The organism is Ensifer sp. 22521 (assembly GCF_052044795.1).
In the GTDB taxonomy this organism is placed as follows: domain Bacteria; phylum Pseudomonadota; class Alphaproteobacteria; order Rhizobiales; family Rhizobiaceae; genus Ensifer.
Window position 1 is genome coordinate 273,729 of sequence record NZ_JBQENM010000007.1, and the last position, 53,563, is coordinate 327,291.

General features: G+C 62.8%; 57 protein-coding genes, 2 tRNA genes and 1 pseudogene (1 of these 60 running past the window's edge). 28 read left to right on the forward strand and 32 right to left on the reverse strand.

The features are described from left to right. The first annotated feature begins 173 nt into the window (after window positions 1–173). On the forward strand, window positions 174–2,078 hold the full coding sequence (locus tag ACTJKE_RS12840; RefSeq protein WP_057253888.1) for an adenylate/guanylate cyclase domain-containing protein: 1,905 nt from the start codon (window positions 174–176) through the stop codon (window positions 2,076–2,078). A gap of 24 nt (window positions 2,079–2,102) precedes the next feature. Here the strand turns inward: ACTJKE_RS12840 and ACTJKE_RS12845 are convergent, their stop codons facing one another. Continuing rightward, complete coding sequence (locus ACTJKE_RS12845; protein WP_113512683.1) at window positions 2,103–2,693, reverse strand: TetR/AcrR family transcriptional regulator; 591 nt, start codon at window positions 2,691–2,693, stop codon at window positions 2,103–2,105. A 169-nt stretch (window positions 2,694–2,862) separates the two neighbouring features. On the opposite strand from ACTJKE_RS12845, the gene ACTJKE_RS12850 reads away from it, so the two are divergent. After that, window positions 2,863–3,282, forward strand: coding sequence for a RidA family protein (locus ACTJKE_RS12850; protein WP_113512685.1), 420 nt, complete (start codon window positions 2,863–2,865; stop codon window positions 3,280–3,282). Between the two features lie 281 nt (window positions 3,283–3,563). Here the strand turns inward: ACTJKE_RS12850 and ACTJKE_RS12855 are convergent, their stop codons facing one another. Together ACTJKE_RS12855 and ACTJKE_RS12860 are read right to left on the reverse strand one after the other, a co-directional pair. Continuing rightward, the gene (locus tag ACTJKE_RS12855; protein ID WP_113512689.1) at window positions 3,564–4,421 is read right to left on the reverse strand and encodes a sigma-70 family RNA polymerase sigma factor; all 858 of its coding nucleotides are present in this window, start codon (window positions 4,419–4,421) and stop codon (window positions 3,564–3,566) included. Next, a complete protein-coding gene (locus tag ACTJKE_RS12860) occupies window positions 4,421–4,891 on the reverse strand; it encodes a carboxymuconolactone decarboxylase family protein (protein WP_058323837.1) in 471 nt (156 codons plus the stop codon). The genes ACTJKE_RS12855 and ACTJKE_RS12860 overlap by 1 nt, the downstream gene beginning before the upstream one ends. Before the next feature lie 234 nt (window positions 4,892–5,125). Here ACTJKE_RS12860 and ACTJKE_RS12865 point away from each other — a divergent pair, with 234 nt between their 5' ends. After that, the gene (locus tag ACTJKE_RS12865; RefSeq protein WP_162764675.1) at window positions 5,126–5,518 is read left to right on the forward strand and encodes a hypothetical protein; all 393 of its coding nucleotides are present in this window, start codon (window positions 5,126–5,128) and stop codon (window positions 5,516–5,518) included. 358 nt (window positions 5,519–5,876) lie between these two features. Here the strand turns inward: ACTJKE_RS12865 and ACTJKE_RS12870 are convergent, their stop codons facing one another. Further along, window positions 5,877–6,140, reverse strand: a complete 264-nt coding sequence (locus ACTJKE_RS12870) for a hypothetical protein (protein ID WP_113512693.1) — start codon at window positions 6,138–6,140, stop codon at window positions 5,877–5,879. A gap of 176 nt (window positions 6,141–6,316) precedes the next feature. Between ACTJKE_RS12870 and ACTJKE_RS12875 the strand changes: the two genes are divergently transcribed. Genes ACTJKE_RS12875 through ACTJKE_RS12895 form a run of 5 tightly spaced genes read left to right on the forward strand, consistent with a single transcriptional unit; the run spans window position 6,317 to window position 10,900 of the window. Next, entirely contained in the window at window positions 6,317–7,297 is a 981-nt protein-coding gene (locus ACTJKE_RS12875) for an ABC transporter substrate-binding protein (RefSeq protein WP_113512695.1), read from the forward strand. An 8-nt stretch (window positions 7,298–7,305) separates the two neighbouring features. Next, the gene (locus ACTJKE_RS12880; RefSeq protein WP_440691894.1) at window positions 7,306–9,078 is read left to right on the forward strand and encodes an ABC transporter permease; all 1,773 of its coding nucleotides are present in this window, start codon (window positions 7,306–7,308) and stop codon (window positions 9,076–9,078) included. Further along, entirely contained in the window at window positions 9,066–10,121 is a 1,056-nt protein-coding gene (locus ACTJKE_RS12885; protein WP_113512699.1) for an ABC transporter ATP-binding protein, read from the forward strand. Before ACTJKE_RS12880 ends, ACTJKE_RS12885 begins: the two co-directional genes overlap by 13 nt. A gap of 54 nt (window positions 10,122–10,175) precedes the next feature. Further along, window positions 10,176–10,475 (forward strand): hypothetical protein, encoded by a 300-nt coding sequence (locus ACTJKE_RS12890; RefSeq protein ID WP_440691895.1) that lies wholly within the window; start codon window positions 10,176–10,178, stop codon window positions 10,473–10,475. After that, the gene (locus ACTJKE_RS12895) at window positions 10,472–10,900 is read left to right on the forward strand and encodes a type II toxin-antitoxin system death-on-curing family toxin (RefSeq protein ID WP_113512701.1); all 429 of its coding nucleotides are present in this window, start codon (window positions 10,472–10,474) and stop codon (window positions 10,898–10,900) included. The genes ACTJKE_RS12890 and ACTJKE_RS12895 overlap by 4 nt, the downstream gene beginning before the upstream one ends. On the opposite strand, the gene ACTJKE_RS12900 is transcribed toward ACTJKE_RS12895, so the two are convergent. Then, window positions 10,821–11,117, reverse strand: coding sequence for a hypothetical protein (locus ACTJKE_RS12900; protein ID WP_113512702.1), 297 nt, complete (start codon window positions 11,115–11,117; stop codon window positions 10,821–10,823). The two genes, ACTJKE_RS12895 and ACTJKE_RS12900, sit on opposite strands and share 80 nt — an antisense overlap. Window positions 11,118–11,375: 258 nt before the next feature. Between ACTJKE_RS12900 and ACTJKE_RS12905 the strand changes: the two genes are divergently transcribed. The 3 genes from ACTJKE_RS12905 to ftsZ all read left to right on the forward strand — a co-directional run bounded on the left by ACTJKE_RS12905 (window position 11,376) and on the right by ftsZ (window position 14,441). Continuing rightward, window positions 11,376–12,173, forward strand: a complete 798-nt coding sequence (locus ACTJKE_RS12905) for an aminoglycoside phosphotransferase family protein (RefSeq protein WP_113512707.1) — start codon at window positions 11,376–11,378, stop codon at window positions 12,171–12,173. 164 nt (window positions 12,174–12,337) lie between these two features. Beyond that, window positions 12,338–12,946: a glutathione S-transferase family protein gene (locus ACTJKE_RS12910; RefSeq protein ID WP_113512710.1), complete on the forward strand. Its 609-nt coding sequence runs from the start codon at window positions 12,338–12,340 to the stop codon at window positions 12,944–12,946. A 460-nt stretch (window positions 12,947–13,406) separates the two neighbouring features. Further along, complete coding sequence (ftsZ, locus tag ACTJKE_RS12915; RefSeq protein ID WP_093234707.1) at window positions 13,407–14,441, forward strand: cell division protein FtsZ; 1,035 nt, start codon at window positions 13,407–13,409, stop codon at window positions 14,439–14,441. Window positions 14,442–14,839: 398 nt separating this feature from the next. Here the strand turns inward: ftsZ and ACTJKE_RS12920 are convergent, their stop codons facing one another. From ACTJKE_RS12920 to ACTJKE_RS12965, 10 genes and pseudogenes are all read right to left on the reverse strand, one after another. Next, complete coding sequence (locus tag ACTJKE_RS12920) at window positions 14,840–16,438, reverse strand: glycosyltransferase family 39 protein (RefSeq protein WP_113512712.1); 1,599 nt, start codon at window positions 16,436–16,438, stop codon at window positions 14,840–14,842. Window positions 16,439–16,889: 451 nt separating this feature from the next. Then, window positions 16,890–17,390 carry a hypothetical protein gene (locus ACTJKE_RS12925; RefSeq protein WP_162764676.1) on the reverse strand — a complete coding sequence of 167 codons (501 nt, stop codon included), beginning with the start codon at window positions 17,388–17,390 and terminating at the stop codon, window positions 16,890–16,892. 226 nt (window positions 17,391–17,616) lie between these two features. After that, a complete protein-coding gene (locus ACTJKE_RS12930) occupies window positions 17,617–17,748 on the reverse strand; it encodes a hypothetical protein (RefSeq protein ID WP_255571017.1) in 132 nt (43 codons plus the stop codon). A 207-nt stretch (window positions 17,749–17,955) separates the two neighbouring features. Then, window positions 17,956–19,116: an MFS transporter gene (locus ACTJKE_RS12935; RefSeq protein ID WP_440691896.1), complete on the reverse strand. Its 1,161-nt coding sequence runs from the start codon at window positions 19,114–19,116 to the stop codon at window positions 17,956–17,958. Between the two features lie 357 nt (window positions 19,117–19,473). Continuing rightward, complete coding sequence (locus ACTJKE_RS12940; protein ID WP_255571016.1) at window positions 19,474–19,596, reverse strand: hypothetical protein; 123 nt, start codon at window positions 19,594–19,596, stop codon at window positions 19,474–19,476. 299 nt (window positions 19,597–19,895) lie between these two features. Next, the gene (locus tag ACTJKE_RS12945; protein WP_058323847.1) at window positions 19,896–20,315 is read right to left on the reverse strand and encodes a hypothetical protein; all 420 of its coding nucleotides are present in this window, start codon (window positions 20,313–20,315) and stop codon (window positions 19,896–19,898) included. Between the two features lie 184 nt (window positions 20,316–20,499). Then, window positions 20,500–20,681, reverse strand: a pseudogene (locus tag ACTJKE_RS12950) (hypothetical protein). A gap of 91 nt (window positions 20,682–20,772) precedes the next feature. Next, window positions 20,773–23,052, reverse strand: a complete 2,280-nt coding sequence (locus ACTJKE_RS12955) for a mechanosensitive ion channel family protein (RefSeq protein WP_113512720.1) — start codon at window positions 23,050–23,052, stop codon at window positions 20,773–20,775. Between the two features lie 274 nt (window positions 23,053–23,326). Then, a complete protein-coding gene (locus tag ACTJKE_RS12960) occupies window positions 23,327–23,884 on the reverse strand; it encodes a DsbA family protein (RefSeq protein ID WP_440691897.1) in 558 nt (185 codons plus the stop codon). A 440-nt stretch (window positions 23,885–24,324) separates the two neighbouring features. Further along, a complete protein-coding gene (locus tag ACTJKE_RS12965) occupies window positions 24,325–25,098 on the reverse strand; it encodes an SDR family oxidoreductase (RefSeq protein WP_057253927.1) in 774 nt (257 codons plus the stop codon). 297 nt (window positions 25,099–25,395) lie between these two features. On the opposite strand from ACTJKE_RS12965, the gene ACTJKE_RS12970 reads away from it, so the two are divergent. Further along, on the forward strand, window positions 25,396–26,298 hold the full coding sequence (locus tag ACTJKE_RS12970; RefSeq protein WP_057253929.1) for a LysR family transcriptional regulator: 903 nt from the start codon (window positions 25,396–25,398) through the stop codon (window positions 26,296–26,298). A 168-nt stretch (window positions 26,299–26,466) separates the two neighbouring features. Here the strand turns inward: ACTJKE_RS12970 and ACTJKE_RS12975 are convergent, their stop codons facing one another. The 5 genes from ACTJKE_RS12975 to ACTJKE_RS12995 form a co-directional block, all read right to left on the reverse strand. Then, window positions 26,467–26,841: a hypothetical protein gene (locus ACTJKE_RS12975; protein ID WP_057254428.1), complete on the reverse strand. Its 375-nt coding sequence runs from the start codon at window positions 26,839–26,841 to the stop codon at window positions 26,467–26,469. Between the two features lie 113 nt (window positions 26,842–26,954). Next, window positions 26,955–27,095 (reverse strand): hypothetical protein, encoded by a 141-nt coding sequence (locus tag ACTJKE_RS12980; protein ID WP_244495693.1) that lies wholly within the window; start codon window positions 27,093–27,095, stop codon window positions 26,955–26,957. An 11-nt stretch (window positions 27,096–27,106) separates the two neighbouring features. Then, entirely contained in the window at window positions 27,107–27,364 is a 258-nt protein-coding gene (locus tag ACTJKE_RS12985; RefSeq protein ID WP_057253931.1) for a hypothetical protein, read from the reverse strand. Between the two features lie 312 nt (window positions 27,365–27,676). After that, the gene (locus tag ACTJKE_RS12990; protein ID WP_200964201.1) at window positions 27,677–27,820 is read right to left on the reverse strand and encodes a hypothetical protein; all 144 of its coding nucleotides are present in this window, start codon (window positions 27,818–27,820) and stop codon (window positions 27,677–27,679) included. A 136-nt stretch (window positions 27,821–27,956) separates the two neighbouring features. Then, the gene (locus tag ACTJKE_RS12995) at window positions 27,957–28,328 is read right to left on the reverse strand and encodes a DUF2750 domain-containing protein (RefSeq protein ID WP_113512722.1); all 372 of its coding nucleotides are present in this window, start codon (window positions 28,326–28,328) and stop codon (window positions 27,957–27,959) included. 354 nt (window positions 28,329–28,682) lie between these two features. Between ACTJKE_RS12995 and ACTJKE_RS13000 the strand changes: the two genes are divergently transcribed. Continuing rightward, a complete protein-coding gene (locus tag ACTJKE_RS13000) occupies window positions 28,683–29,456 on the forward strand; it encodes a hypothetical protein (RefSeq protein ID WP_057253933.1) in 774 nt (257 codons plus the stop codon). Between the two features lie 75 nt (window positions 29,457–29,531). Here the strand turns inward: ACTJKE_RS13000 and ACTJKE_RS13005 are convergent, their stop codons facing one another. Next, window positions 29,532–30,236, reverse strand: a complete 705-nt coding sequence (locus tag ACTJKE_RS13005; protein WP_113512724.1) for an SDR family oxidoreductase — start codon at window positions 30,234–30,236, stop codon at window positions 29,532–29,534. Window positions 30,237–30,361: 125 nt separating this feature from the next. Between ACTJKE_RS13005 and gcvA the strand changes: the two genes are divergently transcribed. Further along, complete coding sequence (gene gcvA, locus ACTJKE_RS13010) at window positions 30,362–31,270, forward strand: transcriptional regulator GcvA (RefSeq protein WP_113512726.1); 909 nt, start codon at window positions 30,362–30,364, stop codon at window positions 31,268–31,270. A 23-nt stretch (window positions 31,271–31,293) separates the two neighbouring features. Here the strand turns inward: gcvA and ACTJKE_RS13015 are convergent, their stop codons facing one another. Together ACTJKE_RS13015 and ACTJKE_RS13020 are read right to left on the reverse strand one after the other, a co-directional pair. Next, window positions 31,294–31,827 (reverse strand): putative immunity protein, encoded by a 534-nt coding sequence (locus ACTJKE_RS13015; RefSeq protein ID WP_440639002.1) that lies wholly within the window; start codon window positions 31,825–31,827, stop codon window positions 31,294–31,296. Between the two features lie 99 nt (window positions 31,828–31,926). Next, on the reverse strand, window positions 31,927–32,580 hold the full coding sequence (locus ACTJKE_RS13020; RefSeq protein ID WP_113512727.1) for a glutathione S-transferase family protein: 654 nt from the start codon (window positions 32,578–32,580) through the stop codon (window positions 31,927–31,929). Window positions 32,581–32,967: 387 nt separating this feature from the next. Here ACTJKE_RS13020 and ACTJKE_RS13025 point away from each other — a divergent pair, with 387 nt between their 5' ends. The 3 genes from ACTJKE_RS13025 to ACTJKE_RS13035 all read left to right on the forward strand — a co-directional run bounded on the left by ACTJKE_RS13025 (window position 32,968) and on the right by ACTJKE_RS13035 (window position 36,425). Then, complete coding sequence (locus ACTJKE_RS13025) at window positions 32,968–34,347, forward strand: phenylacetate--CoA ligase family protein (RefSeq protein ID WP_440639004.1); 1,380 nt, start codon at window positions 32,968–32,970, stop codon at window positions 34,345–34,347. 304 nt (window positions 34,348–34,651) lie between these two features. Further along, a complete protein-coding gene (gene greA / locus ACTJKE_RS13030; protein WP_113512729.1) occupies window positions 34,652–35,134 on the forward strand; it encodes a transcription elongation factor GreA in 483 nt (160 codons plus the stop codon). Window positions 35,135–35,402: 268 nt separating this feature from the next. Next, entirely contained in the window at window positions 35,403–36,425 is a 1,023-nt protein-coding gene (locus tag ACTJKE_RS13035; protein ID WP_113512731.1) for a DUF3095 family protein, read from the forward strand. Between the two features lie 326 nt (window positions 36,426–36,751). Here the strand turns inward: ACTJKE_RS13035 and ACTJKE_RS13040 are convergent, their stop codons facing one another. Continuing rightward, window positions 36,752–37,237: a MarR family winged helix-turn-helix transcriptional regulator gene (locus tag ACTJKE_RS13040; RefSeq protein ID WP_058323861.1), complete on the reverse strand. Its 486-nt coding sequence runs from the start codon at window positions 37,235–37,237 to the stop codon at window positions 36,752–36,754. 154 nt (window positions 37,238–37,391) lie between these two features. On the opposite strand from ACTJKE_RS13040, the gene ACTJKE_RS13045 reads away from it, so the two are divergent. Both ACTJKE_RS13045 and dapA read left to right on the forward strand, forming a co-directional pair. Beyond that, window positions 37,392–37,787, forward strand: coding sequence for an Ohr family peroxiredoxin (locus ACTJKE_RS13045; protein WP_057253948.1), 396 nt, complete (start codon window positions 37,392–37,394; stop codon window positions 37,785–37,787). 426 nt (window positions 37,788–38,213) lie between these two features. Continuing rightward, entirely contained in the window at window positions 38,214–39,119 is a 906-nt protein-coding gene (gene dapA / locus ACTJKE_RS13050) for a 4-hydroxy-tetrahydrodipicolinate synthase (protein ID WP_113512733.1), read from the forward strand. Between the two features lie 160 nt (window positions 39,120–39,279). On the opposite strand, the gene ACTJKE_RS13055 is transcribed toward dapA, so the two are convergent. After that, on the reverse strand, window positions 39,280–39,492 hold the full coding sequence (locus tag ACTJKE_RS13055) for a hypothetical protein (RefSeq protein ID WP_057253950.1): 213 nt from the start codon (window positions 39,490–39,492) through the stop codon (window positions 39,280–39,282). Window positions 39,493–39,650: 158 nt separating this feature from the next. Continuing rightward, a complete protein-coding gene (locus ACTJKE_RS13060) occupies window positions 39,651–41,102 on the reverse strand; it encodes a CYTH and CHAD domain-containing protein (RefSeq protein WP_440691898.1) in 1,452 nt (483 codons plus the stop codon). A 332-nt stretch (window positions 41,103–41,434) separates the two neighbouring features. On the opposite strand from ACTJKE_RS13060, the gene ACTJKE_RS13065 reads away from it, so the two are divergent. Next, window positions 41,435–42,541, forward strand: a complete 1,107-nt coding sequence (locus tag ACTJKE_RS13065; protein ID WP_058327078.1) for an endonuclease/exonuclease/phosphatase family protein — start codon at window positions 41,435–41,437, stop codon at window positions 42,539–42,541. Window positions 42,542–42,543: 2 nt separating this feature from the next. Beyond that, on the forward strand, window positions 42,544–43,269 hold the full coding sequence (locus tag ACTJKE_RS13070) for an NUDIX hydrolase (protein WP_058327077.1): 726 nt from the start codon (window positions 42,544–42,546) through the stop codon (window positions 43,267–43,269). Window positions 43,270–43,495: 226 nt separating this feature from the next. Here the strand turns inward: ACTJKE_RS13070 and ACTJKE_RS13075 are convergent, their stop codons facing one another. After that, entirely contained in the window at window positions 43,496–44,755 is a 1,260-nt protein-coding gene (locus tag ACTJKE_RS13075) for a calcium-binding protein (RefSeq protein ID WP_110878568.1), read from the reverse strand. Window positions 44,756–45,349: 594 nt separating this feature from the next. Here ACTJKE_RS13075 and ACTJKE_RS13080 point away from each other — a divergent pair. Next, entirely contained in the window at window positions 45,350–46,024 is a 675-nt protein-coding gene (locus ACTJKE_RS13080; RefSeq protein WP_440691899.1) for an MBL fold metallo-hydrolase, read from the forward strand. Window positions 46,025–46,314: 290 nt separating this feature from the next. Beyond that, entirely contained in the window at window positions 46,315–47,232 is a 918-nt protein-coding gene (locus ACTJKE_RS13085) for a PhzF family phenazine biosynthesis protein (RefSeq protein ID WP_113514726.1), read from the forward strand. Window positions 47,233–47,287: 55 nt separating this feature from the next. Here the strand turns inward: ACTJKE_RS13085 and ACTJKE_RS13090 are convergent. After that, window positions 47,288–47,363: transfer RNA gene (locus tag ACTJKE_RS13090), tRNA-Lys, on the reverse strand. A gap of 366 nt (window positions 47,364–47,729) precedes the next feature. On the opposite strand from ACTJKE_RS13090, the gene ACTJKE_RS13095 reads away from it, so the two are divergent. Further along, window positions 47,730–47,805, forward strand: a tRNA-Lys gene (locus tag ACTJKE_RS13095). A gap of 332 nt (window positions 47,806–48,137) precedes the next feature. Here the strand turns inward: ACTJKE_RS13095 and ACTJKE_RS13100 are convergent. After that, the gene (locus ACTJKE_RS13100) at window positions 48,138–48,569 is read right to left on the reverse strand and encodes a GFA family protein (RefSeq protein ID WP_440691900.1); all 432 of its coding nucleotides are present in this window, start codon (window positions 48,567–48,569) and stop codon (window positions 48,138–48,140) included. 700 nt (window positions 48,570–49,269) lie between these two features. Between ACTJKE_RS13100 and ACTJKE_RS13105 the strand changes: the two genes are divergently transcribed. Beyond that, entirely contained in the window at window positions 49,270–49,530 is a 261-nt protein-coding gene (locus tag ACTJKE_RS13105; protein ID WP_063891524.1) for a DUF1127 domain-containing protein, read from the forward strand. A 331-nt stretch (window positions 49,531–49,861) separates the two neighbouring features. Here ACTJKE_RS13105 and ACTJKE_RS13110 read toward each other — a convergent pair whose 3' ends face one another. The 3 genes from ACTJKE_RS13110 to ACTJKE_RS13120 all read right to left on the reverse strand — a co-directional run bounded on the left by ACTJKE_RS13110 (window position 49,862) and on the right by ACTJKE_RS13120 (window position 51,810). After that, a complete protein-coding gene (locus ACTJKE_RS13110; RefSeq protein WP_440691901.1) occupies window positions 49,862–50,122 on the reverse strand; it encodes a hypothetical protein in 261 nt (86 codons plus the stop codon). A 148-nt stretch (window positions 50,123–50,270) separates the two neighbouring features. Continuing rightward, the gene (locus tag ACTJKE_RS13115) at window positions 50,271–50,540 is read right to left on the reverse strand and encodes a hypothetical protein (RefSeq protein WP_057253968.1); all 270 of its coding nucleotides are present in this window, start codon (window positions 50,538–50,540) and stop codon (window positions 50,271–50,273) included. Between the two features lie 253 nt (window positions 50,541–50,793). Further along, on the reverse strand, window positions 50,794–51,810 hold the full coding sequence (locus ACTJKE_RS13120) for a glycosyltransferase family 2 protein (RefSeq protein WP_440639024.1): 1,017 nt from the start codon (window positions 51,808–51,810) through the stop codon (window positions 50,794–50,796). Window positions 51,811–52,026: 216 nt separating this feature from the next. Here ACTJKE_RS13120 and ACTJKE_RS13125 point away from each other — a divergent pair, with 216 nt between their 5' ends. From ACTJKE_RS13125 to ACTJKE_RS13135, 3 genes are all read left to right on the forward strand, one after another. Then, on the forward strand, window positions 52,027–52,734 hold the full coding sequence (locus tag ACTJKE_RS13125; protein WP_440691902.1) for an FkbM family methyltransferase: 708 nt from the start codon (window positions 52,027–52,029) through the stop codon (window positions 52,732–52,734). Between the two features lie 130 nt (window positions 52,735–52,864). Further along, on the forward strand, window positions 52,865–53,221 hold the full coding sequence (locus ACTJKE_RS13130; protein ID WP_058323277.1) for a hypothetical protein: 357 nt from the start codon (window positions 52,865–52,867) through the stop codon (window positions 53,219–53,221). Between the two features lie 242 nt (window positions 53,222–53,463). Continuing rightward, on the forward strand, window positions 53,464–53,563 hold the 5' portion of the coding sequence (locus ACTJKE_RS13135) for a hypothetical protein (protein WP_113514732.1). Its footprint extends 317 nt past the window's final position; the window shows 100 of its 417 coding nt (coding positions 1–100); its start codon is at window positions 53,464–53,466; the stop codon falls past the right edge of the window.

Here is a 53,563-nt window from a genome sequence, read left to right on the forward strand (position 1 = left end):
GGCGCTGTAGCGCTTTGAAGTGCTGCATGTTTGTGTCCTTCAATCGGCTACGATCGAAGGAAACATGCAGTTGATTCAATGAAATGGTCTATTTGTTTGAAAGATTGCGCATTCCTGCCGGCCCGAGCAGGTGATAGTTTCGCCGAAATAAAGTCACGTTTCGGGGGAGTTGCGTGAACTGGTCCAGGCCTCTCAGGGTGCACCTCAGCGTTCTGGTCGTCGCCTTGCTCATCTGCACGGCGACGCCGATCATCTGGATGGCGTTCAGCCAGGGCAGGGCGGCGGCCGTTCTCGGCGGCGCCAAGCACATGCGCGAGATGAGCTTTCGGCTGATCGAAGGCTACAGGAATGCGTTGGAAGGCGGACATGAGGCCGTCGGACTGGCGTCCGCGGTACCTCAGCTCATACCCACGCCGCCTGCGGAACTTGAGGCAAAACAGCAGTTCTTCCTGGAGGTGCTTCGAAGCGTGTCCAACGCGACGAGCATCTATGCCGGTTATCCTGACGGTTCCTACGTGCAGGTGATCAACACCGAGAGGGACTATGTCCGCCAGAGCCTTTCGGCGCCGGCGGAGGCGAATTTCGCCATCCGGACGATCACGCCCAGGCAGGGTTCGCAGGCTCAGTCGACCCTTCAGTTTCTCGACCGCGAGACAAGGCCGATCGGAGAGCCGAGGTTTGAGCCGACATCCTTCGATCCACGGCAACGTCCGTGGTATCAGGCCGCCGTTTCAAGCGGTGCGCCGGTGTCCGTCGGGCCCTTCGTCGCGGGAACGCTCCGGGTTCCGACGCTCGCTTTGGCCGCGCCGATGAAGGGCGACCACCGGGTCGTGGTTGGCGTCAACATTCACCTGCAGACCGTCAGCCGGCTGCTCGATCCGCGGGAGATTTCGCCGCGCGCCCGGTCCTTCATCATCGGCGACGGCGACACGATCGTCGCCCATTCCGACCCGGCGATCATGGGCAGGATCTTGGGAACCTGGTCGGGCGGGCGCGCCGTCGACATGGGCAGCCTCGACATGAGCGTGGAGGCCGTGGCGCGACTGCGCAAGGATCCGCGCTATGCCAATGGTGGCCTTGCCGAGATTGATCTTGAGGGCGAAAGCTATCTGGCGCAGGTCGCGCCGGTCAGCGTTGACGGCCTGTTCAAGGGGAGCTCGGTCGCAATCGTCGTGCCGCTCGACGATCTCGTGGCGCAGGCCAACCGGTTGCTGGTGCGCAACCTGTTGATTGCCGCCGGCCTTCTGGTGGCCGGCGTGTTCGGATCGCTGATGCTGTCGCGGGTGATCAGCCAGAAGCTTTACCGGCTTGCCGACGAGGCGCGCCGGATCGGCGATCTGAATTTCACCGGCAAGGGCGTGGCGCATTCGTGGATCACCGAGATCAACACGCTCGGGGGCGCGCTTGCTGCCAGCCGCCGTGCCATCGTGCAATTTGCGCTCTACGTGCCGCGCGAGGTGGTGCGGCGGATCATAGACCCTCAGGGCGGGGCGGTGGTCAAGGGCAGGCGGCAGGAGGTGACGGCACTCTTCACCGACATTCGCGACTTCACCACCATTTCCGAGCAGCATTCGCCGGAGGATGTGGTCGACATTCTCTCTGCCTATTTCGAGCTCCTGAACGGCATCGCCGAAGAGCATGGCGGGACCGTGGTGCAATATCTCGGCGATTCCATCTTCGTCGTGTGGAATGCGCCCGTCGAGGATATCAGGCACGCCGAACACGGCTGTCGTTGCGCGCTGGCGATGAAGGCGGCGGTCGAGGGCCTGAATGCTGCCAACCGCCAGGCGGGCCGGCCCGAATTGTTCACACGCTTCGGTCTGCACACCGGTCCGGCCGTCGTCGGCAGCATCGGGGCGGCCTCGCGCCAGCAATACACGGCCATGGGCGACACCATCAACGTCGCCTCCAGGCTCGAAGGGTTGAACAAGGAGTTCAATACGTCGATCCTGGTGAGCGTCGCCGTGCACGACGCGGTCGCCCGCAGCTTTGTTTTCCGCGAAATCGGGCTAGTGCAGGTCAAGGGACGCGCTGCGAAGATCGACCTTTGGGAACTGGTGGGGGAACGCGGCGGGTAGGGCCGGCGGATCGCGCCGCCTGCCTCATCGATCCGCCAGAAAGCCCGAGACCAGTGCGCGGAAAGCATCAATCGCCTTCGGCAGCACGGCCTGCGGATCATCACTGGCGGCGACCCATAGGGCGGCGTTGAGCGCGGCACCGCTCAAGAGCCTCGCTGCGGCTTCCGGATCAACCGGCTTCAGCACGCCTTTCTCCAGCAGCTGCTCGACCGAGCGCTGTGTCGCCTGCAGGCAGCTGTTCTGGCTCGGCCATTTCGAGGGATCGCCGAGCACGGCCGGTCCATCGAGCAGCACGATGCGCTGGACCTCCGGGTCGAGCGCCATCTCGATGTAGGCGGCACCTTCGGCCAGCATGGACTGCCAGGCGTCGTCGCTTTCGCCGCCGATCTCCTTGGCGCGCGCGGCCATCTCGCCGTCGATCTCATTGACGACGGCGGCGAGCAGCCCGCGCTTGTCGCCGAAATTATGGTAGAGCGCGCCGCGCGTCAGGCCGACATCGGCGGTGAGCTCGTCCATGGAAGCGGCGGCGTAACCCTTTTCGGCGAAGGCCTTTCGCCCCGCCGCGATCAGCTTCACGCGGTTTTCTTCCATCGTCTCCTGGCGCGTTCTGGCCATGTTGCCCTCAATTTCATATACGGTGCGTATATGAAATTGACATACGCGCCGTATTTGGTTAGTTCATATACGTGGCGTATATCAAATGAAGCAGGTTTTGTGAAGTTCTGCCTGATCGGGCAGCGCTCGCCCGTTTCGGCGCCCTGGATTCAGGAAAAGGACCAGACAGATGACACGCGATGCAATCTTTCCCGCAAACAGGCATGCGCTTTACGAGGCCCACGGCTATTCGGCCGCGATCCGCTCTCAGGATCTGCTGTTCGTTTCCGGCCAGGTCGGCAGCCGCGAGGACGGATCGCCCGAGCCGGATTTCGCCCGCCAGGTCGAACGCGCCTTCGGCAATCTCGAGGCGACCCTGAAGGCGGCCGGCTGCACCTTTGACGACATCGTCGATGTCATCACCTTCCACACCGACCCGGAAAACCAGTTCGAGACGATCATGGCCATCAAGAACCGGATCTTCACCGAAAAGCCCTATCCGAACTGGACCGCCATCGGCGTCAACTGGCTCGCCGGATTTGACTTCGAGATCAAGGTGATTGCGCGGATTCCGGAGAGTGCTGGAGCCGGGCGCGATCGGGCGGCATAACACCGCCGGTAGACTGCTGACAAAGCCGAAATGCTTTTTGGCGAGCGTTGTCCCATTCTCCCTCATCCTCGCCAGTTGTGGCGGGGATCCAGCGGCCCGACGTCGGTCGGGTCAAAAGAACCTTTCAGCCCAAGGACTTGGGCTGGCTAGATTGCTGTGACAAGCACAGGAATGACGGAGATTTTAGCTGACGCCCGCTTCCCCGACGAGCTTTCAATGATCAGCAGTCTGTCGGGTGGCTTAGTGCCGCCCGGAACAGTAACGCCGGATAATGCCCACGCCTAATGCAGATGCACCAGCTTGTCCGGGTTGCGCACCACATAGATCGCCACCACCTTGCCGTCCTCGATCTCAAGCGCGGTCGTCTGCAACTCGCCGTCGGCCTCCCTGGTGACGAAGCCGGGGAGGCCGTTGATGAAGCCGGCACGCACGAGGGTCGAGCCGTGTTTGGCAAAGAGGGCGGCCAGTTGCTGGTGCACCTTCATGACGGCATCGAAGCCGAGGATTGGCCGCATCGCCGCCGGGCGTTTGCCGCCGCCGTCGGAATGGACGCTGACATCGGCGGCGAGCATCGCGCCGAGCGTCTTCATGTCGCCGTTTCGGGAAGCCGCGAAGAAGGCATTGGCCAGTTCGAGCCCGCGCTGTTGTTCGATCTGGAAGCGCGGTCGTTCCTCGCGCACATGGGTGCGGGCGCGGGCGGCGAGCTGGCGGCAGGCGGCGGCATCGCGCTCGATCGTCGTTGCGACCTCCTCGAAGCTCAGGCCGAAGACATCGTGCAGCAGGAAGGCGGCGCGCTCCAGCGGGGAGAGCCGTTCAAGCGCCAGCATCAGGGGCAGGGTGACATCGTCCTCCGGCTCCTCTTCGACCACGGGATCGGGCAGCCAGGGGCCGACATAGGTCTCGCGCTTGAGCCGCGCGGATTTCAGCTGGTCGAGGCAGAGCCGCGTGACGGTGCGGCGCAGGAATGCTTCGGGTTCGCGCACAGCCGCACGGTCGGCCCCCATCCAGCGGATGAAGGCCTCCTGAACCATGTCCTCGGCATCGGCGACGGAGCCGAGCATGCGGTAGGCGACGCGGATCAGCTTCGGACGCAGCGGGTCGAAAACCGCCGCTGCGTCCTCTTGGGGGGTGCCCGTCATCAGGCGGCCTTCTCGGCTGCGGCCTTTGCCTCTGCCGGATCGACCCAGAGGCCAAAGCCGACGGCCAGGCGGTTCCAGCCATTGATGACGTTGATCATCAGCGTGAGCTTCACCTGTTCCTCCTCGGTGAACTGTTGCTTCAGCGCTTCGTAGGCCTGTTCATGGGTGTGGCCTTCCGAAAGCCGCGTCAGCGCTTCGGTCCAGCCTAGCGCGGCGCGCTCGCGATCGGAATAGCACGGCGCCTCGCGCCAGGCCGAAAGCAGATAGATGCGCTGCTCGGTCTCGCCCTTGGCGCGCGCTTCCTGGGTGTGCATGTTGATGCAGTTGGCGCAACCGTTGATCTGCGAGGCGCGGATCTTGACGAGTTCGATGATGGTCGGGTCCAGGCTCGCGGCAACGGCCATCGAAACGCTGGTCCAGCTTTTCATCAGCTGGGGGGCGGCGGCGAAAAGGTCGATCTTGGCAGTCATGGTTCCGTTTCCTTTCGTTGGTTCCGATACCATGACGAGCGAGCTACGGCCGGTGTGACATCGGCGCGAAATTTTTTTCGACAAGGAGCGGAGCGCCAGGCGGACCCGCGGGCAAGCGCTCCCCACACGGAGTTGGGGTGCAGATACCGTGTCAGCGGCTTCGGCACACATAGTCCGTTTGATTGACTATGCCGCCCTGCGTTCATGTGTAAGTGTATGCGATCTGAATTTCTATTGCAGGTCGTGATGGGGCGCCTGCGGGACGTATTTGTGCCGGACGATTTCCGTGCGTGGTTGTCACGGCTTTTCTTCGGCGTGGCTGAGGGTGCAGAGGACGAGAGAGGACGTCTTACCATGGCGGGGATATTCAGGTCGCTCAAGAGGGTGTTGACCGGGCAAGTCATCCGGCAATCCGATATTCAGATCATGAACGGTACTTGCGTACTGTCGTTGCGCGTGAAGCGCGAAAGCGGAAGCGGTCGCTTCTATGTCGTGCTGGCTGCGAAGGCCTCGGGCAACTATCAATACTACCCGCTGGAGCCAGATGAGTTCGAAAGGTTGTTTGACGCTGCCATCGAAACCAGAGTCGCGTTGCAGCCTGAGATCGGCGAGGCGCCCAAGCTTTGATTTAGCGGCGCAGCCTGGGCACGCTGCTCGGGCCGGAGGGGAGGATTGCAACAATTGAAGGCTGACCTGTCACGCTTCCTGTAGAAGGTCGGCCATAAGGTTCGTCGCAATCGTCGACGCGGCAAAACGCAAAATCTTCATCGTCTACGCACGCGTCCTGCTTGCCGGCCACGACGAGGAGACGGTCAGCCTCAGGCCGTCGGATGCCACCAGATTGTGGGCGGAAGTGGAACATCTGGCCGCATCGAGGGCGAGCGCAACATCAAATCGGAAATCCCGATGCAAGAGATCAAGGAGTCGTTTGAGGTCACCAGCTGATCACGCCTTGGCTTTCCACGATCCACGCGGTCCGCGGCGCCTATTCGGCGGCCGGTTGGCTGCGGCGTTCCAATATGGATTGAAACAGATCGGCCTGGCGCTCGGCGGCGAGGCGAATTTTCTTGAGCTGTCCGAGCAACGAGCCGAAGGCCGCAAGCGCGATGCCTGCGCCGACGGCCGGCAATGCCGACCGCAGGGTAAGGATAACGCCCACCCAGCCGAAGGACGGCACGATTGCGTGCAGCGCATCCGCCAGCGATACGACGATAAGCACCGCTCCGGCAATTTTCAGAAAAGTGTCCATGGCAGTTCCTCCACTCGCATGCCGTGCAAGCTTTCTCGGTCTGCACGTCTTGTCAAGGGAGCGTGCGTTCTCCCGGTGAGGGAGCGCGACAGGGGGGCTTGTGGTTCTCGCCTGTCACACCCCTGTAAAAGGGCGGCTCTATCCCTCGGCGCCAGTTTCAACACGAGGGTATATCCATGAAATCCTTTGTTTCCGTCCTTGCCGGCGCTCTCGTCGCGGGCCTGCTTTCGACCGCGGCCTACGCCGATAATCTGGTGCTCTATACCAGCCAGCCGAACGAGGACGCGCAGGCGACCGTCGATGCCTTCCAGGCGGCCAATCCCGGTATCGAGGTCGAATGGGTGCGCGAGGGCACGACCAAGATCATGGCCAAGCTGATGGCCGAGATCGAGGCCGGCAATCCGGTCGCCGACGTGCTGCTCATCGCCGACACCGTGACGATGCAGCGGCTGAAGGAAGCCGGGCATCTCGCCGACTACAAGTCGCCGGAAGCGGCCAACTACGACGCTTCCCTCTATGATGCCGACGGCGCCTATTATTCGACCAAGATGATCACGACCGGCATCGTCTACAACACCTCGGCCGCGATGAAGCCTGCCGGCTGGCAGGATCTCACCAAGACCGAAGCCAAGGGCCTCGTGACCATGCCGAGCCCGCTGACCTCGGGCGCGGCGCTGATCCATGCGCAGACGCTGAGCAACATCGATGGTCTCGGCTGGGATTATTACAAGGCGCTCGCGGCAAATGGTGCCACGGCTGCTGGCGGCAATGGCGGCGTGCTGAAGGCGGTTGCGACCGGCGAGAAGGCCTATGGCATGCTCGTCGATTTCATGGCGATCCGCGAGAAGGCCAAGGGTGCGCCGGTCGAGTTCGTCTTCCCGGCCGAGGGCGTTTCGACTGTCACCGAGCCGGTCGGCATCCTGAAGACTGCCAAGAACGTCGACGCCGCCAAGAAGTTCGTCGACTTCCTGCTGTCCGAGGAGGGCCAGAACACGGCGGTGAAGATGGGCTACATCCCGGCCCGCAACGGCGTGGCGCTGCCCGAGGGCTATCCGGCCCGCGAGACGATCAAGGTGTTGCCCGTCAACGCCGCCGACGCGGTGAAGAACTCCGACGCCGACCTCAAGACTTTCTCCGGCATCTTCGGCACGAACTGATATCGGGAATGCTTGAACGCAATGACCTGCGCAGCCGGCCCCGCTGGCTGCGCTTTCCCTTTCAAAGCAGCACGCAGGACGTGCCGCAGGCGAGGGTGGGTGCCAGACCCGCCGCCGAGCCGCGCTGGCTGGTGCCCTTCGTTTTCGCCTGCCTGTTTCTGCTGTGCCTGCTGCCGCTCATCAGCCTGGCCAAGGCCGGCTTTGCCGGGCTCGTCTCCGGGCAGTCGATCGGCGTGCTCACCGAACCCGCGACCTTTGCAGCGATCCGCAACACGCTGATAACGGCGACCGGCGGCATGATCGTCTCCGTCGTTATCGGCGCTATCTTCGCCTTCGCCGTGGCGCTGACGGATGTGCGCGGCAAGCTGGCCTTAAGCTTCGCCTTCATGCTGCCGATGATGATCCCGCCGCAGGTGACCGCACTTGCCTGGGTGGAAATGACCGGGCCGGCGAGCCCGCTTCTGAAGACGCTGGGGATCGCGCCGCCGCTCGGCAGCCCGCAGCCGCTCTATTCGCTCGCGGGCATTTCGCTGCTTCTCGGCGTCCAGCACGCACCGCTGGTCTTCCTGGCGCTGAAGGCCGGGCTTTCGGCCTCGCCGCGTGATGGGGTGGAGGCGGCAAGGCTTGCGGGTGCCACGCCGTTCCGCGTCATCAGCGATATCGTCGCGCCGCTGTCGCTGCCGGGTCTGATTGCCGGGGCGGCGATCGCCTTCGTTTCGGGTGTGGGCAATTTCGGCATTCCGGCGATCCTCGGCATTCCCGCTGGGATCGAGGTGCTGCCGACCTTGATCTACACGAGGCTGGCAAGCTTCGGTGCCGGCACCTTCGGCGAGATCGCGCTGCTTTCGAGCCTCATCGCCGTGATCGCCGCGGCCGGGCTGATCCTGCAGCAGCGGGCGCTCTCAGGGAAGGACTACCGCATCATCGGCCTCTCCGGCGCCAATGCCGCTTTCGCGCTCGGGCGTTATCGCTTGGTCGTGGAGATGGCGCTGGTGGCGATCCTGTTCTTCGTGCTGGTGGCGCCGCTGGCTGCGCTTGTCGCAAGCTCGATGGTGCCGGCCTATGGCGTGCCGCTCAACCTTCAGACCGTGTCATTGCGCGCTTACGAAGAAATCCTCTTTCGCCAGTCGATGACGCTGAAGGCGCTTGGCAATTCGACGTTCCTTGCGACCACCGCAGCACTTGGCCTGCTCGCGGTCTCCGTACCCGCGGCCTACCTGATGACCCGGCGCAAGGGCTTGCTTGCCAATACGCTCGGCATCCTTATCGAGATCCCCTATGCGCTGCCCGGCATCGTGCTGGCTGTCGCCTTCATTCTCACCTTTGCGGCTCCGTTGCCTCTCCTCAGCGTCTCGCTCTACGGCACCATCTGGATCATCCTGATCGCCTATTTCTCCTCGTTCCTGGCCGTCAGCCTGAAACCCGTCATGAGCGCCTTTCTGCAGATGGATCCGTCGCTGGAAGAGGCGGCGCGGCTTGCCGGCGCGGGTTTCCTCAGGCGCATGCGCGACGTGATCCTGCCGCTGGTGGCGCCCGCCGCCGGGGCTGCGATCATCCTCGTCTTCCTCATCGCCGCCAACGAACTCACGGTTTCCGCGCTGCTCTGGTCGGCCGGCACCCAGACGCTCGGCGTCGCCATCTTCAATCTCGACGACAGCGGTTCGTCCGATCTTGCCGCAGCGCTCTCGGTGCTGGTGGTGATCATGGTCGTGATCCTGATGGCGGCGCTCGAGGCGCTTGCGAAATATCTTCCCGAGGGCGTGCTGCCGTGGCGCAACTGATCCTCAATCACCTCACCAAACATTTCGGCGGCGGGCGGCCGGCGGTATCGGATGTTTCGCTGACCGTGCGGGAAGGCGGCTTCCTGGCGCTGCTCGGTCCCTCGGGCTGCGGCAAGACCACGGTGTTGCGCATGATCGCCGGCTTCGAGCAACCAACCGACGGCTCGATCGATTTCGGCGAAAGGCGGCTTTCCGACGCATCGCGGGCGCTGCCGCCGGAACGGCGCAACATGGCGATGGTGTTCCAGTCCTATGCGCTCTGGCCGCATATGACGGTGGCGGAGAATGTCGGCTATCCGCTGAAGGCGCGCGGCATTTCCGGCGAGGCCTGGCGACGAAGTGTCGGCGAGGCGCTGGCGCTGGTGAAGCTCACCGATTATGCTGATCGCCGGCCCGCGGCCCTTTCCGGCGGCCAGCGCCAGCGCGTGGCGCTTGCCCGCTGCCTGGTGACCTCGCCGGATGTGGTGCTGCTCGACGAGCCGCTCGCCAATCTCGACCAGCATCTGCGCAAGTCGATGGAGGAGACCTTCCGCATCTTCCACGAGCGCTCGGGCGCGACGATGATCTACGTGACCCACGACCAGGCCGAGGCGATGGCGCTCGCGACCGATGTCGCCGTCATGTCCGAGGGGCGGCTGATGCAGATGGCGTCGCCGGCGGAGATTTACGCGAGGCCTGAGGGTGCCGTCGTCGGCGGTCTGATTGGCCGCGGCTCGGTGCTCAGGCTGCCGCTGTCCGAGGGGGCGCCCAGGGCGCTGGAGTGGCCGGCGCTGCGGACCGCACTTGGCGGCATGGGCGAGGCGGGTGCGAGCAATGGGGCGATCCGTGACGTGCCAATGCGCGATGTGCTTGTGCGGCCGGAGCATGTGCGCCGCGACGGCGAGGGGGTGGCGCTTCGGGTCATCGCCTGCTCCTTCGAGGGCGAGCGTTTTGCGCTGACGCTTTCGCTGCCCGACGGGCAGGCGTTGAAGGCCTATGGCGACCAGGCGATGAAGCCCGGAGAGACCGGGCGCTTCGTTGTTGGCAGGGGCTGGCGGCTTTAGGGAAGGAGGTTGCGCCTTCTTGGGAACGCCACTTCCAAATGCTATATCGTAGCTATGGTCAAGAATGTCAGGAAGACAACGGGAAGAGTTGCGGATGCCGCGATAAGGCGTGAGCTTTACCGCGACAAGGACGGCATTTTTCACGAACGGCTGAAGTACAATAGCGAAGTTATTTCTCAATCCGTAGTCGGATCTTCGCGGTCCACTTCGAACCTACGACCGCAGACGGTTGTCGTCAAACAGGAGCAAGCGCCTGCGGCAGCCAGTAGCGACGAAACCTACGACATCTCAAAGGAGGCGGCAGAAGACGTGTTCGCCCGCTTTGATTGGATGCTCTCCGAACTCGCCAAATGAAGCCAATATCCTTCGACGCCTGGGTGCAGGCCCATGACCTGACCATCAAGCGGCACGGCGGTGTTTCGGGCATCCGGGATGAAGGGGCCATTCGAGGCGCGATCGCGCGTCCCGTCAACATTGCGCTCTATGAAGGTGAGGTCACCGTCGGGAGGCTGGCGGCGGCCGTATGCGTTGGTATCGCCAAGGCGCACGGCTTTACCGACGGCAACAAGCGTGCAGCGCTATTCGCACTCGCCATGCAATTGCTCATCCTCGGCTACCGGCTTGACGCCACCCAGAAGGATATGCGCGATGTCATCTGGTCTGTCGCCGATGCCGATTGCCCGCTTTTTAGAGTGCTGTTCAATCACAATCCGGCTTGTCGAGCCGGACCTCGAATTGGCGCGGGCCGACCAGTCCGGGTTTCGACGGCAGGCCGATGATCCTTGCGATGACGGTGCATTTGCCCGCAATCACCGCAAAGCGGTCGCGGCCCTGGCTGATGATCTTGTCGATCGGATATCTGGGAACCGCGGCGGCAACCGCGTCGATGACGGCGGTGAGTTCGCGGGCGCGCTGATAGTTCGACGCAAGGGCTGCAGCCGCCTGACTGGCGGCAAGAAGGAGGGCGAGGCAGCAGACGGTCGATCGGGCGAACATGGCAAGGCTCCTGTTTGGGAGAGGCAAGCAAGATGGCTGAGCAAGTTCAAGCATATCCGGTTGATCGGCACGCCGAGGGACGCGATCCGTTGACAGTTGCTACAGCGCCGCGCGTCTTATCAGACGCGCAAAGGTCGCTGTAGCACTTTGAATTGCTGCATGTTTTTTGTCCTTTAATCGGGTACGATTAAAGGAAACATGCAGTAGCCTGAAGCCGATCCTCGGCCCGACTTCGTCTCCAGCCTCCCGAACGGTCCGATGACATCCGAAACCTCGGCACAAGAAACGCCGCTTGCCGGCGGCAACGTCAACGCAAGCGTCGTGCGTGTGAGCGATACGGTGCGTCGCGCAACCGCGCCGCAGAGCGCAAGCGTGCACCGGCTGCTCCTTCATCTGGAGGCTAGGGGCTTTCAAGCATCGCCGCGCTTCCTGGGCATTGATGATCATGGGCGCGAGGTCCTGAGTTTCCTTGATGGCGAGGCCGGCGTGTCTTCGGAGATCTGGCTTTCCGAGCGTGCCTTGACCGCCGCTGCCGCGCTGCTCAGGGCCTATCATGACGCGACTGCCGATTTCGAATTCACGGCGGCCGATCTCTGGGCCTCCCGGGATCCGGATCAAAGTCGCTCAGAGGTCGTCTGCCACAATGATTTTGCGCCGTACAATCTCATTTTCCGCGGCGGCGAACCGGTGGGGGTCATCGACTTCGATCTTGCTGGGCCCGGGCCTCGCCTGCGTGATCTTGCCTATCTCGCCTATTGGATGGTGCCGCTTTCCTTCCATACCGAGGAATTGAAGGTGGCGGCGCTGGCGGATCTCGACGACGGCAGCCGGCGTCTCAAACGCTTCTGCGAAACCTACGGCCTTGCCTGCGACGACGCGCTGCTTGCCATGGTGGTCGAGGTGCTTCGGCATATGGGCGACGAGGCGGCGATGCTGGCGATGATCGGCGCGGCCGCGACCGAGCGCCTGAAGCGGGACGGGCATCTCGATCACTGGCAGCGGGAACGGGAAGCCTTCGAGCGCCATAGGGCATTGCTGTCGCTAAACATTGCGTAGCCGCCTTTGACGCGCCGAGAGCAGGTCGATGGCTCGGCGAAAAGATTTGCTGTCCTTTGAAATAAACCATTGAGTTAAATGAAACCGGTTGCTATATACAACCAGTATCCCGCGTAGATGCGTTGGGGAAACGAGGCGGGTGGCCTCATCGACAGGAGGATAAGATGAAGCTTTATCAGGGCATGGGGCCGAATTCGTATCGCGTACGCATCTTCATGGCGGAGAAGGGGATTTCGGTGCCGATGGTGGATGTCGATTTCGCCAAGGGCGAACACCGGGCGCCGGAGTTCCTGGCGGTCAATTCGCTCGGGCAGATCCCGGTGCTGGAGCTCGACGACGGCACGATCATCACCGAGAGCGTCGCGATCTGCCGCTATCTCGAGGAGACGAACCCTAAGCACCCGCTCTTCGGCCGCGATGCCGTCAGCCGTGCCAAGGTGGAGATGTGGAACCGGCGCGCCGAACTGGTGATCCTCGGCACCGTCGGCAATGTGGCGCTGCATTCCGACGCCTTCTTCGCCGAGCGGCTGACGCAGTTTCCGGCCTTTGCCGAGACCGAGCGGGAGGCGGTGCCGAGGAAATGGGGCTGGCTCGACGACGAACTTTCGGATGGGCGACCCTTCCTCGCCGGTGATGAGTTCTCGATCGCCGACATCACTGCAGGTGTGACGGCCTGGCTCTGCGATGTCTTCGGCATGGAGATCCCGGCTTCGGCCCGTCATGTTCAAAGCTGGCTGGAGCGGGTGCGTTCGCGGCCGAGTTTTGAGGCGTAGAATTCAGCGGATTTCGTCCGTCGGGCTGATGGGGATTTGCCCCTCATCCGGCCTACCGGCCACCTTCTCCCCGCCACGCGGGGAGAAGGAGACTCGCGGCGGCCGCTCGTTCCATCTCGGCCAGTCTCCGTTGCCGCTTCTTGCACGGACAATGTCAGATCGTGAGGCGGCGTTGGTTCTCGTCCCCTCTCCCCGCAGGCGGTGAGAGGGTTAGGGTGAGGGGCAATTGCCTAGGCCCGAGCCTAGGCAAGATACTGATCCGAATATCGTTTTTGGGTCTGGCGCGGCGCGGGGCAGTGCGCCAAGTTGCCACCGAAAGGACCCGCTAAAATTCATATGTGGATAGGCGTCCTGTCCTTTTTCCTTGCCTTCTCCATGGCTTTTTTCAATTCCTAAAATAACAGCTGCCCGATTCGCCCGCCGTCGGCGCCTGCAGGGCGTCGGCTCTAGGAGACAAGCCATGAACGATTTCAAGAAGCCCACGATCACCGAAATGCGCCCGAAGATCACCGTCATCGGGGTCGGCGGCGGTGGCGGCAACGCCATCAACAACATGATCAACGAAGGGCTGCAGGGCGTGGAATTCGTGGTGGCGAATACGGACGCGCAGGCGCTCGCCATGTCGAAGTCGTCGCGCATCATCCAGCTCGGCGCTGCCGTGACCGAGGGCCTCGGCGCCGGCTCGCTGCCGGATGTCGGCCGGGCGGCGGCGGAAGAATCGATCGACGAGATCATGGATCACCTCGGCGGCACGCATATGTGCTTCGTCACCGCCGGCATGGGCGGCGGCACCGGCACGGGTGCGGCACCGGTGATTGCGGCTGCGGCGCGCAAGGCCGGCATCCTCACGGTCGGCGTTGTCACCAAGCCCTTCAGCTTCGAGGGCAAGCGCCGCATGGAGACGGCGGAGCAGGGCATCGAGCGGCTGCGCGAGGCGGCTGACACCGTCATCGTCATCCCCAACCAGAACCTCTTCCGCATCGCCGACGCCAAGACCACCTTTGCCGATGCCTTCGTGATCGCCGACCGGGTGCTTTATTCCGGCGTCGGCTGCATCACCGACCTGATCGTCAAGGAAGGTCTGATCAACCTCGACTTCGCCGACGTGAAGTCGGTCATGAAGGGCATGGGCCGGGCGATGATGGGCACCGGTGAGGCGACCGGCGAGGGCCGGGCGCTGAAGGCTGCCGAAGCGGCGATCGCCAACCCGCTGCTCGACGAAGTGTCGATGCGCGGCGCCAGGGGCGTGCTGATCTCGATCTCCGGCGGCATGGACATGACGTTGTTCGAAGTGGACGAAGCCGCGACCCGCATCCGCGAAGAGGTCTATGACGAGGCAGACATCGTCGTCGGCTCGATCTTCGACCGCACGCTCGACGGCACCTTCCGCGTCTCCGTCGTCGCGACCGGCCTCGACTCCGCGCGTTCGGCCAACAATGCCGCCGGCGCTGCCGCTGGCCAGCCCGCACCGGCCCCGACCCGCACGCTGCAATAGGGCTCACACGCCCCAAGCGGGCGTTGCTTCAAGATAACAGGAAACGCCATGCGCTCATCCGGGTGCATGGCGTTTCCTGTATGAGCCCCTCATCCGCCTGCCGGCCACCTTCTCCCCGCAGGCGGGGAGAAGGGACGCTGTGGCGTGCTCACCGTTTCCTCTGCTCGCTTGCAGCCGCAGGATACGTTGAGGGAGCACAGCCGGCTTTTTGTTTCCATTTGCGAGAAGTGGCGGAAAGGAGACGTGGGAGCTGCGCGCGGTTCCCTCTCCCCGCAGGCGGGGTGAGGGTCAGGGTGAGGGGCGGGCCAACCGGAAAGGCTTCGTCGCGGCTTTATGAAAATCCATGTCGCGCGCCCATGAGAGCCGCAAACGCGCCGCGACGGGTGAAGCCGAGTGGTTCAATTCGAAGCCGCTGCATCCGCCCGAGGCGCCAGCCGGTAGATCAGCATCGTGTCGTCGTCGAAGACGCGTTCGGCTGTCCGGTCGAGATGGGCGATCAGGCCCTTGTTGTATTCGAGGAGCCTACGCCGCTGCATGTCGCGGGCGTTCTTGGTGATGCCGAACCAGGTGGCGTTCCGGGCGCGCAGTTCCTCCAGCGCCTCGATCGCGTCGTCGTCTTCCATCAGCATCGACCATTCGGTTTCGCCGCCGCCGGGCGGGAAGACCCAGCCGCGGCGGCGGCTGTAATAGATCGCCACGGGATCGCCGATCGTCGGCGTTGCGGTGATGACGAGATCGCCGGGCTGGCTGAGTTCGCTGAGCTTCGTGCCGAGCTTTTCGCCGTGATCGGCATAGGGTGTCTTCATCAGTGACAGGCCGGGGATGCTGCCGCCGATGACGACGACGGCGGCGATCGCCGCGAGGCGCAGCGCGCGCGTGCGAAAGCCCTGTTCGCGGCCGATCTCGACCAGCAGGATCAGGCCGCGCCCGGCAAGTGCCGCCATCGGCACATTGAAGATATGGAAGTTCCAGGGGTTGGTCTTGATCTCGCGGGCGGCGAAGATATAGACGATCGCCGCCCCCAGGAACCAGACATGGAAGAACCAGGGCGCGCCGGCGGGGGAAGCGTCGTCTGGCGCCGCTTCGTTTGCCGCCGGCGGCGCGGTCAGGAGCGCGATGCCGGTGAGGATCACCACCGGCAGGGTGAAAAGCCAGCTGCTGGCGATCCTCCACGTGGCGGGAATGTAGAAGGCTTCGTCGAGGAACCGGGAAAGCCCGTCGCTCCAGAGATAGCCGCTGCCGGCGACATGGTATGGCGGATAGTTGGCGCCGAGATAATGCGCCCACCAGTAATAGCCGAGAATGAGCGCACCGGCGGCGAGTGCGACGGGCAGGATTGCCAAGAGCCGGCCGACGCTGAGCCTGCCGCGCTGGTGCAGAACGACGAAGGTCGCGTAGGTCATCGGCACGACCACGGCGATGCCCGGGAGCTTGGCAAGCACGCCTGTCGTGGTGAGGAGGCCGGCCGCGATGAGAACGGGCAGGCGATCGTTCTGCAGATAGGCGACATAGGTCCAGGCGCCCGTCGTCACCAGCGCCAGCATGGCCGGATCCGGCAGAAACGAGCGGTCGATCATGACAGCGCCCGGCATGATCGCCAGCAGGAAGGCGCCGGCATGGGCGTGGGCCTCGTCCCAGAGCCGCGCAATCAGCCGATGCAGCGCGAAGACGCCAAGGACGCCGAAGGCGATGGCGACGAGCCGGCCCCAGGTGTCGTCCCAGCCGAAGACGGCATAGAGAAGGGCGGTGATGTAGGAGACGACCTGCAGTTCGCGGCCCTGATAGGAGGGGTCGGGACCGGTCCAGCTCACCTCTGGAAAGAAGATGTTCCAGCTGCGCAGGAAGAAATTGTCGGCCATCATCGCCGTGCTCGCCTCGCGCCAGCTGAAGGCATCGACCAACGGCTGCTGAACGTCATGCAGGCGGAACAGGGCGGCGAGCACCAGGATCGCGGCGAGTATCGCGCCATTCATGTGCCTGTGATCGAACCCCGACATTTGCCTCCCCAGGCGCGCCGAACGACCCTGACGACGACCGTGAGCGAGATGGGTGCCCTGCGGTAGGCTTCCGCCATGCGCCGTCGCCTGTATCCCTTAGTCTAGGACGAATATAATTAAGTAATCGCTGATTGTCTTGGCGGGAAAAGCTGGAAAACGGCCCCGCTTTCGGGCCTCGATGCGTCGCCAAGACTAATCCCTGGCATGCGCCGTAGCCCAAAGGGACAGCTTGTCCAGAAACGCGCCGGGTTCTATAAAATTAGTACAAGCAAACTGTTGAGCATGACGCTCGCAGTCGCGAGTTGCTTTCGACCTTGACCACGGATGTACTGGCACGCGTTTTGAGAGCGAAAGAAAAGAAGGGCCGGAGCCGCGCGCTCCGGCCTTTTTTGTTGGGACGGGTTCGCAGGGTTCCCGGCCAGACCGCCGGCGCGGTTCCAGTACGCTTCCATCATCGCGGGAAGCGTGGTTGCCGACGTTCAGCCTCCTCAAGCAAAGAGAGTGGAAAGGAGCCGGAGAGGTTGATCTCCGCGAGCGTAAGCCTGCCATCAATCACCACGGCGAAATAGCGCCGGCAGAGATCTTGCGCCATCTCGGCTCGATTGGAGTAGGACGTTTCCTTGAGGTCCGTCTCCTTGAGTTCGGATTCGATTTCCGGAGCGCACATCGCGATGAATTCCCGTGCGGCGTCCGGGCGTTTTCGCAAGGCGGGCAGTACAAACTCGTACTTATAATAGCTTATCGTCAGCGGTTCCGTTCGTGGCGCGAACAGAACGATGGCGATTGCGCACAAAAGCGCGACGGCCATGCCGCCGGCAACGAAACGAAGGTTCATGATGGTGATCGTATAAATTGTCTCTTGTGATCTTCTATCGCAACTTTGCCGTTTGGCAAGGCGCCTGAGGATCGTGACACCAAGTGGAGGCGTGAACGCCGAACGGCCGACGCGCAAGTCTGGCGCGGTTCGCTTTCACGAATTGTTCCTCACCCAATTGGGGGAAAAGGTTAGAGTGAGACCGCTTTCGTGCTTGGAGCGTTCTCTCATCGTTCGTCGCGTATTAGTCATTGCGCAATTGGGCGCGACCAATTTCCGGGTGGCGGAACGATAGACAGGCCGCGGCTGGGGCAGGCGCGGCCACCCTGTGACGGCCGCCCGCGTCGCGGGCAAGGGGAAAGGTTTACAGGCCCAGCAACCAGAACAGCGCGCCGAACACGAGGATGAAGGCGACGACGGCGCCGATGAATCGCAGCATGCCGGTGTTGGTGTCGCCCGTGCCGACAAGACAGTACCAAAGATTGTCATTGTTCATGTTGCAGCGCTCCGTTTTGCACGTTCCGGTCTTACCAGAACCACCCGGGGATGCTCTTACCAGAACACCCCGGGGATGGAAGCGCAAGCCGGGCGCGCGGCAGTCGGGGTGCGCCCCGGCTGGCCATGTTTGCGGGATCCAGGGAGAGTTCCCGCCGGCGGCACGAAACCGCGCGCCCAGGGGCGCGGTCGTCTGCCGCGGTCGCGGCTATGCGGACGGAGCCTCCTTCACCTTCGGCAGTGCGCAGAGGATGGCGACCGAAAGCAGGTGAATTGCGCTAACGACGAGGGCGAGGGCCGGCAGTCCTTTGGTGATGACAGGCGCTGCCGCCATCGTGCCCAATGTGGTCGTCATGAAGATGAAAAAGACGATCAGCGCCGAGCCGCGAGCATCATTGCCGCCGGAAGCGACGATGCCGCGGTAGAAGCCGATGGGGCCACGCAGGCCGAGGCCAATGCCCATGGGCAGGAAGAGAACGGGCACGAGCAACGGATTGGTTCCGCCCGAGAGGCCATAGGCGAGGAGAGCGAACGCGCTTGCGGCGGCCATCGCGCTGCCGGCCATGATGACTTCTTCCGTGCCGAAGCGCGCGGCGATCTTCGCGGTCAGATTGGCGGCGACGATGAAGCCCGCGACGCTGACGATCTGCACGATGATGAAATCATTGAGCGTGCCGCCCATCGTCTCGACGATCACCATGGGAATGCCGAACACGAGGGTCAAAACGCCACCGAGCGTCATGGCCTGGCTCAGTGCGTAGCGCATGAAGACGGGATCCGTCAGCAGCTGCAGATAGGTTCCTTGGGTGCCGCTTCTTCGTTGTTCGCGCGGAAGGCCGATCGCCAGCATCAGGACGAAGACGATCGCTCCGGCGGCGCCGAGAAGCTCGAACGACGATTGCCAGCCGAAATGCGCAAGAAGTGCCACGCCGGCGATGGGCACAAGCGCCGGAACCAGCGACTCGACGCTTCCGAGAAAGCCGATGGCGCGCACGGCCGTCTTCTCGCTGAACAATTGCCGGATGACGCCCGGCGCAAACACGGGCGCAGCGCTGGCGGCGATACCCTGCAGGAAGCGCAGGCCGATGAGGACGGCGATATCAGGCGCAAAGGCGCCGGCAAGGGAGGTGGCGGCAAAGGCGGCAAGGGCTGCGACCATCAGCGTCTTGCGATCGAAGTGATCGGCGAGGTGGCCGAAGAGCAGGAGGCCGAGTGCACTGCCGCCGACATAGGCGGCAAGCACCATCTGCGCGGTCGCTTCGCTGGCGGAAAACACGCCCGGCAGGATCAGGTCGGTGCCGGCAAGGGAAAGCGCGGTGCAGATGATGAGCAGGATGAAGGTGAAGGAAGCGCTGGATGATCCTGTCATAGCAGGATCACCAGGCTGCGGGAGAGCGCATGTCGCATCGTCAACGTCTCGATATCAGTTGGAAGGATCGGCCTGATCTCCCGCCCCTAGAGCGAGAAGGTCGGCCAAGCCGTTCCCGCTGCTATCCAGAGACGCACATAGGGAGTGGGGCCGCCGGGGCGGTCAGACGTTTGGCAGCAATGATGAGCCGATACGATCGCATGCGATGAGGATTGCAGAAGACGGAGATCGCTGCAAGACGGAATGAAACCTATGCGGGAGGGGCTGAACGACTTCTGCGAGCATCGCCCGAGCCGGTCCGGTGGTCAGGACCCGCTGGGAGCGGGAGGGGGCGACCGGTCTATTTGCAAAGACCGCTCAGAGGGCGGCAAGTTCCTCGGCCGTCGCAACGATGTGCGTGTTGCCGATGGAATGATCGGCATATTTGAACGCCAGAATGCTCATGACTGACGCGACGAGGGCTACCAGGATGATACGCATTGGGGCGCTCCGAGCTCTTGCTGCCTGACCATGATCTTTCGTTGGGCCAGGCGTTGACCGAACCGGAACCGATGCCCCGATTGAAAGGCCACCGGCCTTTGTGCATTTGTTTTAGCAACGGAACCGGGTGGATGTTGTTCCCGCGGGGACAGGGGGCAAGGGACCGCGACGGCGGCCACGCCTTGCCGCCGGATGCGCCTGTGATCTGCCGTGATGGAGCGAGGAGGACTGGTCGCGCCTCACCCCAAGGGGCGCGTGAGAACTCAGGGCGGCCAGGCAACGCCAGCCTGGAAGCGTGGTTACGGTGTCTGGTAGCGCAACAGCAGAGTGCCGAGCCGCGGGTACCTGCGCAGCACCAACTCGATTGCGCCGCCGCCATAGTCGCGCCCCTCGAAGATGTCGACTTTCTCGCAGGTGCCGCAATATGTTCGGCGTTCGCCATAGCCAAGCGAGCATTCACGCTCGGGGCAGGTGATCTCAATTTCGTTTTGCCGCCTGCTCAGCTTGAAGGTCATCTTGCTGGCGGGGGACGGCGTGAACTCGCACGGTTCCCCGACGACACAGGCGACCTCGCCTGCCACGGGCTCCTCACCGTCCAGCATCAGCGCATAGTGCAGCGCGTAGGTGGGCGGTTCGGCGTGGACGGTGGCCACGGGCAGAAGCGAAAGGACAAGGGCAGACAGGGCTAGAGCAGACGGGGCGAGGCGCATGGATCGCATCAGGCAACATCCTCGGTGGCAGCGGCAACATGGCAGCGTCGGCAGGGTGCTGCAGCGCCTGAGCCTCGTCTGTGCGTTTGAGGTAATGCAACAATGATGTCAAAACTGTAGCGGGTGTTGTCCGTCGGTCGCGCTTTTTAATTGCGCGGTCTTGCTTGGCCTGATCGGGCCTACTTGGTTGGCCCTACTTGGTTGGCTTGACGAGCGAGATGAACCGCGGCTTTGCGGGGGCGTCCAGCCAGTCGATCCATTTGTCGCGTCCCATCGGCAGCAAGCCGGATGACCTGGCCGGTGCCGTAGGTTCCATCGGGATCGTCGACCGTGAAAATGCATGCCGGTCAAGCTGTCGAAGGCTTTGTCGTTGATAGGGTTCAGGCGTTGCCCGATGGCAAGGCCATGCTGACACCAGCCGCGACGAACGCAGGAAGTCTGTCGCCGCGTCGCGCCGGATTGACCGTTACCCTTCCGCGTCTGCTGCTTCCGGTGCCACCGGCTTCTTCGCCAGCGCCAGGTTTGCCGCCGCAGCCTCCGCTTCCGCCGCACCGGCCGCGCCGGAGCGTACGGTGACGGCGTTGGAGGCGAGGTCGAGGCCGGCTTCGCGCAGCGCCGGAAGCAGGCGCTTCATCGCCTCGCGCTGCAGGATGCTGGGGTTGCCGGGGCGGGCGGTGAATTTGAGGCGGACGACGAGGGAGTTTTCGGTGACGTCCTGGATGCCCTGCATCTTCAAGGGCACCAGGAATTCGCCGCCGATCTCCGGGTCCTCCAGCATGGCGAGGCCGACCTTCTTGATGGCCTTGCGGATCTTTTCAGGATCGGCGTCGCGCTCGAATTTCAACTCGAACTTCACCGTGCTCCAGTCGCGGCTGAAATTGGTCACCGCCTGAAGCTGGCCGTAGGGGACGGTGTGGATCTGGCCGTTCTGGTGGCGCAGCCTCAGCGAACGCAGCGAGATGCGCTCGACCGTGCCCTTGAGCTTGCCGGTATCGACATATTCGCCGACGCGGAAAGCGTCGTCGGCGATGAAGAAGATGCCGGAGACGACATCCTTCACCAGCGTCTGCGAGCCGAAGGAAAGCGCCAGACCCAGCACGCCGAAGCCCGCCAGCAGCGGCGCGATGTTGATGCCGAGCGCCGAGAGAACGACGAGGCTGGTGACAGCAAAGATGGCGCCGAAGATGAGGTTGCGGACGAGCGGCAGGATGGTCGACAGCCGGCTTGTCTGATGAACCATCGTCTCGTCCTCGCTGTCGCCGGGCATGGCGACGCGGGCAGACGGCGAGAAGGCTTCGAAGCTCCGCCAGAGGAAGCTGCAGATCACCCAGGCGGCCACGACCGCAAGGCTGATGCGCTCGAGAACGACGATCCAGCCGACGGCGGCGGCGGTGTCGTCCTGGACCATGATCGGGCGCCAGAGCTCGATGATGATGTGCAGGCCGATCAGCCAGGTGGCGCCGGCAAGTGCCGTCTGGATGCTGCCGGAGATCGCCGCATGCAGCCTGGAGGAGGCGGGCGTGCGGCGGCGTTCGGCGGCGGCACCGGCCAGCGAATGGATGCCGAAGGCGAGGATCGGCAGCGCAAGCAGGATGATCTGCGTGGTGCCGCCGGCAAAGCTCCAGGCCGCGCTGTTGGGGCTGCCGGCAACGATGACGCTCATCAGCCAGAGCACGATGGCGCTCAGCGCATAAAACTCCGGCACGCCGAAGGCGATGGCGCGACGCACGGGGCCGGGGTTCTCGCCGGCAAAGAGCGCGCGGATATCACCCGCGCCACCGATGAACCAGTGGAGCTTCACCACCGTGAGGATGCTGACGCCGATCAGCAGCCAGCCATCGGTGGCGGAAAGGTCCAGCCCGCGCTGATGGGCGAAACGCATGCTGGCGCCGACGACGGCGCTGGCCGCGCCATAGGTGGCAAGCATGTTGGCGTGGAAGCGCGGATGGGCGATATCGAGCAGGCGGATTTCGGGTCGCGTCGGCGCGAAGAGGAAGCGGGCGCCGACGGCATAGACGGCGGCGACGACGGCGATGGTGATCAGGGCATGGGCAAGCTCGGCCGAGCCCGTACCGCGCGTCAGGAGCAGCTGGGCGATCGTGTGGCCGACGGCGGCGAAGATCACCAGATAGGCGATGTCGAAGCCGAGCCGGATCACCGAGGCGCGCACGCGGTGCAAGAGGTCGACCACCTCGAAGGAAGCGCCAAACAGCCGATGGATAAGGGAGCGGCTGGCGAAGGCGGCGGCCAGCCCGGCGGCAATGGCCAGCACGGAAATGGCGGCAACCGAGACGACCGACCAGCCTTCGGCGCGGATGCCTGCCGCGACGTCAGCCATCACCCCGGCAATGCTGGAGATGCCCGTAAGGCCCATCTGCAAGCCATTGAGAAAACGGGCGGAAAGGGTGTCGAAGGAATCCTCGGGATCAGCGACCGGAGCGGCTTGCTGTGGCGTACCCGCCGGCGTCGCGGCGACGGCCGGTGTGGCGGCGTGGGTGTTGTCAGGTGTCGCCGCGCTGGCCGGCGCTGCGGCCTGATTTGCCGCGTCGCGCCACTCGACCGTGACCGGACCGCCTGCTTTCGCCGCGGCGCGCAAGGTTTCCTCGATCTCGGCAGCGCTTTGGCCGGGCGTGAGAATGACGGTGATCGGCGCTGGTGCCGTCTGGGCAAGGGCGGGCAGGGCGAGCGCGAGAAGCAGCGCCAGGCTCGCCAGCAGGTGACGGCAGAAGAAGCAGTTATATGCCATGAATTTCACTCATCGAGCCCCGTCGCGCGCCATGCGCTCATCCGCATCACATTACACAACGTCCTAAAATTCCAATCCTATTTTGAATGGAAGGGGCGTCAGCAGCACGCACGCTCTGCCAGATCGCTTCGGGTTGGAAGCGAGCTCGGCCGGAATGCCCGATGGGTAAAGCCGACCAAGAGGTGGTCGCCTGGCCGAGCCGCGCAATTCCCCACAAGCATATGTGCATGAGCACTTTAACGGACCCGGCTGCTCCAGCCTTCCGCGCACCCCATCAACCAAGCAACTTCCTTGCCCAGTCCGAAACATCATCGCCGCTGCTGACCTCCGGTTGCACGATTCCGTCGATCATGAAGGTCGGGGAGACGTGGATGCCGTTCTGTCGCGCATATTTGCAATGCCACTTGATTTCCCGGTCGAGATCCGGGATCGCGAATGCGGCCTTGAGCTTGACGCCGCTATAGCCTTCCAAGCGCTCGATGATCTGGTTGGGTGTAGCGTCCAGATTGGGGCCGCCGGCATGATGGACGAATTCGAACTCTTCCCGATGCGCAGCGACTGCAGCGATGACTTTCTTCGCGGTATTCTTGCCGCCCTCAAGTGTCGAGGCCGCGATGATGCAGCGAACGATGACACCGGAATACATATGCCAGGGCTGCGACTGCAGGCGGATCTTAATAGTGACGTTGTCTTCGCCGGCCTGGTCGAGCAGGGCGTCGAGCTTGCTAAATGCCTTGGTGGAGTAAGGATCGGTCGGCTCCAGAAAGACCTCGAAGAGATGTGGACCGGTGCCCCAGGTGAGTGGATCGGCGTGCCAAGCTGAGTTGGTCATGGGACTTCCTCTCTTTTCAGGGTCGACGGGTTGGGATCGTTGAATTTTCAGAGTTTTCCAGTTTCGATTGTCGCTGAACCGTCCATGGGCAGAGCATCAGGCTTGTGTGCCACGCTAGGTGATATCATTGGGGCGGGGCATCCCTGACAGCCGCTGCCCCTCTCCTCGGGTTTAACCCGAGGACTAGCCCTCTCCCCACAGGCGGGGAGAGGGGACGGCGCTGCGTGTGCTGCACTCTCGTCTTCTTGCCTTGGCCGCGAATACAGCCACACGCGGACGTCCTGGTTCCCGCGGTATGCCGTGGCACGACGCCTCGCGGTGCGCCGAAGTAGAGCGCGGAGAGAGCCACGTGTCCCTTCTCCCCGTGATTACGGGGAGAAGGTGCCGGCAGGCGGATGAGGGGCGTTTCACTCACCGCGCGGATGAGGGGCGCTTCCCACTTACTTCGTCGTGTAACCGCCGTTGACCAGGATCGTCTGGCCGGTCATCCACCAGCCGTCGGAAACGAGGAAGCGGATATAGGGGACGATGTCCTCGATGTCGGTAAGGCCGGTCTTCGAAAAGCCCGAGAGGGCGGAAGCGGTCTTGTGGTAGGCGACGGCGTCGGCTCCCTCGGCCGGGTAGAAGAAGGGCGTATCCATCGGGCCGGGGCCGATGGCGGTAACCGAGATGCCGCGTGCGCCGAACTCCTTGGCGGCTGCGCGGGTGAAATGCTCGACCGGGGCCTTGGTGCCGGCGTAGGCGGCGTAGAAGGGCGTGAAGGCGCCAAGCAGCGAGGTGACGAGCGTGCAGACCTTGCCGTTGTCGTTCACATGTTTGCCCGCTTCGCGCAGGAAGAAGAAGGCGGACTTGGCGTTGACCGCGCTCATCTCGTCATATTCGGCCTCGGTGATCTCGACGAAGGGCTTCTTCAGCACCTTGCCGACGGTGTTGACGGCGATATCGATGCCGCCGAGCGCCGCCTTGGCATCGGCGAAGAGCTTTTCGACATTCGCCGCGCTGGTGAGATCGCCGGCATAGGCGTGGGCTGCAGCACCGGCTGCCTTGATTGCCGCCACGGTTTCTTCGGCTGCCGCCCTGGTGGCGGCGCTGTTGTAGTGGATCGCGACGCCGCGGGCGCCATGTTCGGCGAGATCGCGCGCCAACAGGCCGCCGAGGTTCTTTGCGCCGCCGGCGATGAGAACGGATTTACCATTGATGCTGTGGTCTGCCATGGGTTTCTCCTGTTATCGGCCGCTTGCTGCGGCCGGTTTGCGGCGAGCGGGAACGCCGGCGCGAAAGGTGCGCAGGTCCCCGGTCTGCTCTGGCGCTGACGGCCTGTCCCGAACACGTTGTCTGTCCTGAACGCCGCACGCCGCGTTTCAAATAGCGCGGGCCTTGCCGCCGCCAACGCGAGAGGTCAGCGGTGCGACAGGCATCGCAGGGTTGAGAATACCGTCCGTGCCGCTGGTATAAAGCGCCAGTTCGTGACATGACTTGTCAGAATTGACGAACAATTGGCGTGGCCCGGCATGGACAGGATCGAGCTTTTCCGCATCTTCACGCGCGTTGTCGAAAGCGCGAGTTTTACCCGCGCGGCCGACACATTGGGGCTGCCGCGCTCTTCCGTTTCGGCCGCGGTGCAGACGCTCGAAACCCGGCTCGGCACACGGCTGCTGCACCGCACGACCCGTAAGGTGGCGCCGACGCAGGACGGGGCCGCCTTCTACGAGCGCTGCCTGCGGCTGATTGAGGACATGGACGAGGCGGAGAACCTGTTCCGCCGCAGCGCTTCCGACCCGACCGGGCGGCTGCGCGTCGACCTGCCGAGCCGCATCGGCCGGCTGATCGTGGCGCCGGCGCTGCCGGAGTTCCTGACGCGCTACCCCGGCATCGACATCGATCTCGGCATGACCGACCGGGCGGTGCACCTGATAGAGGAAAGCGTCGACTGTGCGCTGCGGGTCGGGCCGCTCAGCGATTCCGGCCTGATCGCCCGGCCGTTCGGCACGCTTCGCCTGATCAATGTCGCAAGCCCCGACTATCTCGAGCGGTATGGTATTCCGCTAATGCCCAGCGATCTCGCCAGTCATTTCGCCGTCAACTATGCCTCGCCCTCAAGCGGCCGGGTGGAGGACTGGGAGTGGATCGAAGGCGGCGAGGCGCGCACGGTTGCCGTTCCCGGCCGCATCAGCGTCAACAGCGCCGAGGGCAGCATCGCCTGCTGCCTCGCCGGCCTCGGCCTCATCCAGATCCCGGCCTTCGACGTGGTCGACCATCTGAAAGAGGGGCGCCTGGTGGAGGTCATGCCAGGCCATTCAGCCGCACCCATGCCGATGGCGCTGCTCTACCCGCACCGCCAGCACCTGTCGCGCCGGCTGAAGGTGTTTGCCGACTGGCTGGAAGGGCTGATGCGGGGTGTGATGGCGGCGTGAATCGTACGGAGCGAGGCGAAACGATGAAGGACGATAGATTGCTTACGGCGATAGCTGACGTCCACAGACATATGGGTCAGGAGGGAGGTATAGTCGGCGCCACACATTTGCAGCACATAGTCAGGCGCATCCACGATTCATGGAAAGCGCCACGCGCAGGCAAGCCCGTCAAGCGGTTCTCGCCCGATAGGCGTCAACCCATTCTGTCAGGGCTTTCTCCTTGGCTCTTGCTGACGTGAAACGACCAAGCATCAGGGCAGCCGCTATGAAGTACCAGCCGAAGAACCACGTTGCTACAACACTCAACAGCACAAGAAGTGCGGGAACCGCCAGCAGGGCCAAGACTATTTGACCCGCATGGCCGAGGTTCTCTGACAGAACGACAATTGAGAGAACGACAGGCAGTGCCGCCACGGCCCACCAGAGGCCGAGCACGATCCCGATTGGAAACATCGCTAGCAGAGGCACCCGCATCGCCACGCCAAGGCCCCAGAGTTCGCTGCGGTGACGGTAGTATGTAATCCAACGCCAAAATCTGCGCATCTCATCCGCCCAAGGGTCGTATTGCGACGACGCTGCAACTTTGCGCTGCTCTAGCTTGCTGCGAAGCGAGCCGTCAAGGCATGGGTGAAGCGCCCGGTTGTACATAAGGGACGCTAGCTGATCGTCTGATAACACCGCCGGCCGTTCCACGGCAGGAACTCCGATCCGCCGGCGTTCCATTTGCCTTCGAACTCGGAGAAGTCCGGCGTGAAGGTCACGACCAGCTGGCCGTAGCCGTATTTGTCGCGCCACATGAAGGTACGGGTCAGATCGCTGCCGTCGCCGTCGTCACCGGTCTCGGCAAGCTCGCCGTGAACGGCTGGCCCTGATCGGAGAACATATATTTCCCAATGATCGTGCCGCTCGCATCGGTCTCGAAGTGCGTTTGCGCATCCGACAGGACGCCGGCGGAAGAGAGCTGGCCGCAATAGGTTCCCGAGGGGGCTCTCTCGCCGGCCATCGCGGCAAATGCGAACGAGGCCGCAAGCAGCAGTGCGGCTGCCCATGAAATGCTTGCTATCAACGCGGCACCTTTGGTCTGTCGGGCAAGTTGCGATTTCTTCCTGCCGTGAGGCGGCAACGAGTCGCGACGGCTGTTGCCATGGGCGATGATCGCGGATGCAAAATCAAGAGCTCAGCAGTCCATTACCGGCGCGCTCCTCACGCCGTCGCCGAAGGGTGACCTTTCTTGGCGACGGGGTAACGGGCGAACACGCAAGCGCCGAAGAGGCGGAGGTTCACGTTGAAGAGTTCCTAGCGATGCGCGCTCGCGGCAATTGGCGGGGTTCGGCTTTGCGCTGAGTTCATCCTCATCGTCCAGGCGTGGTGCCTGACCCTAGTTTTCCTGAACCGAAATGCCGTCCTGGCCGATCTTGATCTCGACGCCCGGCTTCGTCTCTTCCTGGTAGATATAGAGGCCCAGGCCGACGACGGCGACGGCGAGCAAGGCGATGACGAGATAGAGGCCGTTTCGGTTCATGCCGAGCTCCTTTATGCGGTTTCGACAGGGAAGTAGGCGCTTCTGCAAGAAAGACAACAGGATAGCGGCGGAACCCACGCAGGGACGCCAGTCCAGCCGATCTTTGCGGCTGCGTCGAAGTGCATGGCGTGGCACGTCACTGGTGTTGACGAACTATTGGCCTCAAGCTTTGCAACCGCCGGCGGACATCGGCAGGCGCGAAATCGAAACCGATTGCCGTGGCGCTGCTCCAATTTATGCCGACCACCAAATTGTCCTTCTCAAGGCCCGGTAGCCAGCGATCGACAAAGACGTCCAGTGACAGTTGATGAGGCGTGAAGCTGCGATAGGTGGGTATCCGGTCGATTATCAGCCGGGCTCTGGAGAGCGACGACCAGAACGGCATCGCGGTTTCATTCGACTGGTTCGTCGAGGTCGGGAAACCTGTTGCGTCACGAATCGTCCAGACGAAGCCGGCCTCCAGGACTTCTTCGAAGAAAGCATGTGTGTGGAGGGGCGCGACGCTCATCGCGCGACGTAAGCAGTGATATCAGGTGTTTGCAACCCTGTGAGGGTCACGGATCAGAGCGGGATGTCTCTCCTCATCCCGCTCCGACGCGTTGCCGCAACGTCATGTGACGCCGCGGCAAGGCCGTCCGATGGCGTCCGGTCGTCTCAGCGTCCGGGATGGCGAGCGCCCGTCCAGCGGCCGGGCGCCGGGTTGCTTTAGAGAAAATGCAAGTTCCCGAATCGGCAAGGGTGACGTAACCTGCGGCCATTCGGTCGAGGCGTGGTCCGGTGCAACTGAGACTGGCGACGCCGCCGCGGAAGCTGCAAGGGGGAATTGCGCGTGGGGCAGATAGGAGCCAGGCTTTGGGCGGCGATGCTTGTCGCCGCCGCCATGCAGGGGCAGCAGGCGCTGGCCCAGGATGCGGACGATCTCGCAAAGAAGCTCTCGAACCCGGTCGCCGACCTGATCAGCGTGCCGTTCCAGAGCAATTTCGAATTTCGCGCCGGCGCCGAGGAGGATGGCTTCTCCTATACGCTCAACGTCCAGCCGGTCATTCCCATCACGCTGAACGCGGACTGGAACCTGATCTCGCGCACGATCCTGCCGATCGCCTATCGCGACTACCTGCCGCCGCCCGACGGCAATACGTTCGGGCTCGGTGACATCACCCAGAGCCTCTTCCTGTCGCCGGCCAATCCCGGCCCTTCGGGCATCGTTTGGGGTGTCGGTCCGGCCTTTTTGATCCCGACCGCCACCGACGATTTCCTCGGCACCGGCAAGTTCGGCATCGGCCCGACGGCGGTCGTGCTGAAGCAGGAGGGACCGTGGACCGTCGGCGCGCTAGGAAACCACATCTGGAGCGTTGCCGGCGAGGGTGACCGGGCGGATGTGAGCCAGACCTTCCTGCAACCCTTTCTGTCCTACGGCCTCGGCCATGGTGCGACCCTGACACTCAACACGGAGTCGACCTACGACTGGGAGGCCGATCAATGGACCGTGCCGATCAACCTCAGCGTTTCGCAGGTCTTCAAGGTGGGCGACCAGATGCTTCAGGCCCAGATCGGTGGGAAATATTATGCCGAGGCGCCGCAGGGCGCGCCGAGCTGGGGCGTGCGCGCGACGCTGACCTTCCTGTTTCCGAAGTAAGTCGTTCGCGCCGACGCTATGTTTCAGCGGCGCCGCGGCTTTTGCCGCCGCGCCGCTCTCCGGCGTCTTCCGCCCTCACACCGAGCGCGTCAGGCCGCCGTCCACCTTCAGGTTCTGGCCGGTGATGTAGCCCGCACCTTCAGAGGCGAGGAAGGCGACGGTTGCGGCAATTTCGGCGCTGGTGCCGTAGCGCTTCATTGGCACGGCGTCGCGGCGCTCTTCGGTCGCCGGCAGGCTGTCGATCCAGCCGGGCAGCACGTTGTTCATGCGCACATTGTCGCCCGCATAGGTGTCGGCGAAGATCTTGGTGTAGGAGGCAAGGCCGGCGCGGAAGACGGCGGAGGTCGGGAACATCGGCGAGGGCTCGAACGCCCAGGCGGTGGAGATGTTGACGATCGAGCCGGACTTCTGCTTCTGCATGATGGGTGCGACGAGGCGGACCGGGCGGATGACGTTCATCAGGTAGACGTCGAGGCCGGTGTGCCACTGTTCGTCGGTGATCTCGAGGATCTGGGCGCGCGGGCCGTGGCCGGCGCTGTTGACCAGCACGTCGATCCGGCCCCACTTCTCCACGGTCAGGTCGACCAGACGCCTGAGGTCGTCATTCGACTGGTTGGAGCCGGTAACGCCGATGCCGCCGAGTTCCGCGGCGAGCGCTTCGCCCTTGCCGGAGGAGGAGAGGATCGCGACCTTGAAGCCATCGGCGGCAAGACGCTTCGCGCTCTCGGCGCCCATGCCGCTGCCGCCGGCGGTGATAACGGCTACTTTTTCTACTGCCATGTGTTCCTTCTCCTCGTCGCATTCAGGATGAAGCCGGATTTTGGGGCTCTCGCGATTGAAATACCATCTCCGTCATGCGACGACGAGAAAGTTTCGCTTTCAAATGGCAGTAGAAAAACTATTCAATGAGTGACGCACCGGGACGGCTTCCTTCGCTGAATGGGCTGAAAGTGTTCGAGGTGGCGGCGCGCCATCTGAACTTTCGGCTGGCGGCCGAGGAGCTTGGCGTCACGCAAGGGGCGGTCGCCCAGCAGATCCGCGGGCTGGAGGCCGAGCTCGGGGTAAAACTCTTCGAGCGGCTGCCGCGCATGCTGGCGCTGACCGGCGAGGGGCGGGCCTATATCGCCGATGTCAGGCGCGCGCTCGACATCATCGCCCGGGCGACGGATGGGCTGAAGCCGCAGCCGGTGCGGCTGACGATCAGCACCACGCCATCCTTCGCCTCGAAATGGCTGATCCCGCGCCTGCCGGATTTCACCGCGCGCCATCCGGACCTCGACCTGCATATTCTCGCGACCGATCGCATGTCGAATTTCCAGGCCGATGGCGTGGACCTGGCGGTGCGCTACGGGCGGCCGCCGTTCGGGCCGGGGCTGGCTGTCGAGCTGCTGTTCGAGCAGGAGATCGTCGCCGTCTGCAGCCCGATGCTGATGGCCGGCCGACGCGTGCCTGAGACTGCGGACGAGCTTGCCGGCTATACGCTGCTGCACGACGCCCATAATTTCTGGCCGGAGTTCATCGAACGCCATTTCGGCGGGAGCCGGCAGGCCTCGTTCAAGGGCATCAGCTTCAACCAGACCTCGCACGCAATCGAGGCGGCGATCGCCGGCCAGGGCATCGTGCTCGCCAATGGTGATTTCGTGGCGCAGGATATAGCCGAAGGTCGGCTGATCCGCATTTTCGCGGGGTCGATGTCCGGACCTTCGGATTTCTACCTCGTCTGGCCGCGCTATCGCAAATCACCGGCGCTGCAGACGGTGATCGCCTGGATCGGCGAGGAGGCGGGCAAGGCACGGGAGCGCGCCCTGGCGTGATCTGCGCTCGGCCGCGGGCGCAGTTAGGGGCGCAGAGCGGTATCGAGCCGGTAGAGCAGGGCGTGAAACGCGCCCTTGCTGGGCTTGCGCCCCGGCATCTTGCCGATGATGCGCCGGATTTCTTCCGATGCGGCGGCGATCGCCCAGCACAGTTCGGTTTCCCTGGTACCGGCCTCGTCGTCCGCACCGAGCGAGAGCGCCTGGACGGCATAGGCGGCGGGTCCGAGGATGTGATTGATCTGATGCGGCGTTTCGATCGGGTGGGTGTAGGGCGCACCGGCTGCGGCAATGGCTGCGCGGGCGGCAGCCTTGGCGGCGGGATCGTCGACCGCGCGCGCCGCCGCTTGAGCGCCCCACGCGGCCTTGCGCAGATGCGCGGTGCGCGGCCCCCCTTGCGCAAAGGCGCGGGCCGCCGCGATCGCCTCGCGCGGGCGGTCGTCGCCCGGCATGGCCGCCTCGAAGACCGGGAGCGCCCGCTCGGCTGTGAGCACCGCCCATCCGGTAATGTGGCGTAGGTCGTCTTCGGTGAGGAGCGGTGGCAGTGGGTCGTTGGTCATTGGAGGCGACATCGGTGTTTTAAGCGAGCCTGCGGCGGCAGATCCAGCGGAAAGCCGGCGGCTTTGTTGACAGGCTTCAGGGATCCGAAGCGGGGAGGACTAGCGCTCCCAGCCGGGCGTGAACGGGAAGCGTTCGGCCCACAGGGTCGCCAGCCGGGGATCGGCGTCGACGCGGCGCACGGTTTCCGCGAGCCCCGGTGCAACCTCGTAGAAGCGCCGCCGACCGGGAGACCAGCGCGACGCCGTTGCCACATAGAGGTCGAGCACCGACACGTCGTCGCCGAGAAGGTATCTGCCCGGGCGCAGCTCCGCACCCATCCGCGCCCAGCAGTGGGCGATGCGCTCGAACAGGCGCGCCTTGACGGCGGCGTGGTCCTCTTCCCGTTCGACGATGCGGGATGGGTCGTCGGCAATCCAGTAGAGGGCGTAGATGGCCGCCGATACGAAGGTCATCCATCGCAGGAAGGCCGGTCGTGCCGGGTCTGTCGGCGCCGGTGCGAGCCGCCCGTCGGGGTGGGCATCGGCCAGCCAGATCAGGATCGCGGCGCTTTCGGTCATCAATTCGCCCGTCGGCAGCGCCAGGGCCGGAACCTGGAGTAGCGGATTGATGCGGGCGAGCCTGTTTGCTTCCTGCTTGCCCTCCCAGGGCGCGTGTTCCTCGACGCGATAGGGCAGGTTGAGAAGGGTCAGCGTTGCCTCGATCGGAACGGATCCCGAGGCTGACGCGCCATAGACGATAAACGGTTCGGCCAACGATCTTTCTCCTTCGCATGACGCAGCAGGGCTTCGGGCTCAAGCCTGCCCAGGTCGGTTCGAGACTCACCTGCACGTTCCCTCAAACGCGATGCGATTCAAGGAAAAACATGCAGTAATACCAAAGCGGTGCGGCGGCATTCGCGCCGCTGACACGTCGCGCGGGCGAAGCTCTCCATCGCATCGCTGTCGCATAGATCCCGGCTTTCGCGATACAATCAAGGCCTTGAGGTGCAAAGGCATGATCGCTTGCAAACCCCGGTTGCGAAAGGGCGCGCGCCGGGTCCTGTCCACGGGCTGCCAGCCTGGTCGCCTGTCGAGGCCGCGCCGGGCGAGGCTAGCGCTCGTGCGGCCGCGCCGCAGGAGCAAGACACGAGGACCAATTCGATGCCACCAGTGACCGCATCTGCCACCCTCGATCCCGATCTCTTGCTCAGGCGATCGCAGGAGCGTCTTTTGCGCGCGGAATGGTCGAGGGAGCGATTACTGGCCTTTCAACGCAGCGAGTTGCAGTCCGCCTTGCGGCACGCTGTCGGGGCATCGACCTATTACCGCGAGAGCATTGGCGAGCTGGTGGCTAGCGGTGCGCCGTTTCATGCCTTTCCGGTGCTGACGAAGCGGGCGCTGATGGAGAATTTCGACCGGGTCGTCACCGATCCGAGGCTGAGTCGCGGCCTGATCGAGCAGCACCTGGATGGAGACGATCCCGGGTCGCTTCTTCTCGGACAATACCGTGTGGTGGCAACCGGCGGCACGACGGGCGAGCGTGGTATCGCGGCCTTCAACGATGCCGCCTGGCTTGCGGCAATCGCCAACATGGTGCGCTTCCAGGCGATCGTCGGCATTGACGATACCACGCGCAGCGTTGCCATCTTTGCCTCGTCGCCGGTGCATATTTCCTACCATATCGGCGTGGAGCTTCGCGCGATCCGGCCGGCTGCGCCACGCTTCAACGTGCTCATGCCGATCGAGGAGATCGTCGAGGGCCTCAACCTGCACCAGCCGGAGGTGATTTCGACCTATCCTTCCTTCGTGCGGGTGCTGGCGACGGAGCAGCAGGCCGGTCGGCTCAGGATCAGACCGAGGCTGTTTCGCACCAGCGCCGAAACGCTGACGCCGGAGGTGCGCGACCTCGCCGCCGAGACGTGGCAGGCGGCTATCGCCAACAGCTATGTGTGCACCGAGGCGGGGCCCATGGGCCACGAGTGCATCTTTGGCGATGGGCTGCATCTGGCCGAGGATTCCTTCGTCTTCGAGGTGGTGGACGAGAATGATCGCCCCGTGCCGGATGGGACCGAGGGCGCAAAGCTTCTGGTGACGACGCTCACCAATCGCGTGCTGCCGCTGGTGCGCTACGAAATCTCCGACATCGTTGCGATGGCGACGGAACCCTGTCCGTGCGGCCTGCCGTTCTGGCGGATCGCATCGATCACCGGACGCAGGGAAGAGACACTGCATCTGCCCGGGCGAGGCGGCGGCGTCGTGCGCGTGCACGCGCACCGGCTGCGCTCGCCCCTGACCGGCACCGCCGGGGTGCGACAATTCCAGTTCGTGCAATTGCCCGATGGGCTGGAGATCACCATCGCCGTGTTTGGAGGCGTGGATGCTGCCGCCGTCAGCGCTAAGGTCGATGAGGCCGCCAAGGCGGCGCTCGATGCGGTGGGCGCCGAGGCGGGCGGCGTGCGGGTGAGGGTGGTGGATGCCATCGAGCGCTCGGGGTCCGGCGCCAAGCAGAAACTGGTTGTCGCATCGCCGGCCATCGAGTAGCCAGGACCGGTGACGGGAGCGTGAGAGGCGGCGACGGTCGGCCTTCTCGAAGACTTGCAGAATGGACATTTGCACCGCGGGACGCATCCTGAGGCGTTTCGCCCATGGCTGCGGCCGGAGACCCTTCGATGGTGGGGCAAGGTCGATGAATTCTGGGCGAGTGGAAAGCCGATCGTTTGAGATCCTTCGCGAGGCGGCGCCGTTGTTCTTCCACCCAGCGACCGCAAGTGCGTATAGTGTTGATTGGCAGGCAGCCGGCCGATAAGGACGCTGCGTGCCATACTGCCACACGGAGTTCTGAAGATTGAGCGTTGCCTTCACCAAGGAAGAAAGTGCCGAAACCGCCGCCGAGACGCTGCTGCCGGATCGCCCGATCTCGCCGCATCCGAACCTGGTGACGGAAGCCGGGTTGAAGGCGCTGGAGGCGCAGGTGCAGGAGGCGCGTGCGGCCTATGAGGCGGCGGCCACAGTCGACGACGTGAACGAAAAGCGCCGTCAGCAGGCCGGTCCCTTGCGCGACCTGCGCTATCTCGCCGAGCGGTTGCGCACGGCGCAACCGATGCCGGAGCCAGCGTCCAACGATACCGTCGCCTTCGGCAGCACGGTCACTTTCAGCCGCGACGACGGGCGGGTGCAGACCTACCGGATCGTCGGCGAGGACGAGGCCGATCCCAAGGTAGGATCGATCTCCTATGTCTCGCCGGTGGCGCGGATGCTCCTGGGCAAGGCGGTCGGCGACGTCATGAGCGTCGGCGACCAGGAGCTGGAAATCACCGCGATCGCGTGAGCGCGCTCTTGCAACCATCGGGCGGAACCTCAGCCCCGCGGCAATCCCTCAGGATACCCACGCTTTGGCATAGCTATCTTCGCTGTGATTATTATCGTATGCGATTAAATCGCATTGTATTGACATTGGATCGCACTTCGGTATTTATGTCGCATCCGATTTAATGCGGGGGCAGCAAGCCCATGGATGCCGGTGCGCCTCAGAGCGCTCGGGCATTCCCTGGAAAATCCCCGTCCACAGCGATCAGTCCGTCGACTGGAGGAAGCTGATGCAGTTTGAGCCCCAACGCGTGCAGGCCTATAGCGAGTTTTCGCTGGTGCTGGACCCTAGTGCCTATGAGCCATTGCCCGACGACTGGCTGGTGGGGATCACCGATGTCGTCGATTCGACCGGGGCGATCAGGTCCGGGCGCTACGAGGACGTCAACTACACGGGCGCCTCGGCCATCGCCGCGATCGGCAATGCCTGGGGCAATTTCGATTTCCCCTTCGTCTTTCGGGGCGATGGCGCCGCCTTTGCGCTTCCGCCGGAAGGGGAAATGACGGCGACCGCGGCGCTCAGGCAGATCGCGGCCTTCGTGAAGGATCGATTTCGCCTCGACCTTCGTGTCGGCCTGCTGAGCGTCAGGGAAATCCGCGCCAACGGGCAGGACGTGACGATCGCACGCTACGCCGCTTCGAAAGACGCCACTTACGCAATGTTTGCGGGCGGCGGGCTCAAATGGGCGGAGCAGCAACTGAAGAGGGGACGCTACCAGCTTGAGCCGGACAAGGATGGCACCGAACCTGATCTGACGGGGCTTGCCTGCGAGTGGCGACCGTTTCCGAGCCGGCGCGGGCAGATTCTTTCGCTGCTGGTCGAGCCGACGGACGATGTGGCGCCGGCGCGTTTCGCGGCGCTCGCCAGAGACGTGATTGCCGTCGTTGACGAGGGGCCGCGGCAGTCGCATCCGTTGGCGGAAATGGGCGTGCCGAAGGATGAGCGGGTCTATATCGCGCCAGAGCGCTGGCTGGGCGTTGCCGCCAATTCGGACTTTCGCAAATACGACGATGGTCTTCGCCTGACGGTGGACGCCGCAGTCGGGCAGATCGATCGGGTCGAAGCGATCCTCCTTGCGGCAAGGGCAAGGGGTGAGGTCAAATTCGGGCTGCACCGGCAATCACATGCGCTGATGACCTGCCTGGTCCCGTCAGCCCGGCCGGATGCGCATCTGCATTTTCTCGACGGCATGGATGGCGGCTACGCGCGAGCGGCCGAAATGATGGAGTCGCGCAGGCGCGTCGAGGCGTAAGTGCGATCGAAACGGGCCGCTTCAAAGCAGCCCCGAGCCGGCGACACGACAAAGGGCGGCCAGCGGCCGCCCTCAGACTGCTGACAAGGACATCTCTGATCATCCCAGGCATGCTGAAAAAGCCCGTCGCCAGCCAGCGGCGCCGCGTCGGTGGCGCGGGAAATCATCCTGATGTCGAGCGTCGGCATTCCGGCTCTGCATCTCCTGCCGTGCCGACGCACGGCTGCTGGATCTCTGTGACAAGCACAGAGATGAGGGTGGAGAGGACGGGCGGTCTCATGCCGCCCGTCGTCGTTGGTTGCCGGCCATAGGGATCGAAGCGACGGCTATTCCTTCTGGGATCCGCGTTGTATCGAGTGCAGCAGGTTGTCGCGCAGGCTTGCCACCGATTGCTGCACGACCGGAAAGTCGTCGCCGAGGCCGGTGGCTTCGAGGAGCGCCGAACCCGGCTCCGCGTCCACCAGTTCGCGACCGGCCGGCGTCAAGGTGAGGCGCACCTGCCGCTCGTCCGAAGGGTCGCGACGGCGCTGCAGATAGCCGTCTGCTTCGAGCTTCTTGAGGATCGGCGTTAGCGTGTTCGATTCCAGGAAGAGCTTTTCGCCAAGCATGCTGACGGTCTGGTCGTCTTCCTCCGATAGCGCCACCAGGGTCACGTATTGGGTGTAGGTCAGGCCCAGCTTGTCGAGCAGGGGTTTATAGGCGCGGCCAAAGGCGAGGTTTGCGGAATAGATTGCAAAGCAAAGGAAGTTGGAGAGCTTCTTGCCGCCCTTTGCAGGCGTGGTCTCAGGGCTCGCTGTTTTGGAGGCGGGCATGGGGGTGTCCTTTTTTCTCTTTCCGTATCTGCACTTAATATAAATCGTATCCGATTAAATCGCAATGGTGTTGACGTCGCCTTCAGCTTCATCTATATACATCGCATCCGATTGAAGCGGATACGCTTAATAAATCAAACAGAGAGGAAATGACATGACCACGAAGCTCGTATTCACTGGCAAGACCCACAACACCGGCGGCCGCAACGGCGGCACCCGCAGCCAAGACGGCATGCTGGAACTGAAGCTGTCGCAGCCGCATCCGGCCGCGGAAAACCTGTTCGGTGCCGCCTGGTCGGCCTGTTACATCGGCGCGATCGAGCTTGCTGCGCAACAGCGCAAGGTGAAGCTGCCGGCCGGCCCCGAGGTCGAGACCGACATCAATCTCAACGTCGACGACGGTTCATACTTCCTCAGCGCTCGGCTGAATGTCAGCCTGCCGGGCCTCGATCGCGACCTCGCCCATGAAATTATTCACGCCGCCCACGAGATCTGCCCGTACTCCAAGGCGACCCGTGGCAACATCGAAGTCGAGACCAATCTCGTCTGATCTCGCCCTCCGAAAATCCTATTGATATCATCGGGATGTGCCGGACCTGGATCTCCAGCCGCGGCGCATCCCGATACCGTTTCAGGGGCTTCGTCCTTGCGCGCCGATCGCGGGCGGAGGCGGTCTTCCGGTCCGACCTCAGGGGAATGTAATTGGGCTGATCGGCAGAACTCCCGTTGTATGGAACGTGTCGCCTCCCGGGCCGATGCCCTCCGTCGCCGCTTGACAAAGATGGAGGACTGTTCGAGTTTCGCCTCATGATCTGCCGTCTCGCCAAACTGACGACCTCGAAAAAAGCCCCGTACCCGGGGCTGTCGGTCGTTGCGCGCAGAGCATAGCAAGCACAAGGATCAGATCGACCCCGCCGGTTCGGACGGGGTTTTCGCTTGCGCTCCGTCTCCGGTTTCTTGAAGGAGATGGAATTTCATGGAAACCACATATTCAATGCCGAGCGGCCTCTGGCTGCCGCTGATCACGCCGTTTCGTGATGGCGAACTCGATGAGCGCTCGCTGCGTCGGCTGGTGACGCACTATGCCGCAGAGCCGATCGACGGCTTCATCCTGGGTGCTACCACCGGGGAGGGCATGGCGCTCGGCGAGGCGGAAGGCGAGCGGCTGGTTGGGATCACCAACGAGACCCTGGCTGCGGCGGGCAAGTCCATACCGGTCTATTTCGGCCTTTCGGGCAGCGACACGCTGAAGACGGTAAAGGCGCTGGAGCGGACGGCGCCTTGGGATATCACCGGCTATCTGATCGCCTGCCCCTATTACACAAGGCCGTCGCAACGCGGGCTCTTCGCCCATTTCTCGGCACTTGCCGATGCCACCGCACGGCCGATCCTGATCTACAACATTCCCTACAGAACCGGGGTGAACCTCGGCAACGAGACGATGTTGCAACTGGCGGAGCGGGAAAACATCGTCGGCGTCAAGGATTGTTCGGCGGATGCGACGCAATCCTTCGATCTGCTGCGCCACAAGCCCCAAGGTTTTTCGGTGCTGACCGGCGAAGACCCGCTGTTCTACACGGCGCTGACTCAAGGGGCGGAAGGCGGGATCACGGCTTCGGCGCATGTTCAAACGGCAGCCTTCGCCGCCATTCGCAACAGGCTGATATCCGGCGATCAACCGGGGGCTTTGGCCGACTGGCAGCGTCTTGCCGATCTGCCGAGGCTGCTGTTTGCCGAGCCGAACCCGGCTCCGATCAAGCACTGGCTCTGGCGCTCAGGGCTCATCGACAGCCCGGAAATGCGCCTGCCGATGGTGCCGGTCAGCCACGAGCTGGCAGCACGGATCGACCGGGCGATCGCCAGCCAGGACCGCGAAGGCTGACGGGCTTGCTGGAGCCCGGCCATTGTCGCTCGGCTAGAGCATCCGCTCTCAAGTGGAATCACTGGAGGCGGATAGATGCTCTAGAATCAAAGTGCTACAGCGACCTTTGCGCGCCTGATAAGGCGCGCGGCGCTGTAGTGCGTCTTTCCGCTTCAAGCGATTACGCTAGAAAGCGGGATGTTCTAGCCAGGGCCTTCAGCGCGCTGCAGTCACGAACGCCGCTTTGGTAGATCGCAACAAGCCGCTTTGCGATCCGCTCTGCGGCTTCGCAGCGTCGCGTCAGCCCGCGATCACGCAGGATGTCGTCGAAGATGCGCTCGATCTCCTGCATGTCATGGGGGTGTATCGCCTGTTGGCGGGTCGTGGAATGCATCGCGCGACCTCCAGAACTGGGGCGAAAGCGCGAATGAACTTTCAGCCGTTGGAGCCCGTATAAACAGTCCAACGATGGGCGTGAGTATGCGCCGTTTCCCGGCGAATACAATGAAGCCTTGCGGTTGTGTGCGATGGCCGGGTCGGCGCGACCGTGGCTCAGCGCCAGAAGCGCTTGGCGTCGATCACGTCGTCAAGTGCGCTCTGCGCGTGGTCGATCAGCTTGTCCTTGTCGGCGTGCACAACGAGCGTTTCGGCGTCCGGATGATCCTCAAGGCCGATCTCGCCGAGCACGAGGGGACCGGACACGAGATCGTTCAGCGTGCCGAGCCTGTCTTGCAGTCCGGCCATCGCATCGATGAACCGCTTATGGCGCCGCGTGCCCCGCTTGTCGTCAAACAGCGCGGCAAAGAACTCGGCGGCATAACGCAGCTTCTTGGCATCCTTGCGGGCCTCGTGCCGCTCCTCGTCGCTGACCTTGGCGAGTGCGCGGCCATGTTTCTTGAGCTTGCGGCGCGCGCGGTCGAGAACGGCTTCGGCGAAATCGGCCACCGGCCGGTCGCGAAGCTCGGCGGGCGGCGTCGACAGATAGTCGCCGCAGTGCAGCCATTGCTGGATATCGAGAAGAAGGGCGCGGCCGCGTGCGCCGTCGAGGGCCTCGAAGACTTCGACGTAGCGGGCGGCGCGCGCCGTCTTCAGGCGGTCGCGCAACTCCGGCTCCGGATCACGCGTCAGGAGAACGTCAACATCGCGGGCCTTGCCGAAAACGCCAGCCAGCCATTTCAGCTCGCCGTTGATGCGCGCGCTCTCCTCATCGCCAAGCACATCCTTGTAGAGCGAGATGGCCGAGCGCAGTCGGCGAAGGGCGACGCGGACCTGGTGGAGCGCCTCCGGGTTCTTTCGTTCACGCAGCACGTCCTCGTTCAGGCGGTAGTGCCTGAGACAGGCAAGCGCGATGGTGCGGAAACTCTTCGTCACCCGCATCTCGCGGTCGAGCACGACCGGCTCCGCCTTGAAGACGATCGGCCTGGCGTCGATCAGACGGAAGCCGCGCTCGGCCTTGGAAAGAACGCCCAAGCGGAAGGGAACGATCGCCTCGATGCGGCGGGCGAGGGTGAAAAGCGCCTTCGGGTCGCCATCCTTGAGCTCGAGTTCGATTTCGCCGACGGCGGTCTGGCGATTGCCTGAGGCGATCATTCCACGGTCGAGGGCCACTTCGATCTGCGTGCCGTCCTGGTCAACCTCCCAGGTCCTGCGCTCGACCTCGACGGTAAAGTGCGGCTCCAGATCGTCGGGCTCAAGGTCAAACGCGGCGGCAAGCGGGGTGGTGTGATCGACGACCGGCTCATCGGCGGAAAGCGGCTGCTCCCATTCCGGACGGGCAAAGACCGATGCGCCGGGGCCGGTCGCCTTGATCGTCTGGGTGCGTGCCGCGCCGACCGTGCGGATGCGCAGCGTGAAGCCTGACTGATAGAGATCACGGCCGCGCGTATCGAAATAGACGGACCGTTGCTGCTCCGTGCGCGCCGGCTCACCAAGGAGGCCGGATGCGGCAAAGCGGTCAAGATCTTCGGGAGAGAGCTCGAGCTTGAGTTCGATTTCGGTGTTCAAACCATCCTCCATGAGCGCGAGGTCATACACTAACGCCATTTGAGCACATTGGTTCGCGTTCTGGATGACATGGATCATATTGCGGGCGCAGAGACGGAAAGCCGATCGGCCGGGAAGTCGCGCTCGCCGAGACGTGACTGGCCGACAAGGAAATCAGGCTCGACATTTGCCGCTCGATGCCTGGATCATCTGCGCAATTCCGGACGGAAAACCGCTTCGCACTTTTCCTGGAATTGCTCTTTGTATTGGACGCAATTCCAGGCGGAAAACCGCTTCACACTTTTCCTGGAATTGCTTTAAGCTCCCGGCATTTCATGCCACGGAATTGATAAATGTCGCTTCGCCTTGCCACCTTCAATATCGAGAACCTTTTGAGCCGCTTCGATTTTTCCGGCTTTCGCAACCAACTCAAGCAGGACCGGGTCCTCAGGCTCTTCGACGTGAAGACGGAAGCCGAATACCAGCGGCTGGAGGAGGCGCGCACCATCGCGCACACCGATGATACGCGGCAGATGTCGGCGCTCGCGATCGCCGATTGCGATGCGGATATCCTTTGCCTGCAGGAGGCCGACAACATGGCCTCGCTGCAGGCCTTCGAATACAACTATCTCTTCCGCATGGTGGGTAACGGCTATCGCCAGAAATACCTGATCGAGGGCAATGATTCGCGTGGGATCGACGTGGCCGTGCTGATGCGCGAGGAGACGCGCGACGGACAGCCGATCGAGTGCCTGGATGTGAAGAGCCATGCGGGGCTGACCTATGAAGATCTCGACCTCTTCAACGACCAGCTCGCGCTCACCAACCGGCCGGCCGACCGGATCTTCAAGCGCGATTGCCTGGAGCTCGACCTGCGCATCGGCGGGCGGCCGCTGACGCTTTATGTCGTGCACTTCAAGTCGATGGGGCCGGCGCGCGAAGGGCTCGACGGCCGGCAGGCGACGATGCCGCTGCGCGTGGCGGAGGCGAGCGCCGTGCGCCATATCATCGAGAGCCGCTTCGGCCGCGGGAAGACCGCCGACAAGATGTTTGCGATCTGCGGCGACATGAACGACTACCAGGAGAAGGTGAACATCCTCGGCGACCGGCGCAACGGCTACCAGTTCGTGCCGCACGAGGAGGAAACGAGCTCGCTCGACGTGTTCAGCCATGACGGCTTCGTGGAAAACCCGATGCTGCGCCGGCCGGTGATGGACCGCTGGACGCTGTTTCACAGCCGCGGGCCGCAGGAGCAGCATCTCTGCCAGCTCGACTATATCTGGCTGTCGCCGGCGCTTGCCAAGCGCAACCACTCCCAGGTGCCCGAGGTCATCCGCGGCGGCCAGCCCTTCCGCACGATCTTTCCGCCGGGGCTTGACGTGGAGCGCTACCCGCGCACCGGCTGGGACCGGCCGAAGGCGTCGGACCATTGCCCCGTGGCCATAACGCTGGATGTGTGATCATGGGCGCTCTTGAAAGCAATAGGGCAGCGTGGCCGGCCGAGGGCGTCATCATCCCGATCGACGGCGTCGATATCCGCGTCAACGGCGCGGCGCATCCGTTTCACCTCGGCGAGGTCGAGCGGGCGCAGGAGAACTGGCACCGCGAAATCGCGGCCAACCCGCATCTCTTCGATGGCCGGATGGTGCTGCAGCGCGCGCTTCGCATCGAGGACGGGCGGATTCGGGGCGAGGGGCATGTCGTGCCCTATTCGACCTTTCTCTGGTGGCGGAAGACGCGGGCCGAAGGCGCCTTTCATCTCTTCGCCATGCCGGCGATCCTGTCCTCCGACGGCGCGTTGATCCTGGTGCGCATGGGGTCGCACACCGCCAATCCGGCCCGCGTCTACAGCCCCTCCGGCTCGCTGGAGCCAGAGGATATCGTCGACGGCCGCTGCGACATCGCCGGCAACATCCGCCGCGAGGCGCTGGAAGAGACCGGCATCGATCTCGCGCTTGCGACGGCCGAGCCCGGCTATCACCTCCTGCATATGGACCGCGCCGTGACCGTGCTTCGCGTCTACCGCTATCCGGAAACGGCGGCGGCCCTGGTTGCCCGGGTGGCGGCGCATATCGCTGGTGATCCCGAGCCGGAGATCGACGAGGCGATCGCGATTTTCGGGCCGGACCCTGGGGCGCACAACTATCCGCCGTTCATTCCGCCCATTCTGGAGTGGCTGTTTCGGTAACATCCGCTCGCCACGACCATGAATCAATAAATCGCACTATCTTTTTGTATTTGTAGTGCTTATGTCGCGCGCGTCTGCTTGCGCCTTAGGCCCTGTTGATGCGCAGGAAGAACTGCCACGCCTTCACACATGCCCGCGCCCCTCGGTCCTCACATCCCAACAATCAGGAAGGACCGCGCAGGGTGGAAAGCGGACTTCCGCCGGACCAGCCACCGACACTGCAGTCTCACAACGTGAAAGCAATATCGTCGGCAGATAAGTCCGCAAGCGAAACGCCTTCGATGAGGATACCTTCGGTTTCACCATGAAAGGCTACATAGAGACCCTCCTCCGTGTCATGCGAGGCAGCCACAAAGGAATCGAAATTATAGATGTTGGTGTCGCCAGGATAGAAGCCCCCCAACTCGATCACGTCGCCACTTTGGGTGTCAAAATCGACGATATGGTCGATGCTGCTATGGCGAACCTCAAATCCACTCCAGTGGAATGTGTCAGCGCCCTCACCGCCGATCAGACGATCCGCACCGTCGCCTCCAGAGAGGTGGTCATCGCCTTCACCCCCACTAAGTGAGTCGACTCCGGCACCGCCTTCAAGGCGGTCATCATCGCCTTCGCCATAGAGATAGTCATTATTTTCGCCGCCAAACAGGCGGTCGGCCCCATTGCCGCCGAAGAGGTTGTCGCGACTGAGGCCACCGAGCAAAGTATCATTGCCGCTGCCGGTATGTGCGTAAACCCGCTCAAAATTGTGAAAGGCCGTACCGGTCGATGTAACGCCATTGACCACATCGACCGTGACATCATCGGTCCGATCCGCATCCTCGAACCGTAACGTGTCGTCACCGTCGCCGCCGTCGAGTTCGGCAGATGAAAGTGTCGTTGTGATGCTGTCGTCGCCACTGCCGCCAGAAAGATGATTGGCCCCGAACCGATCGATTATCGTGTCGTTGCCCGCACCGGCGTCGATAACATCAGCACCCAGGGAACTCATTTGATTATGGGTGTTCGGCAATGACTGGCCGCCGATGATGTCCGCGCCGTCTCCGGTCGAGATCACGTCGTCACCCGTGCCACCCTCAACAATGTCCTTGCCGCTACCGGTCGTCAGCTCCAGCCGCTCAATGCCGCGGTAGAAGATGTGATTGTCGGTCTCAGCCGGGTCACCGAAGGTTACGTGGCGGTTCATGCCGTTAAACGTGACTCGGTTGCCCGTCCCTGAAAGATTGATGACCAGCGTATCGATGCCGGCACCTCCCCGCGCCACGCCGCCCGTTCCGTTGAGTTCCAGCCGGTCATCGCCATCGCCGCCATCGAGCTCGTCATAGCCGCTGAAGCTCACCAAGCCGTCGTTACCGGCCCCGCCATAGAGAAAATCGTTCCCAAGCCCGCCGTCCAGCGTGTCATTGGCGCCGAGACCCCAGATATTGTCGTTTTCGTCTGTCCCGAACAGGGTGTCGTTTGCATCAGTGCCGACTATCTTTGCCATTGTTTTCATCCTCCTGAAAGTAATCTATAAGCAAACAACAATTGCAAACAAGTATTATATTTATCAAGTGCAGTCATTTATTGTACTTCAATTATAATTCAAAACTTAAATTAATATCCATCACTGTCATTCAAATAACTGAAAGCCGGCGCGATCCTGGAACAACTGGCGTTGAAATCGATTACGCTAGCCCGAAGCGCCCGAGCCAGGCGCGGGACGGCTGGCAAGACTCGGATCTACGATTGTTAGTAGTTGCTGATGTTTCCTTCAACTTTTGCTACTGATCTCGAGATGATGGAAGGTAGCGCGGTAACTGTGTGCCGCAGGCTGTTGAGCAAGATGGGAGAGCGCTCATGGCAACGGGGACAGGTTTCACGCCCGGGGAATGGGGGCAGGTACACTGCGTCCAAAACGTGGGTTGGTACCGTTTCCGACTGGGGGTATTCGAGGGGATGGTTATATCCATCACAGCTACGAGGGCTTCTACCCAGATGCTGATCCGGCCGAAATCGCCCGCCTGAAATCCGTCCATCGGTTGCCCATCGACCACATTCCAATGGATATCAACCCAGTCGTGATGAACAGGGCGACAGATTGTTTCTCATCGATGCGGGCGCGGGGCGGACACTTACATGGCGTGGCGACATGGGTCGTCTGATAGACAATCTCGGCGCGGCCGGTATTGATCCGAAAGACATCGACGCGGTCCTGATGACCCACCTGCATCCGGATCACGCCTTTGGCCTCATCCATCCCGACGGTAGCGCGACCTTCCCCAACGCGAAGCTTTTCTGCACCGATCGGGAATGGGCTGAATGGACCGATCCGGAAAACTTGAATCGGAATGACTTCCGATCGGAGTGGACGGGAGGAGCACTTGAAGCAGTGACTCCTTATCGCGACAGGCTGAGGCTTTTCTCAGTCGGCGAGACCCTGTTCCCGGGAGTGTCCACGTTTTCCGTCGCGGGTCATACCGCCGGGATGTGCGCCTACATCTTCGAGAGCGAAGGGCAAAAAATTGTCTTCACCGGTGACGTCTGCCACCATCAGGTATACGACCCGGCTCATCCGGAATGGTATTTCCATATGGACTACGATACCAACCCGCAGCAGGCCGCGGATGCGAAGACCGCGATTTTCGCCAAGGTCGTGACCGAGGGTATTCGCTATCATGGCTACCATTTCCCTTTCCCGGGAATTGGGGACGTCGTGCCATTGGGCGACGGCACGTATCACTTTCATCCGGAGGCTGTTGCACCGCGCCATTAAGAGCCAAGTTCAGCCGTCGGTGGCTCGCAACCGGCGAACGATTGGTATTGGATTTTCCCGAGGAAGTCCGACGAGGGCTTACGCGGAAGACAGCAAATAAGCTCGGTCAATGTCTGCAGGTATTGCGACATAATCCCGGAAGTTTGGACGGCTCTCGTGAGCCTTTAATAGAGGTGCGTAGCGCTACGAACCCATGACACCTGCTCCGAGTTGTGCACGGGTGCTTTTTAACACTTGCCGCCCGCGCCCCGACGCTGCAAAGTTCGGGGCATCTTCGCAAGGGGACATGAATGGCGCTGAGTTACGCGATCTACGACGTCTTTACCGACAGGCAACTCGAAGGCAATCCACTGGCTGTGGTCTTCGGCGCCGACCGGCTGGACGACGAGGCGATGCAGGCGATCGCGCAGGAATTCAACCTGTCGGAGACGGTGTTCATCCGCAGGCCCGGGGGTGCTGCGCATACGGCGAAGCTCCGGATCTTCACCCCCAGCCAGGAACTGCCCTTTGCCGGACATCCGACCGTTGGCGCGGCGATCGCTATCGCCGAGGCGCAGCATGGCGCGATCGAGGAGGGGATCGACCTTGTGCAGGTGCTGGAGGAGAAGGTGGGTCCGGTGCGCTGCGCCGTCCGCCTCAAGTCGAGGGCTGCGAGCTTTGCCGAGTTCGACCTGCCGCGCAAATCGGTACGGCTCGATGCCCGCTTCGACCGGCAGGCGATTGCCGATGCGTTGAGCCTGAAACAATCACAGATCGGCTTCGAGAACCACGTGCCTTCGTTCTGGAGTGCCGGCGTGCCCTTCGTCATGGTGCCGGTGCACGATGTTGCGGCGGTTTCTTCGATCGAGTTCGATTCGCAACGCTGGGAGCAACTGACGCCGATGGCCGAGGGGCGGCTGGCCCCGGCCTATGTCTATTGCCGCGGCGGCGTGAACCACACGGCGCGCTTCCACGCGCGCAAGTTCGGCCCCGGTGCCGGCAACCTCGAGGACCCGGCGACCGGCTCGGCCGTGGCCGCTCTCTCCGGCGCCATCCATTTTTTCGACCAGTTCGTCGACGGTCATCACCCGGTGCTGGTCGAGCAGGGGGTGGAAATGGGACGGCCGTCCTTCATCCACCTGCATCTGGATATCTCGGGCGGGGAGATCAGCAATGCCCGCATCGGCGGCCACGCAGTGAAGATCGGCGCAGGCGAACTTTTCGTCTGAAGCGGGAGCCATGCGTTTTGGAAAAAAGAAATTCAATCAGCGTCTTAGGAGAATTTGGTGGGTGATCACGGGCTCGAACCGTGGACCCGCTGATTAAGAGTCAGCTGCTCTACCAACTGAGCTAATCACCCATCCGCGACCGCTTCGGTCAAGTCCCGTCGCTGTCGTGAGGGGGCGTATAAAGGCGTTCGATTGGCTTGTCCAGCGCCTTTGTGAAAATCTTTTGAAAAACTTCATGGGGCCAAGGCGCGCCCTGTGGAGAACGCCCCGCACACCTCCATGGTTGCAGGGAACACGGGAGGCGCGACGAAAGACGTGTTTGACAACTGCCGCTTTGACCTGGGCGGCCGCTTCATCGGCGTGCGCTGATCGCGCGGCCAGGCGAGAGCAAACGCAATCAACTCGGAGCCGGATGGAAACGCTGTGGGTTTATCGTGGCGTGACGCAAATACCCTCTTGAGTGTCATCGGCCCGTGCGCTAAAGCGACGCCACGGATGGGTGATTAGCTCAGTTGGTAGAGCAGCTGACTCTTAATCAGCGGGTCCACGGTTCGAGCCCGTGATCACCCACCAAATTTCTCCTAAAACGCTGATTAAATTCCAATTTTTCCGACGGGCATATTGGTGCGCTTTCCAGGTTCTGGGAGGTATCCACGGCCCGTTCCTAAGCATCCGGCGTGACCGCGTGCCGTCCTGTCCGCCGACACTTGTTGCGATGGCCTACGAGGCGCATCAGCGGCGCCATAATCCCGACCGGCGATATGTGCAGTGCTCGACCAGCGCGATTGGTCGCCTGGTCGAGCCGGTCGGGGGCGCTGCCAACGGCACCGGCCACGCCCTCATCAAACGGTGCGCCGAACATTCATGACGGCGTGACCAATATCGTCGTCCGACGCTGCTGCCGTTCATTTGGCGGGAAAGTATCGGAGCGTTCCGGCGAGCCGCGGGCCGGTCGATCCCTGGGTATCCATCGGGTGATTGATGCCGTCGTTCACGGACAATTCTTCAAAATCAAAGGGGCTCACGCCTTCGAGACACGCTGCATTGACGCCGTAGAAATCGGGGTTCGCGCGCGGCTTGTGGAAGGTGTAGATGCCGCATTTTGAGCAAAAGAAATGCTCGGCCGCCTTTGTGTTGAACTGATACCTGGTCAGCGCCTCACCGCCTGAAAGCACAGTGACGCCGTCCTTTGCGGCGGAGACGGCAACCGCGCCCTTCAACTGGCAGTAAGAGCAGGTGCAGCGGCGGGCCGTATGAAGACCGTTCTTCAATCGAACATTGAAACGAACTGTTTTGCAGTGACAGGCGCCGTTGAGGTCCTGAACGTCGAGATTCATGGAAGCATCCATCTGATTTTGAAGCGCAATTGACGTCCTTTTCTTAGGGGCTGGATTGCGGATGCTCAAGTGCGGGCAAAGCGAATGGCATGCCGGGCGGAAGGTGAGGACAGCCGTGACGACCCTTGGAGGCCTCTCCGCCTCATCGCGGCAGCGCCTCGACGTCGTGGCGTGAGGGGCGTGGCTCTGTGGTCGCGATGTCAACGATGCTGCCGATGCAGATCAGTGCGAAGAAGACGAAGAACGAGACAAAGACAATCAATCGCTCCGTTTTGAACTCTTCGCCGCGGTGGAAAAGCCGCGTCTGTTGGCGATAAAGGCCGGATCGACCCCTGCGGCACGCTCGCACCCGTCACCTGTTGCTCCCGTGCAACAGGCGCTTCGTCATTCCGGCAGTTTGCGATTGTGCTCTTGCCGCAGAAGTAAACTCGTGTATTTTTCACCAAATCGGAGCTCAAACTAGAGGAGGCATACGATGATTCATAATTTTGTTCAGATGCTCGCCTCTGGTGGAATGGCTTGCTCATCACGACGAGTGTGCCACAATTCTGTGAATTACTTCGGCGCATAAACGCGACCCGAGTTCCGCCTTTTCGTATTTTCCATTTTGACTTGATGTGACCGGTTCCCGGAACGCGTTTCCGTGTCCGCGCGCATCCATAATCTAGAGGACCGGCCGCTCGCGGCGGCGGGAATAATCATGCGCGAATTGCAACTTACCTCCGCCGGCACCCTGCCGGCGATCATGGACGATCTGTTTCGAACGTTCGGCTTCCGGCGAACCGTCGGTGCCTTCCTTGTTGCTGCCTGGAGGCGTCGCCGGACGCTCAACCAGCTCAGCCATCTCTCGGATCACTTGCTCCGCGATATCGGCGCGGAGGAAGGCGTGAAGAAGCCCGAGATGGCCGACATATCCCTCTGGCAAATGCCGGTCGGCTATCCGGTTGTGAGACACAACTGAGGCCCGCGTCAGCGGGCCTCAGGCTGCTGGCAAACCCTAAGATGGCTTCCTGCCGCGAAGGGCGTCCCATTCTCCGTCATCCTCGCCCTTGTGGCGGGGATGTGAGCGACCCGACGTCCGTCGGGTCGAAAGACCTTTCGGCCCAAGGACTTGGGCTGGTTTCGCAGTTCCAGCGCGCAATTGGGTGGCAGCGCCGGTTGTGTGTGAACGCGGCTGATCCTGCAACGCCGCGCATCAACTCAGGCGCGCAAAGGTCGCCGTAGCACTTTGAATTGCTGCATGTTTTTGCCCTTTAACGGGCTACGAACAAAGGAAACATGCCGTCGGCAAGTCATCTCTCGTCACCAGCTTGTTGCAGTCGGATCGGAGACGAGGGTGCCAGCGCGGTCGCCGCTGATTGTTGTTCGGCGGCGAGCTTGGCGGCGCAGTCGTGTTTTATCATCGCCGCTGCGAGGTTCGCTCGCCCGGTACCGGTGGCCTTCGCCTTTGCTGCCGCCATGTCCCTGCACCAGTTTGCGTCGAGAACCTCTTCGGGGATGTGCGGCATGCAGGACGAGAGAAGCAACAGCAAACATGGCAACGCGACGTGCATTCAAGGCTCCTTTGCGGGTGCCGGATTCTTATCATCAGCGAACCGAAAGGAAACACGTGCTTGTGCTTGGGGGCTGCCTGATACCCCTTGTTTCATGCGACCACCCGCTGGCCGGCGGTGCGGCAGGGGTGGTCGCGTTTCGTGGCCGTTACGGTGTCGTTGCCGGCTGAGTCGTCGACGGTTGCGTCGTTGACGGTTCGGTCGTGGACGGCTGAGTGGTCGAGGGCTGCGTCGTCGACTGGTCAGTCGTTGCCGGCTGCTGCGTCGTTGCTGGCTTCTGCTCGGTCGTCGCGGGCTCCGTCGTCGTTGTCGCCGGTGCCGTCTCGGTGGCCTGCTTGGCCCCCGGTTTCAGGTACACGACGCCAAGAATGATGAGCACGATCACAACCACGATGCCGATGACTGTGTTTCGATTCATGCAGGCTTCTCCTCAGGTTAAGTGCCTCAGAGGTGTAAATGGAGCGGTCGGTCGAATAATCAACGGCCAAACTCGCGGATCGGTTGAAAAACGATCCATCCGGTCGCGCAGCGACCGGCCGTGCCGTTGATCTTCGGCCTGGAGACATAGCCGGGAGCGGCGCGGTGATGAGTTCTCGAGCGTGCCTGTGCCGGGAGAGCCGGTGCTTTTCCGGTGTGTGAAGGCTGACTGGTAAGGGCCGCGGACCGCGAGCCTAGCGCTCGCCGCCGGCGGTGGATTTGGGCACGGGGGTGATGAAGCCGAGCCGCAGCAATTGCTTCGAACCGCCGAATTTCACCGAGGAATGGGAAAAGAGCTGCAGCGCGCCGGTGCCGGCGAGGGCTTCCGTCATCTTCGCATAGGCCGCCGAACCGTCGAAGTATTGGCCGTCGGCGACGGCATCCTCGATGACCTTTTCGTAGTCGGCGAAGAACTTGAAATGCAGCAGCGCGCCGAGCACCGAGGAGAAGTTGCGTTGATAGGGCAGCGGCTGATGGATGCTGGCGCCGAAGCGACAGTCCTCGTCCCAGAAGATCAACGGATACTTGATCAGTTCCAGGTCGGATTCAAACTCGCGGTGGCGCGCGCCGCCCTTGACCGTGATCGCTCGCGCGGTCGTTGCCAGCGAATAGCCACGGCTATCGAAATGATCGGCGACCTCCCACGGGGCTCGGGTTTTCAGCTGATTGACGTCTGCCGTGCGCAGATTGACCGGATACATATCCAGCATCGGTGCGGGCAGCCGTGAAATCTTCAGATTCTCGAGCGTATGGATCACCGACCACAGCGTGCGGTTCTCGCAATCGTCGTAGATCAGGAACTCATCGGAATCGACGTTGACGTACCAGCGGTCGCCGCCATAGCGCGCAAACAGCGCCTCCCTCCAGAGGCGGCCGCGCCGGGCTTCCGCGTAGCGAAGCGCAGACGCCCACAGGTCGACATCGGGCTGGCCCAGCAGATATTCACGCGTCCCGTCGGTCGAGGCATCATCGACACAGATGAAACGGGTAACGCCCAACGACCGGTAATGCGCCAGAAAGCCGGGCATCAGCTTGGCATCGTTGTGGCTAAGGAAAACCAGCGGGAGATCATCAGGGTAGAGCGACGTTTGCCCCTGCGGGCTGACGCAGCGCAGATCGACTTCGCGGCCCTCCGTCCGTTCGCGACGCTCGACCTTGGCGGATTCGTACCAGGTGATGAGGCGATCGAAGAGGTTTCGGTTCGAGATCATCTCGGCGTCGGATTGATCCCTGAAGGGATAGGTAATGTCTTTCATTCCCATTCCGATATGTATTCTTCATACATAATATGGGGCGACTTAGATCAAAAACACCGGTGAGGCAATTGCCTGATGGCATCGACCCGGCGATGCCGCGAGTGGCGCATTGCCTGTCTCTGGAGCGCAAAATCGTACTCACTGGCGGTGAAAAGATCCTTGGGGCATAGCATGAAGCGTCTTCTTCGTTCGATCCGAAAGAGAATTCGTTACTTCACCAATGCGCGAACGGTGACGATCGACGGCATCCGGCTGGTGTCCGACGCGGCGCGCGTTCCGGCCGTCGTGCGCGACCTGATGTATCGCGAAGTCTACGAGGATACGGAACGCAACATCCTGCTTCGGCTGCTAAAGCCCGGCTCGAAGGTGCTGGAAGTCGGCACCGGCGTCGGCTTCATCGCGCTGCTTGCGGCAAAGATCTGCGGCGCTTCGAACGTGCTGACCTATGAGGCCAATGCGTCGCTGGAGCCGCTGATCCGCGAGAACTTCCAGCTGAACGGCATCGAGCCCGCCTTGCGGCTCAGAGCCATGACGTCCGACGGGCGCAGGATCTCCTTCTACCGGAGCGACAACATCATTTCGTCGAGCGCCTACGACCGTCAGCTGCCGGGCGCGAAAGTGGAGATCGAAAGCGACGTCTTCTCCGAGGTACTCCAGACCTATCGCCCCGATGTGCTGATCATGGATGTGGAAGGCAGCGAGGATGAATTGCTGCGCGTTGCCGATTTCGGCTCGGTCAGGGATATCCTGGTGGAACTGCACCCGCATGTCATCGGCGAGGCGAAGGTCGAGGAATTGAAGGCGATCCTGGCGGACAAGGGGTTCCGGCAAGGCGAGACCGACCGCAAGACCTTCCATTTCCACCGGAACCGCGCTTGAAGGCAGCCGATTTCGCTCGCCATGACGCGACCATCGCAACTTTTTGGCGGGTCGTTGGTTACTCCTGCATTCATGTTCACTGGGCTAGCCTTGAGGTCCTCTCAATGGGTAGCGGTTGGAGGAGACTGATATGACACACAAGATGAGCAAACTTCTGGCCGTGCTCCTGGTCGCCGCAGGCGCCGTCACGGCGCTCCCTTCAGTATCTCCGGCGCAGTCCCTTGATCTCTATCTCGGACCGCGCGGCGACGATGGCGACTGGGATCGGGACTATCGGCGCGAACGCCGCTATGACGACGAATACTACAGCCCGCGGCGCGGCTGCAGCGCCCGCCAGGCCATTCGCCGCGCCTATGGCTACGGCATGCGTGATCCTGAGATCGCCGGAATGAGCCGCAACCGAATCGTCGTCGAGGGCATCGGACGGCGTGGACAATACGCCAGGATCTATCTCGCCAACCGCAGCGGTTGCCCGCGGATCCGCTAAGGCGTCTCCCTGTCCGACCGCGCAATTGGCGCGGCCGGGGGCGCGCGTTCGACGCGCAGTCGAGGGGCGCAGTCGAGAATTGCCTGCGCCGCGCAAGGACACGCGCGGCAAATGCTCCTCGTTCCGTATCCCGCAGTGCGAGGCGGCGGCGCGGTGTTCGTGCCCGGTTCGCTTCGCCGCAATGGGGTGAACGCCGCTGGTCCGTTCCCTTGAGGAAGGGCAATGTGATATAGCGTCCGCCGATGATCATTCCGACCTCTTCGACATCCACACCGCTCGGCGCGCGCGCCTGCGGCAGCTGCACCCTTTGCTGCCGGCTGCCGGATATCGACGCGTTGGAAA

Bases quoted from the DNA above. Each gene is read 5' to 3' on its own strand.
- ACTJKE_RS12845 (WP_113512683.1), bottom strand. From the start codon at position 2,693: ATGGCCAGAACGCGCCAGGAGACGATGGAAGAAAACCGCGTGAAGCTG.
- ACTJKE_RS12850 (WP_113512685.1), top strand. From the start codon at position 2,863: ATGACACGCGATGCAATCTTTCCCGCAAACAGGCATGCGCTTTACGAG.
- ACTJKE_RS12855 (WP_113512689.1), bottom strand. From the start codon at position 4,421: ATGACGGGCACCCCCCAAGAGGACGCAGCGGCGGTTTTCGACCCGCTG.
- ACTJKE_RS12860 (WP_058323837.1), bottom strand. From the start codon at position 4,891: ATGACTGCCAAGATCGACCTTTTCGCCGCCGCCCCCCAGCTGATGAAA.
- ACTJKE_RS12870 (WP_113512693.1), bottom strand. From the start codon at position 6,140: ATGGACACTTTTCTGAAAATTGCCGGAGCGGTGCTTATCGTCGTATCG.
- ACTJKE_RS12875 (WP_113512695.1), top strand. From the start codon at position 6,317: ATGAAATCCTTTGTTTCCGTCCTTGCCGGCGCTCTCGTCGCGGGCCTG.
- ACTJKE_RS12880 (WP_440691894.1), top strand. From the start codon at position 7,306: ATGCTTGAACGCAATGACCTGCGCAGCCGGCCCCGCTGGCTGCGCTTT.
- ACTJKE_RS12890 (WP_440691895.1), top strand. From the start codon at position 10,176: ATGGTCAAGAATGTCAGGAAGACAACGGGAAGAGTTGCGGATGCCGCG.
- ACTJKE_RS12895 (WP_113512701.1), top strand. From the start codon at position 10,472: ATGAAGCCAATATCCTTCGACGCCTGGGTGCAGGCCCATGACCTGACC.
- ACTJKE_RS12900 (WP_113512702.1), bottom strand. From the start codon at position 11,117: ATGTTCGCCCGATCGACCGTCTGCTGCCTCGCCCTCCTTCTTGCCGCC.
- ACTJKE_RS12905 (WP_113512707.1), top strand. From the start codon at position 11,376: ATGACATCCGAAACCTCGGCACAAGAAACGCCGCTTGCCGGCGGCAAC.
- ACTJKE_RS12910 (WP_113512710.1), top strand. From the start codon at position 12,338: ATGAAGCTTTATCAGGGCATGGGGCCGAATTCGTATCGCGTACGCATC.
- ftsZ (WP_093234707.1), top strand. From the start codon at position 13,407: ATGAACGATTTCAAGAAGCCCACGATCACCGAAATGCGCCCGAAGATC.
- ACTJKE_RS12920 (WP_113512712.1), bottom strand. From the start codon at position 16,438: ATGTCGGGGTTCGATCACAGGCACATGAATGGCGCGATACTCGCCGCG.
- ACTJKE_RS12930 (WP_255571017.1), bottom strand. From the start codon at position 17,748: ATGAACAATGACAATCTTTGGTACTGTCTTGTCGGCACGGGCGACACC.
- ACTJKE_RS12935 (WP_440691896.1), bottom strand. From the start codon at position 19,116: ATGACAGGATCATCCAGCGCTTCCTTCACCTTCATCCTGCTCATCATC.
- ACTJKE_RS12940 (WP_255571016.1), bottom strand. From the start codon at position 19,596: ATGCGTATCATCCTGGTAGCCCTCGTCGCGTCAGTCATGAGCATTCTG.
- ACTJKE_RS12945 (WP_058323847.1), bottom strand. From the start codon at position 20,315: ATGCGATCCATGCGCCTCGCCCCGTCTGCTCTAGCCCTGTCTGCCCTT.
- ACTJKE_RS12955 (WP_113512720.1), bottom strand. From the start codon at position 23,052: ATGGCATATAACTGCTTCTTCTGCCGTCACCTGCTGGCGAGCCTGGCG.
- ACTJKE_RS12960 (WP_440691897.1), bottom strand. From the start codon at position 23,884: ATGACCAACTCAGCTTGGCACGCCGATCCACTCACCTGGGGCACCGGT.
- ACTJKE_RS12965 (WP_057253927.1), bottom strand. From the start codon at position 25,098: ATGGCAGACCACAGCATCAATGGTAAATCCGTTCTCATCGCCGGCGGC.
- ACTJKE_RS12970 (WP_057253929.1), top strand. From the start codon at position 25,396: ATGGACAGGATCGAGCTTTTCCGCATCTTCACGCGCGTTGTCGAAAGC.
- ACTJKE_RS12975 (WP_057254428.1), bottom strand. From the start codon at position 26,841: ATGCGCAGATTTTGGCGTTGGATTACATACTACCGTCACCGCAGCGAA.
- ACTJKE_RS12980 (WP_244495693.1), bottom strand. From the start codon at position 27,095: ATGTGGCGCGACAAATACGGCTACGGCCAGCTGGTCGTGACCTTCACG.
- ACTJKE_RS12990 (WP_200964201.1), bottom strand. From the start codon at position 27,820: ATGAACCGAAACGGCCTCTATCTCGTCATCGCCTTGCTCGCCGTCGCC.
- ACTJKE_RS12995 (WP_113512722.1), bottom strand. From the start codon at position 28,328: ATGAGCGTCGCGCCCCTCCACACACATGCTTTCTTCGAAGAAGTCCTG.
- ACTJKE_RS13000 (WP_057253933.1), top strand. From the start codon at position 28,683: ATGCTTGTCGCCGCCGCCATGCAGGGGCAGCAGGCGCTGGCCCAGGAT.
- ACTJKE_RS13005 (WP_113512724.1), bottom strand. From the start codon at position 30,236: ATGGCAGTAGAAAAAGTAGCCGTTATCACCGCCGGCGGCAGCGGCATG.
- gcvA (WP_113512726.1), top strand. From the start codon at position 30,362: ATGAGTGACGCACCGGGACGGCTTCCTTCGCTGAATGGGCTGAAAGTG.
- ACTJKE_RS13015 (WP_440639002.1), bottom strand. From the start codon at position 31,827: ATGACCAACGACCCACTGCCACCGCTCCTCACCGAAGACGACCTACGC.
- ACTJKE_RS13025 (WP_440639004.1), top strand. From the start codon at position 32,968: ATGCCACCAGTGACCGCATCTGCCACCCTCGATCCCGATCTCTTGCTC.
- ACTJKE_RS13035 (WP_113512731.1), top strand. From the start codon at position 35,403: ATGCAGTTTGAGCCCCAACGCGTGCAGGCCTATAGCGAGTTTTCGCTG.
- ACTJKE_RS13040 (WP_058323861.1), bottom strand. From the start codon at position 37,237: ATGCCCGCCTCCAAAACAGCGAGCCCTGAGACCACGCCTGCAAAGGGC.
- ACTJKE_RS13045 (WP_057253948.1), top strand. From the start codon at position 37,392: ATGACCACGAAGCTCGTATTCACTGGCAAGACCCACAACACCGGCGGC.
- dapA (WP_113512733.1), top strand. From the start codon at position 38,214: ATGGAAACCACATATTCAATGCCGAGCGGCCTCTGGCTGCCGCTGATC.
- ACTJKE_RS13055 (WP_057253950.1), bottom strand. From the start codon at position 39,492: ATGCATTCCACGACCCGCCAACAGGCGATACACCCCCATGACATGCAG.
- ACTJKE_RS13065 (WP_058327078.1), top strand. From the start codon at position 41,435: ATGTCGCTTCGCCTTGCCACCTTCAATATCGAGAACCTTTTGAGCCGC.
- ACTJKE_RS13070 (WP_058327077.1), top strand. From the start codon at position 42,544: ATGGGCGCTCTTGAAAGCAATAGGGCAGCGTGGCCGGCCGAGGGCGTC.
- ACTJKE_RS13075 (WP_110878568.1), bottom strand. From the start codon at position 44,755: ATGGCAAAGATAGTCGGCACTGATGCAAACGACACCCTGTTCGGGACA.
- ACTJKE_RS13085 (WP_113514726.1), top strand. From the start codon at position 46,315: ATGGCGCTGAGTTACGCGATCTACGACGTCTTTACCGACAGGCAACTC.
- ACTJKE_RS13100 (WP_440691900.1), bottom strand. From the start codon at position 48,569: ATGAATCTCGACGTTCAGGACCTCAACGGCGCCTGTCACTGCAAAACA.
- ACTJKE_RS13105 (WP_063891524.1), top strand. From the start codon at position 49,270: ATGCGCGAATTGCAACTTACCTCCGCCGGCACCCTGCCGGCGATCATG.
- ACTJKE_RS13110 (WP_440691901.1), bottom strand. From the start codon at position 50,122: ATGCACGTCGCGTTGCCATGTTTGCTGTTGCTTCTCTCGTCCTGCATG.
- ACTJKE_RS13115 (WP_057253968.1), bottom strand. From the start codon at position 50,540: ATGAATCGAAACACAGTCATCGGCATCGTGGTTGTGATCGTGCTCATC.
- ACTJKE_RS13120 (WP_440639024.1), bottom strand. From the start codon at position 51,810: ATGATCTCGAACCGAAACCTCTTCGATCGCCTCATCACCTGGTACGAA.
- ACTJKE_RS13125 (WP_440691902.1), top strand. From the start codon at position 52,027: ATGAAGCGTCTTCTTCGTTCGATCCGAAAGAGAATTCGTTACTTCACC.
- ACTJKE_RS13130 (WP_058323277.1), top strand. From the start codon at position 52,865: ATGACACACAAGATGAGCAAACTTCTGGCCGTGCTCCTGGTCGCCGCA.